The organism is Xanthomonas sp. BRIP62418 (genome assembly GCF_003993495.1).
Lineage (GTDB): Bacteria > Pseudomonadota > Gammaproteobacteria > Xanthomonadales > Xanthomonadaceae > Xanthomonas > Xanthomonas euroxanthea.
Genome location: NZ_QEZG01000039.1, coordinates 1 through 57,671, shown reverse-complemented (window position 1 = coordinate 57,671; position 57,671 = coordinate 1). Strand labels below are relative to the sequence as shown.

The 57,671-nt window shown below is 67.5% G+C and carries 44 protein-coding genes, 1 tRNA gene and 2 other RNA genes (1 of these 47 running past the window's edge); 21 read left to right on the top strand and 26 right to left on the bottom strand.

Going from position 1 to position 57,671, the window contains the following annotated elements; translation table 11 throughout:
• From EO174_RS12480 to EO174_RS12470, 3 genes are all read right to left on the bottom strand, one after another.
• Positions 1–1,662, bottom strand: partial view of an efflux RND transporter permease subunit gene (locus EO174_RS12480; RefSeq protein ID WP_126944694.1) — the 5' portion only. It extends 1,437 nt beyond the left edge of the window; the window shows 1,662 of its 3,099 coding nt (coding positions 1–1,662); the start codon lies at positions 1,660–1,662; its stop codon lies off the left edge, out of view.
• Positions 1,659–2,807 (bottom strand): efflux RND transporter periplasmic adaptor subunit, encoded by a 1,149-nt coding sequence (locus EO174_RS12475; RefSeq protein ID WP_126944691.1) that lies wholly within the window; start codon positions 2,805–2,807, stop codon positions 1,659–1,661. Before EO174_RS12475 ends, EO174_RS12480 begins: the two co-directional genes overlap by 4 nt.
• 75 nt (positions 2,808–2,882) lie before the next feature.
• Positions 2,883–3,500 carry a TetR/AcrR family transcriptional regulator gene (locus tag EO174_RS12470; RefSeq protein WP_126944688.1) on the bottom strand — a complete coding sequence of 206 codons (618 nt, stop codon included), beginning with the start codon at positions 3,498–3,500 and terminating at the stop codon, positions 2,883–2,885.
• A gap of 88 nt (positions 3,501–3,588) precedes the next feature.
• On the opposite strand from EO174_RS12470, the gene EO174_RS12465 reads away from it, so the two are divergent.
• Complete coding sequence (locus EO174_RS12465; RefSeq protein ID WP_126944685.1) at positions 3,589–5,061, top strand: TolC family protein; 1,473 nt, start codon at positions 3,589–3,591, stop codon at positions 5,059–5,061.
• A 115-nt stretch (positions 5,062–5,176) separates the two neighbouring features.
• Here the strand turns inward: EO174_RS12465 and EO174_RS12460 are convergent, their stop codons facing one another.
• The 3 genes from EO174_RS12460 to EO174_RS12450 form a co-directional block, all read right to left on the bottom strand.
• A complete protein-coding gene (locus EO174_RS12460; protein ID WP_104534466.1) occupies positions 5,177–5,608 on the bottom strand; it encodes a VirK family protein in 432 nt (143 codons plus the stop codon).
• A 525-nt stretch (positions 5,609–6,133) separates the two neighbouring features.
• Positions 6,134–7,543 carry an FAD/NAD(P)-binding protein gene (locus EO174_RS12455; RefSeq protein ID WP_164739273.1) on the bottom strand — a complete coding sequence of 470 codons (1,410 nt, stop codon included), beginning with the start codon at positions 7,541–7,543 and terminating at the stop codon, positions 6,134–6,136.
• A 242-nt stretch (positions 7,544–7,785) separates the two neighbouring features.
• A non-coding RNA gene (locus tag EO174_RS12450) (sX9 sRNA) lies at positions 7,786–7,862 on the bottom strand.
• A gap of 213 nt (positions 7,863–8,075) precedes the next feature.
• On the opposite strand from EO174_RS12450, the gene EO174_RS12445 reads away from it, so the two are divergent.
• On the top strand, positions 8,076–8,852 hold the full coding sequence (locus tag EO174_RS12445) for an SDR family NAD(P)-dependent oxidoreductase (RefSeq protein ID WP_126944682.1): 777 nt from the start codon (positions 8,076–8,078) through the stop codon (positions 8,850–8,852).
• 586 nt (positions 8,853–9,438) lie between these two features.
• Here the strand turns inward: EO174_RS12445 and EO174_RS12440 are convergent.
• The 8 genes from EO174_RS12440 to glgA all read right to left on the bottom strand — a co-directional run bounded on the left by EO174_RS12440 (position 9,439) and on the right by glgA (position 22,679).
• On the bottom strand, positions 9,439–10,071 hold the full coding sequence (locus EO174_RS12440) for an NAD(P)H-binding protein (protein WP_115675759.1): 633 nt from the start codon (positions 10,069–10,071) through the stop codon (positions 9,439–9,441).
• Between the two features lie 16 nt (positions 10,072–10,087).
• Positions 10,088–12,250: a glycogen debranching protein GlgX gene (glgX, locus tag EO174_RS12435; RefSeq protein ID WP_115675758.1), complete on the bottom strand. Its 2,163-nt coding sequence runs from the start codon at positions 12,248–12,250 to the stop codon at positions 10,088–10,090.
• Between the two features lie 124 nt (positions 12,251–12,374).
• Positions 12,375–12,548: a DUF2934 domain-containing protein gene (locus EO174_RS12430; protein ID WP_104649120.1), complete on the bottom strand. Its 174-nt coding sequence runs from the start codon at positions 12,546–12,548 to the stop codon at positions 12,375–12,377.
• 13 nt (positions 12,549–12,561) lie between these two features.
• Positions 12,562–15,165, bottom strand: coding sequence for a malto-oligosyltrehalose synthase (gene treY, locus EO174_RS12425; protein WP_126944679.1), 2,604 nt, complete (start codon positions 15,163–15,165; stop codon positions 12,562–12,564).
• Complete coding sequence (locus tag EO174_RS12420) at positions 15,162–17,111, bottom strand: 4-alpha-glucanotransferase (RefSeq protein ID WP_164740181.1); 1,950 nt, start codon at positions 17,109–17,111, stop codon at positions 15,162–15,164. Before EO174_RS12420 ends, treY begins: the two co-directional genes overlap by 4 nt.
• Positions 17,108–18,865 carry a malto-oligosyltrehalose trehalohydrolase gene (gene treZ / locus EO174_RS12415; RefSeq protein WP_126944676.1) on the bottom strand — a complete coding sequence of 586 codons (1,758 nt, stop codon included), beginning with the start codon at positions 18,863–18,865 and terminating at the stop codon, positions 17,108–17,110. The genes EO174_RS12420 and treZ overlap by 4 nt, the downstream gene beginning before the upstream one ends.
• A 2-nt stretch (positions 18,866–18,867) precedes the next feature.
• Positions 18,868–21,099, bottom strand: a complete 2,232-nt coding sequence (locus tag EO174_RS12410) for a 1,4-alpha-glucan branching enzyme (protein WP_126944673.1) — start codon at positions 21,097–21,099, stop codon at positions 18,868–18,870.
• Positions 21,096–22,679, bottom strand: coding sequence for a glycogen synthase GlgA (gene glgA / locus EO174_RS12405; protein WP_164739275.1), 1,584 nt, complete (start codon positions 22,677–22,679; stop codon positions 21,096–21,098). The genes EO174_RS12410 and glgA overlap by 4 nt, the downstream gene beginning before the upstream one ends.
• 484 nt (positions 22,680–23,163) lie before the next feature.
• On the opposite strand from glgA, the gene EO174_RS12400 reads away from it, so the two are divergent.
• Complete coding sequence (locus EO174_RS12400; protein WP_104585683.1) at positions 23,164–24,792, top strand: GGDEF domain-containing protein; 1,629 nt, start codon at positions 23,164–23,166, stop codon at positions 24,790–24,792.
• A gap of 247 nt (positions 24,793–25,039) precedes the next feature.
• Here EO174_RS12400 and EO174_RS12395 read toward each other — a convergent pair whose 3' ends face one another.
• The gene (locus tag EO174_RS12395) at positions 25,040–25,981 is read right to left on the bottom strand and encodes a DUF808 domain-containing protein (protein WP_126944670.1); all 942 of its coding nucleotides are present in this window, start codon (positions 25,979–25,981) and stop codon (positions 25,040–25,042) included.
• Positions 25,982–26,222: 241 nt separating this feature from the next.
• On the opposite strand from EO174_RS12395, the gene EO174_RS12390 reads away from it, so the two are divergent.
• Both EO174_RS12390 and EO174_RS12380 read left to right on the top strand, forming a co-directional pair.
• A complete protein-coding gene (locus EO174_RS12390) occupies positions 26,223–27,947 on the top strand; it encodes an AarF/UbiB family protein (protein ID WP_104585679.1) in 1,725 nt (574 codons plus the stop codon).
• A gap of 368 nt (positions 27,948–28,315) precedes the next feature.
• Positions 28,316–30,424 carry a phosphoglycerol transferase I gene (locus tag EO174_RS12380; protein ID WP_104649114.1) on the top strand — a complete coding sequence of 703 codons (2,109 nt, stop codon included), beginning with the start codon at positions 28,316–28,318 and terminating at the stop codon, positions 30,422–30,424.
• 508 nt (positions 30,425–30,932) lie between these two features.
• On the opposite strand, the gene EO174_RS12370 is transcribed toward EO174_RS12380, so the two are convergent.
• On the bottom strand, positions 30,933–33,356 hold the full coding sequence (locus tag EO174_RS12370) for a DUF3772 domain-containing protein (protein ID WP_164740192.1): 2,424 nt from the start codon (positions 33,354–33,356) through the stop codon (positions 30,933–30,935).
• Between the two features lie 352 nt (positions 33,357–33,708).
• Between EO174_RS12370 and EO174_RS12365 the strand changes: the two genes are divergently transcribed.
• The 5 genes from EO174_RS12365 (at position 33,709) to EO174_RS12340 (ending at position 37,237) form a co-directional block, all read left to right on the top strand.
• The gene (locus EO174_RS12365; protein ID WP_104585671.1) at positions 33,709–34,050 is read left to right on the top strand and encodes an HPF/RaiA family ribosome-associated protein; all 342 of its coding nucleotides are present in this window, start codon (positions 33,709–33,711) and stop codon (positions 34,048–34,050) included.
• Between the two features lie 372 nt (positions 34,051–34,422).
• Positions 34,423–35,169: a glucose 1-dehydrogenase gene (locus EO174_RS12360; RefSeq protein WP_115675749.1), complete on the top strand. Its 747-nt coding sequence runs from the start codon at positions 34,423–34,425 to the stop codon at positions 35,167–35,169.
• 368 nt (positions 35,170–35,537) lie between these two features.
• Positions 35,538–35,900 (top strand): hypothetical protein, encoded by a 363-nt coding sequence (locus EO174_RS12350; protein ID WP_126944661.1) that lies wholly within the window; start codon positions 35,538–35,540, stop codon positions 35,898–35,900.
• Positions 35,901–36,207: 307 nt separating this feature from the next.
• A complete protein-coding gene (locus EO174_RS12345; RefSeq protein WP_119130321.1) occupies positions 36,208–36,480 on the top strand; it encodes a hypothetical protein in 273 nt (90 codons plus the stop codon).
• Between the two features lie 274 nt (positions 36,481–36,754).
• Positions 36,755–37,237: a MarR family winged helix-turn-helix transcriptional regulator gene (locus EO174_RS12340; RefSeq protein WP_104585666.1), complete on the top strand. Its 483-nt coding sequence runs from the start codon at positions 36,755–36,757 to the stop codon at positions 37,235–37,237.
• A gap of 419 nt (positions 37,238–37,656) precedes the next feature.
• Here EO174_RS12340 and EO174_RS12335 read toward each other — a convergent pair.
• A tRNA-Arg gene (locus EO174_RS12335) sits at positions 37,657–37,733 on the bottom strand.
• A 229-nt stretch (positions 37,734–37,962) separates the two neighbouring features.
• On the opposite strand from EO174_RS12335, the gene ubiA reads away from it, so the two are divergent.
• Positions 37,963–38,868 carry a 4-hydroxybenzoate octaprenyltransferase gene (gene ubiA, locus EO174_RS12330; protein ID WP_104649108.1) on the top strand — a complete coding sequence of 302 codons (906 nt, stop codon included), beginning with the start codon at positions 37,963–37,965 and terminating at the stop codon, positions 38,866–38,868.
• A gap of 109 nt (positions 38,869–38,977) precedes the next feature.
• Here ubiA and EO174_RS12325 read toward each other — a convergent pair whose 3' ends face one another.
• The gene (locus EO174_RS12325; RefSeq protein WP_206515068.1) at positions 38,978–39,703 is read right to left on the bottom strand and encodes a ComF family protein; all 726 of its coding nucleotides are present in this window, start codon (positions 39,701–39,703) and stop codon (positions 38,978–38,980) included.
• A 49-nt stretch (positions 39,704–39,752) separates the two neighbouring features.
• Between EO174_RS12325 and bioB the strand changes: the two genes are divergently transcribed.
• From bioB to bioC, 5 genes are all read left to right on the top strand, one after another.
• Entirely contained in the window at positions 39,753–40,787 is a 1,035-nt protein-coding gene (bioB, locus tag EO174_RS12320; protein ID WP_104649106.1) for a biotin synthase BioB, read from the top strand.
• A 97-nt stretch (positions 40,788–40,884) separates the two neighbouring features.
• Complete coding sequence (gene bioF / locus EO174_RS12315) at positions 40,885–42,090, top strand: 8-amino-7-oxononanoate synthase (RefSeq protein ID WP_104649105.1); 1,206 nt, start codon at positions 40,885–40,887, stop codon at positions 42,088–42,090.
• Between the two features lie 275 nt (positions 42,091–42,365).
• Positions 42,366–43,127 carry a pimeloyl-ACP methyl ester esterase BioH gene (bioH, locus tag EO174_RS12310; RefSeq protein ID WP_104585657.1) on the top strand — a complete coding sequence of 254 codons (762 nt, stop codon included), beginning with the start codon at positions 42,366–42,368 and terminating at the stop codon, positions 43,125–43,127.
• A gap of 43 nt (positions 43,128–43,170) precedes the next feature.
• Positions 43,171–43,953 (top strand): SDR family oxidoreductase, encoded by a 783-nt coding sequence (locus EO174_RS12305; RefSeq protein ID WP_126944655.1) that lies wholly within the window; start codon positions 43,171–43,173, stop codon positions 43,951–43,953.
• A gap of 265 nt (positions 43,954–44,218) precedes the next feature.
• The gene (gene bioC / locus EO174_RS12300) at positions 44,219–45,103 is read left to right on the top strand and encodes a malonyl-ACP O-methyltransferase BioC (RefSeq protein WP_047124575.1); all 885 of its coding nucleotides are present in this window, start codon (positions 44,219–44,221) and stop codon (positions 45,101–45,103) included.
• A 170-nt stretch (positions 45,104–45,273) separates the two neighbouring features.
• Here the strand turns inward: bioC and EO174_RS12295 are convergent.
• Positions 45,274–45,349, bottom strand: a non-coding RNA gene (locus tag EO174_RS12295) — sX9 sRNA.
• A 95-nt stretch (positions 45,350–45,444) separates the two neighbouring features.
• Between EO174_RS12295 and lpxO the strand changes: the two genes are divergently transcribed.
• Positions 45,445–46,350 carry a lipid A hydroxylase LpxO gene (gene lpxO, locus EO174_RS12290; protein ID WP_016903250.1) on the top strand — a complete coding sequence of 302 codons (906 nt, stop codon included), beginning with the start codon at positions 45,445–45,447 and terminating at the stop codon, positions 46,348–46,350.
• 270 nt (positions 46,351–46,620) lie between these two features.
• Here the strand turns inward: lpxO and EO174_RS12285 are convergent, their stop codons facing one another.
• The 3 genes from EO174_RS12285 to EO174_RS12275 all read right to left on the bottom strand — a co-directional run bounded on the left by EO174_RS12285 (position 46,621) and on the right by EO174_RS12275 (position 48,682).
• Positions 46,621–47,040 (bottom strand): nuclear transport factor 2 family protein, encoded by a 420-nt coding sequence (locus EO174_RS12285; RefSeq protein WP_115675733.1) that lies wholly within the window; start codon positions 47,038–47,040, stop codon positions 46,621–46,623.
• An 80-nt stretch (positions 47,041–47,120) separates the two neighbouring features.
• Positions 47,121–47,738: a YdcF family protein gene (locus EO174_RS12280; protein WP_104649188.1), complete on the bottom strand. Its 618-nt coding sequence runs from the start codon at positions 47,736–47,738 to the stop codon at positions 47,121–47,123.
• Complete coding sequence (locus tag EO174_RS12275) at positions 47,723–48,682, bottom strand: pyridoxal-phosphate dependent enzyme (RefSeq protein ID WP_119130308.1); 960 nt, start codon at positions 48,680–48,682, stop codon at positions 47,723–47,725. Before EO174_RS12275 ends, EO174_RS12280 begins: the two co-directional genes overlap by 16 nt.
• 157 nt (positions 48,683–48,839) lie before the next feature.
• Here EO174_RS12275 and EO174_RS12270 point away from each other — a divergent pair, with 157 nt between their 5' ends.
• From EO174_RS12270 to EO174_RS12260, 3 genes are all read left to right on the top strand, one after another.
• A complete protein-coding gene (locus EO174_RS12270; protein ID WP_126944652.1) occupies positions 48,840–49,319 on the top strand; it encodes a hypothetical protein in 480 nt (159 codons plus the stop codon).
• 577 nt (positions 49,320–49,896) lie between these two features.
• A complete protein-coding gene (gene mnmG, locus EO174_RS12265) occupies positions 49,897–51,801 on the top strand; it encodes a tRNA uridine-5-carboxymethylaminomethyl(34) synthesis enzyme MnmG (RefSeq protein ID WP_126944649.1) in 1,905 nt (634 codons plus the stop codon).
• A 281-nt stretch (positions 51,802–52,082) separates the two neighbouring features.
• Entirely contained in the window at positions 52,083–52,730 is a 648-nt protein-coding gene (locus tag EO174_RS12260; RefSeq protein WP_164740191.1) for a DUF2490 domain-containing protein, read from the top strand.
• A gap of 131 nt (positions 52,731–52,861) precedes the next feature.
• Here the strand turns inward: EO174_RS12260 and EO174_RS12255 are convergent, their stop codons facing one another.
• Together EO174_RS12255 and EO174_RS12250 are read right to left on the bottom strand one after the other, a co-directional pair.
• Entirely contained in the window at positions 52,862–53,830 is a 969-nt protein-coding gene (locus EO174_RS12255) for an alpha/beta hydrolase (protein ID WP_126944643.1), read from the bottom strand.
• A gap of 322 nt (positions 53,831–54,152) precedes the next feature.
• Complete coding sequence (locus EO174_RS12250; RefSeq protein ID WP_115675730.1) at positions 54,153–55,013, bottom strand: PA4780 family RIO1-like protein kinase; 861 nt, start codon at positions 55,011–55,013, stop codon at positions 54,153–54,155.
• Between the two features lie 147 nt (positions 55,014–55,160).
• Here EO174_RS12250 and EO174_RS12245 point away from each other — a divergent pair, with 147 nt between their 5' ends.
• Complete coding sequence (locus EO174_RS12245; protein ID WP_126944640.1) at positions 55,161–56,018, top strand: IclR family transcriptional regulator C-terminal domain-containing protein; 858 nt, start codon at positions 55,161–55,163, stop codon at positions 56,016–56,018.
• Positions 56,019–56,034: 16 nt separating this feature from the next.
• On the opposite strand, the gene EO174_RS12240 is transcribed toward EO174_RS12245, so the two are convergent.
• Complete coding sequence (locus EO174_RS12240) at positions 56,035–56,961, bottom strand: alpha/beta fold hydrolase (RefSeq protein WP_104649096.1); 927 nt, start codon at positions 56,959–56,961, stop codon at positions 56,035–56,037.
• Positions 56,962–57,226: 265 nt separating this feature from the next.
• Positions 57,227–57,631, bottom strand: coding sequence for a 4-carboxymuconolactone decarboxylase (pcaC, locus tag EO174_RS12235; RefSeq protein WP_126944637.1), 405 nt, complete (start codon positions 57,629–57,631; stop codon positions 57,227–57,229).
• Positions 57,632–57,671: the final 40 nt, after the last annotated feature.

Genomic DNA, 57,671 nt, shown 5'->3' with positions numbered 1-57,671 from the left:
CGGGAAGAATTGCTTCTTGACGATGCCCATGCCAACGATCGCGAGCACGAACAGCCCCACCACCGAGCCGGCCACCAGCCATTTGCGCGCGATGACGCGCCCCAGCGCAGCGCGGAAGCGGTTGTAGCGCGGCGTGTCGTACATCGCGGCGTGGCCGCCTTCGATCTTCTTCAGGTCCGGCAGCAGCTTGACGCCCAGATAAGGCGTGAACACCACCGCCACCACCCACGACACGATCAACGCAATGCCCACGATCCAGAACATGTTGCTGGTGTATTCGCCGGCGGTGGAGGCGGCAAAGCCGTTCGGCATGAAGCCGACCGCGGTCACCAGCGTGCCGGACAGCATCGGCGCGGCGGTATGGCTCCACGCATACGCCGATGCGGCGACGCGGCTGTAGCCTTCCTCCATCTTCACCACCATCATCTCGATGGCGATGATGGCATCGTCCACCAACAGGCCCAGCGCCAGGATCAACGACCCCAGCGTGATGCGGTCGAAGTTCTTGCCGGTGGCCAGCATCACCACGAACACCGCCGCCAGCGTCAACGGCACCGCCGCCGCCACCACGATCCCCACGCGCCAGCCCATGCTGACGAAGCACACCAGCATCACCACCAGCAATGCGACGAAGAACTTGGTCATGAACTCGCCGACCGATGCGTCGATGTTGACCGCCTGGTCGGTGACCTTGCTCAGGGTCATGCCCAGCGGCAGCTCGGCATTGATCGCGCTGACTTCGCTGTCCAGCGACTTGCCCAGATCCAGCCCGTTCCAGCCATCGCGCATGATGATGCCCAGCAACAACGCCGGCTCGCCGCCGCTGCGGATCATGAAGGTGGACGGATCCTCGTAGCCGCGCTTGACCGTGGCGATATCCGACAGCTTCAGGGTGCGGCCCTGCACCACCAGCGGGGTGTCGCGAATCTTCTGCAGGCTGTCGAGCGCACCATCCAGGCGAATGAACACCTGCGGCCCGCGCGTTTCCACCGAACCTGCCGCATTCAAGGCGTTCTGCGCATTGAGCGCGGCAAACACGTCCTGCGGGCTGATGCCCAACGTGGCCAGGCGCTCGTGCGAGAACTCGACAAAGATGCGCTCGGGCTGTTCGCCGATGATGTTGACCTTCTTGACGCCCGGCACATGCAACATGCGTTGGCGCAGGGTCTCGGCATCGCGCGCGAGCAGGCGTTGCGGCTCGCCCTTGGCCTTGAGGGCGAACAGCGCGAAGGTGACGTCCGCATATTCGTCGTTGACCATCGGCCCGATCACGCCGGCCGGCAGGTTGCCGACTTCGTCGCCCACCTTCTTGCGTGCCTGGTAGAACTGCTCCTGCACCTGGCTGGGTGGCGTGCTGTCCAGCAAGGTCAAGGTGGTGAACGCGAGGCCGGGGCGCGTATAGGTTTCGCTGCGGTCGTACCAGCGCAGTTCCTGCAGGCGCTTTTCGAGTTTCTCGGCCACCTGGTCCTGCATTTCCTGCGGCGTGGCACCCGGCCAGGCAGTCACGATGGTCATCACCTTGACGGTGAAGGCCGGGTCTTCGGCGCGGCCCAGCTTGAGAAATGCGACCAGGCCGGCCAACGAAATCAGGAAGATCAAAAACAGCGTGATCGAGCGCTCGCGTACCGCCAGTGCCGAGAGATTGAATCGGCCCTCGCTCACGGCTGCGCTCCTGCCGCGGACGCGGTTTTGGCGCCGGTCGCGCTGCCATTGGCAGGCGCGATCGTGTTGGCGACCCGCACCCGCTCGCCGTCGCGCAACAGGTGCGCGCCCAGCGCCACGATGCGCTCGCCACGCCCCAGCTTGCCGGCGACATTGGCATGGTCATCGTCCAGGCCCAGCACGGTCACCGGCCGCCAGCTCACCCGGGTCGGGTTGCCGGCGATGACCCACACGCCGGGCCCCTTGCCGGCATCGAATAACGCGGCCAGCGGCACCTGCAGGCCGGCCTGGGTGCCGGTGGCGGTGCCGGCAGGCACGCGGACGCTGACGGTGGTGCCCAGCGGTGCCTGCGCCAGCGCGCCGTTGAGCACGTACCGCGCCTCGAAGGTGCGGGTGAGCCGGTCTGCGCTCTCGGAAAGCTGGCGCAAGGTGGCCGGCACGCTGACCGCGGCGTTGCCGAACAAGGTGGCCTGGGCCACCGAGCCAACCTGCGGGCGCAGGGTTTCCGGCAACTGGATCACCGCCTCGCGCGGCCCGGCATGCGCCAGGCGCACCACCGGCTGCCCGGCAGCAACCACCTGGCCCGGCTCGACCAGGGTCTCCATCACCACGCCGTCGGCATCGGCCATCAGGTCGGTATAGCGATTGGCATTGCGCGCCACATCGGCCTGGGCCTGGGCGGCGCTCAGCTGCGCCCTGGCCGCATCGGCGGCCGCCTTGATCTGGTCGTAGGCCGAGGCGGAGATGGCGCCGGTGCCGCGCAGGTCGCGATAACGGGCTTCATCTTCGGCGGTCTGCAGGGCACGGGCGCGGGCAGCGGCCACCGCATCCTGCTGCGCACGCGCGGCCAGTTGCAGGTCCACCGGGTCGATGCGCATCAGCGGCTGCCCACGCTTGACGCGCTGGCCGGCATCGACCAGCCGCTCGGATACCTTGCCGGCGACGCGGAAGCCCAGGTCGCTCTGCACCCGCGCGGCGACGGTGCCGGAGAAACTGCGCGCGCCTGCGTCGGCGTACGCGACAGTGGCCACCCGGACCAGCGGCGCGGCGGTCCGCGGGTCAGCAGGCGCATTGCCTCCGCAGGCGCTCAGCGCCAGCGGCAGAACACACAGTAGGGCGAAGGGAATCGGGAGGCGCGGCAGCATGGTCGTCTCAAAGCGAGCTGTTGATGGCTCGCATCTTGAGACTTGTGACCAAATCAGTCAATAGTCACAAACGAACTAGGGCGCCAGACTGCGCAGTACCAGACTCGACAACAGCGCCGGGACCTCTTCGGCGTACTCCAGGCTGTGCTGCAGCAGCAGCGGATTGATGTATGGCCGCATCACCAGGTAGATCGCCCGGCTCGCCTCGTCCAGCGGCGTCTTTCGCTCGAAGTCACCACTCAGGCGCCCCTCCACCAGAATCTCCTGCAGCAGCGCCTGCAGCTGCGCTTCGTAGACGAGGACCGTGGGCCACCGCTCGATCGAGGCAGAGGTAGCAATCTCGTACAGCTTCGGTCCGCGTGCGTGCAGGCGCAGGCTTTCGTTGACCACCACCTTGAAAAGACTGCGTAATTTCTCCTGCGGTGTCGCTGCCTGGGCAACGGCCGCGGCCGTCTCGAGCTTGATTTCCTGCAGGCACTGGCCACAGATGACTTCGCCGATGGCCTGCTTTGAGGCGAAGAACTTGTAGATGTAGGCCTTGGAGAACCCAATCTCCTTTGCCAGATCGGACACGGCGGTCTTTTCGTAGCCATAGCGACTGAAGTGGTCGGCTGCTGCGGCCACGATCTGGTCGCGCACGTCGTGATCGACCGGGCCCCGGCCCGCAACTGGGTAACTGGATGCTTTGTTCATTTGGACAGCTTAGCGCTGTCGTCCCCGACTTACAAAAGTGACCATTTCGTATTACAGTCACTCACCGTTTCGCCACTTTGGTCTCCTCATGCCACTCCGCACCCTTGCAGCGCTTATTGCCGCCAGCCTCGCCGCAGGTTGTGCGGTCGGCCCCGATTACGCCCGCCCGGACGCGCCCGTGCCGAATCGCTACCTTGGTCAGGCCGCCGTGGCTGAACGCCAGGCCACCGTGCAGGCCGACCTGGCCACCTGGTGGACCGGCTTCAACGACCCGGACCTGAGCCGCTACGTCACCCAGGCGCTGGCGCAGAACCTGGACCTGGCCCAGGCCACCGCACGCGTCACCCAGGCCCGCGCCGGGCTGACCGCCGCCACCGCCGCGCTGCTGCCTTCGGGCAACATCAGCGGCAACGCGGCCCGCGCCTACCAGTCGCTGGAAACGCCGCTTGGCCAGGTGCTCAGCAGCACGCCCAACTTCGACCGCTATGCCAGCACCTACGAAGCCAACCTGGGCGCGAGCTGGGAACTGGATCTGTTCGGCGGCCTGCGTCGCGGGCGCCAGGCCGCCCTGGCCGACTACCAGGCCAGCGAAGCCGGTGCCGCCGCCACCCGCCTGGCGGTGGCGGCGCAGACCGCCGATATCTACATCAGCATCCGCGGCCTGCAGGCCCGGCTGGAGGTGGCCCAGCGCCAGGTCGCCACCCAGCAGGGGCTGGTGTCGATGGTGACGCTGCTGCATGGCAAGGGACTGGCGCCCGAGCTGCAACTCCACCAGGCGCAAGGCGCGCTTGCGCAGGCGCAGGCGTCGGTGCCCGGCATCGAAAGTGGCCTGGTCGCGGCGATGAACGCCCTGGACGTGATGTTGGGTGTGCCGCCCGGCACGCACCGCGCGGAACTGGCCGCCACCAAGCCGATTCCGCTTGCACCGCAGATCGCCGAGACAGGCACGCCCGGCGACCTGCTGCGCCGCCGCCCCGATCTGATCGCCGCCGAACGCAGGCTGGCAGCGTCGAACGCGCGCATCGGCGTGGCGATGAGCGAGTACTACCCCAAGTTCTCGCTCAGCGGCCTGCTCGGCAGCGCCACGGCCATCTCCGGCGGCAACCTGTTCACCGGCGATGCCGCGCAGTCGTCCGGTGTGCTGGGGCTGCGCTGGCGGCTGTTCGACTTCGGCCGCATCAATGCGCAGATCGCCCAGGCCAAGGGTCAGGAAGCCGAGCAACTGGCGGCGTATCGCCTGGCGGTCCTGCGCGCCACCGAGGACGTCGAAAATGCATTCACCGCGCTGGTCAAGCGCGAGCAGCAGGCCGCGGTGCTGTCGCAGGGAGTGGAGGCGCTCGGCAAGGCGCGTGGCGCCTCGGCCCTGGCCTATGAGAAAGGCGCGGTCAGCCTGATCGAAGTGCTGAATGCCGACGACACGCTGCTGCGCGCGTCCGATGCGCAGGTGCAGGCGCGCACGGATGCAGCGCGCAGCGCAGTGGCCACCTTCAGGGCGCTGGGCGGAGGCTGGCAATCCAGCGCCGCCGAGGCGGTGGCAGTACAGCAGTCGTCACCGCGGTGACGTGACCCAGGCAAGACCCGAGCATTGCATGCTCGGGTCTTGCCCGACCGCTGCAGGCCGCAGGGCAACGCGATGGCGCTGCACTGCAGCCTGCAGCCGTCACGGTGCAGCGCGCTCAATCGGCGTGGAAGCGGATGCCTTGATTGATCGTGCATTGATACGCCAGCACCGGCCCACGTTGCTGCAGGCCCGGCAGGTCGTACATGTAGGTGGTGAAACGCACGCTGCCATCCGGGCGCAGTTGGTAGCGCATGAACTGCTGGATCGGCTTGCCGTCGTTGGCCACGGTGAAGTGCGAACCGGAGAACGCGGCGGTGCCGTCTTCGGTGATGCGGTACGCGTCGATATGGCGGCCGCCACGGGTCTGCGTGACGGGCGTGCCTTCTTCGGGTGTGCAGCGGCCAAGGTCGGTGGTCAGGCTGACGTCGTAGCCGGATTCCAGGGCTGCGAGCACTTCAGCACGGGTATTGAGCGATTCGCTGGCCCAGGCGGGCAGCGCACAGGCGCACAGCGTGGCGAGCAAGGTGGCGGGAGCAAGACGGGGCATGGCGAACTCCAGGCGGACGGGGGAATCAAATGCCCTGGACGGTCATCGGCCCAGGGCGATCAACATGACCTAGTCCTGTCTGCACCGCTGCGCTGCGCTACGCATCACGCGGCATGATTGCGCTGTTTGGCGAAGTCCGCACGCGATTGCCGGATGCGGGCTATGCCCGTGCGCGCAGAGGCTGCTTGCAGCGTGATCGGGCGTCTTCCGCGCCGGAAAAAAATGACAGGGGAAAGACGGCACACGGCAGACGGTATGCGCATCACGCAAGTGTCCGATGCACGCGTAACGCGCTGCGCGGGGTGCCGGTCACGCCCCAGTCGCGGCCAGGTCCGCTCCTACGGCTGGCGCGTCGACCGGAATGACCGTTTTCAGAGAATGCTCTAACCACACGAGGCTGCGCGCGTACCCTCATCCGGCGCGGGCGCGTCACCTTCTCCCGATGGGAGAAGGGCTGGAACCCGCGATCGTCGAAGCTTCAACGCCCGGCCGTCCGTAAAAACGTCGGAATGAACGCACATCTCGCTACAAACGCCCATTGACCTCGCGCGGCACCTGTTCCGGCTCTGGCTGTAACGCCGGCATCGCCCCCAGCAACAGACGTTCTGCCAGGGCGCGCGTGGCCACGCGCAACTCCGGCACGGCGGTGATTTCCCAGTAACGCCCGCGCAACAGCGGGCCCACGCAATACAGCCCCGGCACGATCTGCCCGGCACCGTCGCGCACGCGCAGTTGCGCATCGGTGTCCACGCCCAGGCCCAGCGGGTCGGCACGCAGCAGCCCGGCTTCGCGCATGCCGGCGATCAGCGGGTCACTGGTGCGGTCGATATCGGTATCCAACCCTGTGGCGCGGATCACCGCATCGTAATGAGCGGTCTGCGCGTCGGCCGATCCACGCGGGCGGATCACTGCCTCCACACCATCGGGCACCCAACGCGCACGCAGCAGCCGCGCTGCAACGATCTGCAGCTGCCCCGATTCCTGCAATTGCGCCAGCTGTTCCGCCGCGCCCGGCGCAACCCGATGCCGCGCCACTTCCCAATACGGGCGCAAATGGCGCAGGAAACGCGCACGCTGCGGCAGCTCCAGCCGCTGCCACAGCGGTTGCAGATGCGGGCGCAAGGCATCCACCACACGTCGCCAGTCGTCGACCACGGCGCTCAGTTGGCGCACGCCGCGCAGCAGGCCGCGCAGGTCGGCATCCTTGAGTGCGCGCTGCAGATGCGGCGGCAACTCCAGCGCCGCGCCCGGCTGGCGCAGATGCGCCTGCGGCGCCAGGCCGCGCCGCGAAATCGCCAGCAGGCGACCGCGATGCCCGCGCGTGTGCAGGGTCAATGCCACGTCCACCATGGTCAGCCCGGTGCCGACGATCAGCACGTCGTCGTCCGGCGCCAGGCGCGCCAGGGCATCGCCCTGCCACGGCCAGCCGATATAGCGCGGATGCACGCTCAGCCGAGGGCCGATGCCGGCCAGCGCCTGCGGCTGTAATGCGCCCACCGCCAGCACCACCCGGTCGCTGTGGAAGGCGTCACCATTGGCCAGGAATACGCGGAAGCCCTGGCGTGCACGCTCCACTGCTACCGCTTCCTGCGACAGCCGCACGATCGACGCCTGCGCGCCACTGACCGCGGTATCCAGCTCGCTGCGCAGATAATCGCCATATGCAAGCCGCGGCAGGAATTCCAGCCGCCCGCTATCGCCCAGGTGCAAGGTGTCGGCGAAGGCGCCTGGCGCCTGCGCATCAATTCCCAGGTCCTTGGCGCGCACGTTGAGCAGGTGCTCCGGCCGTGCGGCGCCATAGGCGATGCCGCTGCCGAAGGTATCGGCCACGCCGACCAGGGTGATGCGCACCTGCGCATCGGCCGTCTGCGCCAGTGCACGGACCAGCGCGGTGCCGCAAAAGCCGGCACCGATGACGGTGATATGGGTTTCCATGTGCAACTCCCACTGAATGACCCGCACGTTTTGCCCGCAGCGCGATGCAAGCGTGTAAACAAATGGTTAGCAGCGAGCAACCGAAAACGCATGAGCTGATCATGCTTGGTGATGAGGCTTGCGTCGCAAGCTGCGCGCACACCGTATTGCACGCAGATGACAGCGCACGCGACCGCAGACAGGTGCTGGTGCATGGCTTCCAAGCTGGCGCGTAGCGCAGTGCTGCGCACCGCCATTAGGGTGACTGACAAAACGTAGCGAGCAATCGCTCGGGGCGTGTGGACGACGCGCTCAAAACCTGAGTGTACGCGTGGCACATGGCAATTCCGGGCGCCGGCCGCGTGCGCCTGGGGATGAGCGCAGTAGATCGCCAGCCCGCTATGCGCGCTGGCCAGCGCCTCGTTGGCAGAAGCGGTGGAAGAGTGGAACGGACAGCAGACATTGCGATGATGCATTCAACACTGCAACGGCACCGGGCACCGCGTCATGACCGGGCTGCTCGATAATATCGGTTTCCGATCGAGTGTCCGCCATGTCCATTTCCGCAGCACCCACGCAAATCTCGCCGTGCAATCAACGCGTGCTGATCGCAGGCGGCAGCCGTGGCATCGGCCTGGCCATTGCCGACGCGTTCGTGCGCAACGGCGCGCAGGTCTCGCTGTGCGCACGCAATGCCGATGGCCTGGCACAGGCCGCACAGGTGTTGGCACCACATGGCACGCCGGTCCACACCTTCGCCTGCGACCTGTCAGACGCTGCGCAGATCGAGGCTTATGTGCAGGCCGCAGCACAGGCGCTGGATGGCCTGGATGTGGTGATCAACAACGCCTCCGGTTATGGGCATGGCAACGACGATGCCAGTTGGCAGGCCGGCCTGGAGATCGACCTGATGGCCGCAGTGCGCTGCAATCGCGCCGCGCTGCCGTACCTGCGCAACAGCGCTGCGGCGGTGATCCTCAACATCAGCTCGATCAATGCGCAGCGCCCCACGCCACGCGCAATCGCCTATTCCACCGCCAAGGCGGCACTCAATTACTACACCACCACGCTGGCCGCCGACCTCGCGCGCGAGCGCATCCGCGTCAACGCGATCGCGCCCGGTTCGATCGAGTTTCCCGACGGGCTATGGGCGCGGCGTCGCGACGCAGAGCCGGACCTGTATGCACGCATCCGCGACAGCATCCCATTCGGCGGGTTCGGGCAGGTGCAGCACATCGCCGATGCGGCGTTGTTTCTCGCCTCGCCGCAGGCACGCTGGATCACCGGGCAGGTGCTGGCGGTGGATGGCGGGCAGTCGTTGGGGGTGTGAGTGGGGATGTTTGCGCTGGCGAAGATGCCGATCCGCCGCGTGGACCCGTAGGAACGTGCCTGCGCGCAACGGAGCTTTATCGGTAACGCCGCGTCGCGCGCAGGCACGCTCCTACGACACAGCTGGCAGCCCGTCCGATTTCCGCGGCACCCTCGCAGCTATGGGCGAGCCCTGGCGGTGGACGGTTTGGCAGTCGCTGGGGTGTAGGCAAGGTATTTGTAATGGCGAAAACGCCGATCCGCTACGCGCGCATTTGTAGGAGCGCGGCGCGCGATGAGGCTTTACCGGTAACGCCTCATCGCACGCCAGCGCGCTCCTACTACACGGCGGACAGCCAGTCCTATGTCCTCGGCACCCTCGCGACTATAGGCAGGTGCTGGCGGTGGATGGCGGGCAGTCATTGAGGGTGTGAGTGGGGATGTTCGCTGGCGAAGATGCCGATCCGCTGCGTGGACCCGTAGGAGCGTGCCCGCGCGCGACGGAGCTTTATCGGTAACGCCCCGTCGCGCGCCAGCGCGCTCCTACGACACGGCGGCTTCTCACCTCTATCCGACCGACTGCCTCGCGACGAGGCGATGAGACAGCGTTAGTCAGCCAGCTCCGCCGCCTCGACACTGTGCTCGCCACGCGCCGGTGCCAGCGCGGCGCCCACCATGGCGGCGGCGATGCGTTCGGCCGGGTTGAGGCGGAAGCGGCGTGGCAGCAGCGGACCGAGCGCGCCCAGCACGAGGCTGCCGATGTGTTCGCCGGTGCGCCGCTGCTCACGTTCGCCGCCGATCAGCCCCGGGCGTACGAAGGTGAGCGAGGGGAAGCCGACCGCGCGCAGGTCACGTTCCAGCTCGCCCTTGACGCGGTTGTAGAAGATGCGCGAGTGCGCATCGGCACCGGCGGCCGAATTCAGCACGAATACCGAGGTGCCCTGCGCGCAGGCCGCGCGTGCCAGCGCCATCGGATAATCATGGTCGATGCGGTAGAAGGCCTCGCGCGAGCCGGCCTGTTTCATCGTGCTGCCCAGGGCGCAGATGGCCGCTTCCATGCGCGGTGCGGTCCAGTGGTCCAGGCGATCGAAATCGATCACCTGGTTGCGCAGCTTGGGGTGGATCTGGGACAACGGCCGGCGCGTGATCGCCACCACGCCGGTACAGCGCGCATCGGCCAGGAGTTGTTGCAGGACATGTCTACCGACCAGACCGGTGGCCCCTGCCAGCAACACATCCATCAGATCACCCCCGCCATCAGCGCGCGCCCTCGGAGACGATGCGCGCGCTGCTGGCGATGCGATCGCGCTCCACTGCGAGCAAGGTCAGCGAGTGCGCCGGGGCCTTCCATTCGCTGCCGCCGGCCACCACGCGGCCGCCGTGGCGCGCGGTGTCGACCAGCACGCGCCAGTGCTCGTCATGCATCGCCGGCAGCGTGAACGACACGCTGGTGGAGGCGGCATTGATCAGCATCAGCAAGGTCACGTTGGCGGCGATCTCGCGCAGGCCGGTGGTCGGCGAGCGGCCATCCAGCCGCAGCATCAGCGCGCGCGCTTCCGGGTCGTGCCAGCTGGCTTCGTCCATCTCGTGGCCGTCCGGTGCCAGCCAGGTGAGATCCTTCAAGCCCAGCGCTTCATCGAACTTGCCGTCGAAGAAGCGGGCGCGATGCAGCAGCGGATAACGCTGGCGGATACGGATCAACCGCCGCACGAATGCAGCCTGATCGGCAGCAGCGGCCTTGGTGGCAGCAGTCCAGTCGATCCAGGTCAGTTCGTTGTCCTGGCAATACGCGTTGTTGTTGCCGTTCTGGCTATGGCCGAACTCATCGCCGGCCAGCAGCATCGGCGTGCCTTGCGAAAGCAGCAACGTGGCCAGCAGGTTGCGCATCTGCTGACGGCGCAGCTGCTTGATGGCCGGGTCGTTGGTGTCGCCCTCGACACCGTAGTTGGCCGAGATATTGTGGTCGCTGCCGTCCCTGCCCTCTTCGCCGTTGGCGAAGTTGTGCTTGCCTTCGTAGCTGACCAGATCGCGCAGGGTGAAGCCATCGTGCGCGGTGACGAAATTGACCGATGCAGTGGGGCGACGCCCGCTGTGGTTGAACAGGTCCGCCGATCCGGTCAGGCGCGTGGCCAGTTCGGCCAGCTGGCCGCCGTCGCCACGCCAGAACGCGCGCACATTGTCGCGGAACTTGTCGTTCCACTCCACCCAGCCCGGCGGGAAATTGCCCACCTGGTAACCGCCTGGACCGATATCCCAGGGCTCGGCGATCAGCTTGGTCTGGCTCAGCACCGGATCCTGGCGCACCGCATCGAGAAAGCTGCCCGATGGATCGAAGCCGTAGCGCTCGCGCCCGAGGATGGTGGCAAGGTCGAAGCGGAAGCCATCGACATGCATTTCCTGCACCCAGTAACGCAGCGAGTCCATCACCATGCGCAGCGCGCCGACATTGGTCAGGTCGAAGGTGTTCCCGGTGCCGGTGTCGTTGATGTAGAAGCGGCGATCGTCGGCCAGGCGGTAGTAGCTGGCGTTGTCGATGCCCTTGAACGACAGCGTCGGCCCCAGCTCGTTGCCTTCGGCGGTGTGGTTGTAGACCACGTCCAGCAGCACTTCCAGCCCGGCGTGATGCAGCCGCGCCACCATCTGCTTGAACTCGGCCACGGTGCGCGTGGACATGTAGCGCGCCTGTGGGGCAAAGAACCCCAGGGTGTTGTAGCCCCAGTAGTTGCGCAGGCCTTTTTCCAGCAGGTATTGATCGTCGACGAAGGCGTGCACGGGCAGCAGTTCCACTGCGGTGACGCCGAGTGAGCTGATGTGGTCGATCAGCTCGTCGGTCTTCAGGGCCGAGAAGGTGCCGCGATTTTCCGGCGGCACCGACGGGTGCAGCATGCTCAGCCCACGCACGTGCGCCTCGTAGATCACCGTGCGGTTCCACGGCGTCTGCGGCGGGCGGTCCTGGCCCCAGGTGAAGGCCGGGTCGATCACCGCGGACTTGGGCATGAACGCGGCACTGTCGCGGCGATCGAAGCTCAGATCCTTGTCGCGGTGGCCAATGGTGTAGCCGAAAAGGTGCGGCGCCCATTTGAGCTCGCCGACGATCTGCTTGGCATACGGGTCCAGCAGCAGCTTGTTGTGGTTGAAGCGATGTCCGGCATCGGGCGCATAGGGTCCATGCACGCGATAGCCGTACAGCTGGCCGGGGCGTGCGTCGGGCAGATAGCCGTGCCAGACCTCGTCGGTATATTCGGGCAGCGCCAGGCGCTCCTGCTCGCGGCCACGCTCGTCAAACAGGCACAGCTCCACCCGGGTGGCGTTGCGCGAATACAGCGCGAAATTGACCCCCAGGCCATCCCAGGTGGCGCCGAGCGGGTTGGGACGGCCTTCGCGGATGCGCGAGCGCTGAGTGAACTTGCGGGTGGCCATCGGTAACTCCTGAGAACGGTGAACTCAAAACGCTGAGCGAATGCGGCTGCCTGCGTGCGTGTGCACGCTCACCCTGACATGGCGCAGCCTGCAGGGTGAACCATGCAGGGTGACAGAGTGACCGTTACTGGCGTGCACTCGCCGGCGGGCCGGCCTGCTCGGCGGCGCGCTCTTCGGCATCCACCAGGCGCTCGGCCATGGCCCAGTGCCGATCTGCGTGGCCGTCCGGGCGGCCTTCGGCCTCCCAGATCTCCTGTGCCAACTGGCGAAGCCGCGCCTGCCGTTCCGTGTCGTTCATTGCGTACGTTCTCTTAGGGGGTCAACAACACTGCCACTGGCGCACGTGCAAACAGCGTGGATATCGTCACGCGGCCGCCTTGCGGCTGCACCGTGCTGCCATCGAGCACATTACGGTAACTGGCCTGCGGCAATGCCAACGCCGCCTGACCCCAGCTGGCCAGCGGCACCAGCAGCGGCAGATCGCCATCGCCCACGTTGCCGGCACCCAGCCGCGTGACTGCCACCACCAGCGACTGCCCGCGGTACTGGCGGCGGAACGCCAGCACCTGCGCATCGCCGCTGCCGGTCACGGTCAGGGGCTGGTAGTCGCCCTTGGCGAACAGCGCCGGATGTTCGGCCCGCAACTGCAGCAGCAGTGCGGTCAGACGTGCCTTGACCGCACCATCGCGCCAGCTGCGCAGCAGCGTGTTCCAGTCGCGTGCCTGCGCCAGCCACTGCTGGCGCTGCGCGTAGTCGACCGGGCGGCGGTTGTCCGGGTCCACCAGCGACAGATCCCAGCTTTCGGTGCCCTGGTACAGGTCGGGCACGCCCGGCACGGTCAGGCGCAACGTGGTCTGCACCAGCGCGTTGCGCGCACCGGCCGCGGCGATGTGGTTGCTGGCGCGCAGCAGCGCCCGCCGCAGCGGCAACCCGGCGCGGCTGCACAGCACCTGCTCCACGGTGGCCTGCACGGCCTGTTCGTAGGCCGGCGAGCCGTCGGTCCAGCTGGTGTGCAGCTTGGCCTCGCGCACGGCCTTGAGCAGCCACTGCGCAATGCGCTCGGCGTACTCGGCCAGCGGCTCGGTCTGGTCGGCACCCAGGCCGATCGGCCAGGCGGCCACCAGGGTCTGCCAGAGCATCTGCTGGTCGCCGCCGGCCAGTGCCGGTGCCTCCAGCGTCTCGGCCAAGGCATCGAACCGGGTGCTCTGCTCGATCCACCAACGCGGTTGCTCGGACAGCACCGCCAGCCGCATGCGCAGGTCTTCGCCGCGCTTGTGGTCGTGCGTGGCGGTGGCCAGCAACGCGCGCGGGAAGTGCTTGGCGCGTTCGAGATTCTGCGCGTGGAACTCGGCCGCCTCGTTGGCGAAGTGGGTCGGATGGCTGCCGACCTCGTTGCGCGACAGCAGCACGCCATGCCGGTAGAACGCGGTGTCTTCCACCGACTTGGCATTGAGCGGTGCGGACAACTGCTCCACGCGACGACGCAGGATGCGCCGCAGGGCGACCTGCGCGCGGTCGGCGCCGGCATCGTCGAGCAGCCAGCGTTCGATCGCATCGACGGCCGCAACGATGGACTCCGGCATGCCCTCGCGCGCACGCGCGGCGGTGGCGCGCAGGCGCTCGGCTTCGCTGCCGGTCACGCCCTTGGCACCGGCATAGGTGCGGTACACCGGGAACCAGCGCAGCAACACGCACAGGCCGCGCGCCAGCATCTGCGGGCTGAACTCGCGCGTGGGCGGGTCCAGCCGCGCCAATGCCGACAACGCACCGACGGCGCGATTGAATTCGGTCTGCAGCGGGCCACGCAGGATCTCGTCGCGGGCGGCGCGTTCTTCCTGTGCGAAGTCGCCACTGCGCCCGCTCACCTTCTGCCAGGCACGCGCCAGCGGCTTGAAGCCGCCCGCGTCATGCAGCACGCCGCCGACCTGGTCCATGAAGTCGTAGCCGGTGGTGCCATCGCAGGGCCAGTCGGCCGGCAGGTGCTCGCCGGGCGCCAGGATCTTTTCCAGATACAGGCCCAGCGTGCCGGGCTTGAGGCCACGGGTGCGGCCAGCCGCATCCAGCCGGCTGCGCAGCTTGCGCACATAGCCGGTGGGATCGGTCAGCCCGTCCACATGGTCGATGCGCAGGCCGTCCAGATGGCCCTCGGCCACCAGCCGCAGCGGCAGCGCATGCACCGCGTCGAACACCGCCGGCAGCTCCACCCGCAATGCCACCAGCGAGGTGATGTCGAAGAAGCGACGGTAGTTGAGCATGTCGTTGCCCACGCGCCACCAGTTCAGGCGGTACGGCTGGCGTTCGATCAGCTTGTGCAGACGGCCATCGCCGCGCTTGGCGCCATCGTTGTAGTCGCGCAGCCATTGCGCACGCGCGGCCTTTTCCGGCACCTCCAGCGTCTGCGGACGGATCGGGTACCGCTGGTCGTAGTGCGCCAGTGCCGCGCTGCCGTCGTCCTCGACCACCAGGGTGATCAGGCCTTCGGCAAGTGCGGTGGCATACGGGCGATCCAGCACTGCCAGCCACAACTTGCCGTCGCGCCCCGGCGCGCGCCAGTCGATGTCGAACCAGTCGGCATGCTTGGCACTGCGGCCGTTGCGCAGCACATCCCACCACCACGCGTTGTCCGCATGCGTGGCCATGTGGTTGGGCACGATGTCGGCGATCAGGCCCATGCCGTGCTCGCGCGCGGCCTGCGACAGGGCGATGAGCGCGTCTTCGCCGCCGAGCTCGGGATTGACCACGGTCGGGTCTATATTGTCGTAGCCGTGCGTGGAGCCGGGCACTGCGGTGCCGATCGGCGACAGGTACAGATGGCTGATGCCCAGCCCGGCGTAGTACGGCACCTGGGCGAGCGCATCGTGCAGGGTGAAGCCGACATGCAGCTGCAGGCGGGCGGTGGCGCGAAGCTCGATCATGGATGCGGTTCCGAAACGGCCGCGACGCGACGCGCCTCGGCAAAGCCCTGCAGCGCCGTACTCAGGCGCGCATGCGGCAAGGGATCGGGGAGGCGTCGACGCCAGTTGGGATGGACCTCGACGGTACCCGGCAGATTGGGTTGTTCTTCCAGCGCCAGCGCATCTTCCACCGGCAGCAGGGCCAGTGGCGACACGCTGGTGGCGGTGAAGCGCAGCGCGCCCAGCAGCGGGTCGTCCGTAGCGCTGAGCCCCGTGTGTTCGACCGCCGCGTCCAGGCGTGCCACATCCTGGATGCGGGCCGCGGCATCGTCCTTGGCCTGCGCGGGCTGGATCAGGTCCAGCCTGCGCCGCCAGTCGATATCACGGCCTTCGCGCCAGCCGGTCAGCGTCGGCAGATCGTGCGTGGTGGTGGTGGCCAATGCGTCCGGCCGCCACAACGCCGGCGAGACGAAGGCGCCGTCGTCGTCGCGGGTGAACATCAACACATCGATGCCCATCACTCCGCGCCGCGACAGTTCCTCGCGGATGCCGGGCGGCACCACGCCGAGGTCTTCGCCGATCACGATCGCCCGGTGCCGCCACGATTCCAGCGCGAGCAGATTGAGCAGGTCGTGCAGCGGATAGGCCAGATACGCGCCTTCATTGGAGCTGGCCCCTTCGGGCACCACCCACAGCCGCATCAAGCCCAGAATATGGTCGATACGGATGCCGCCGCGGTCGCGCAGCACCGCGCGCAGCAGCGCGATGTATGGCGCATAGCCGCTGCGCCGCAACGCGGTGGGCGAATATGCGCCGATGCCCCAGTGCTGACCGTCGGCATTGAAGGCGTCCGGCGGCGCGCCCAGCACCAGGCCACGCAGCACGGTGTCGGCGGCCGCCGCGGCTTCGGCGCCATTGGGATCGAAGCCGACCGCCAGATCGGCGATCAACCCGATCTTCATGCCGCGCTCGTGTGCCTCGCGTTGCGCATCGGACCAGCTGCGCGCCGCCAGCCATTGCGTGAACACGTGCAGTTGCGGATCGCCATCGCCGAAATCCTGCGCGGCAAACCGCGCAAAGCCTTCCAGCGCCGCGCCGCCCTCGCTGCGGAAGGCGAGCAGATCGGGGTGATCGGCGGGCACGCGGGTGTACAGATGACGCAGCAACTGCCACTTGGCCTGCGCGGAGGCCGGCCAGTCGATCAGGGCGCTGTGGTGCAGCGTATCGAAGCGCTCGCGCAGTCCAGGCACCTCGTTGATCGCCTCCAGCGCGCGCTCGCCCAGCACGCGCACCGGCGCGGCATGCAGCGGATCCAGGAAGCGCCGGTCGCTGGGCGAATACGGGCTGTAGCCGCCGGTGACCGGGCGCGCGGCATGCACCGGGCTCAGCGCCAGCGCATCGGCACCGGCCAGTGCGGCATGCCGCACCCATTCCACCGTGCCCGCAGCATCGCCAATGCCGGCATCGTCGATGCTGCGCGCCGAATACACCTGCAACGCCATGCCCCAGGCACGCGGTGCCGGCAGGCCACAGGCATCGGCCACGCTGAAACAGCGTTGCGGGGCAACCGCGACCTGCTGGGTCAGGTTGCCGATCTGCAGCGTCCAGTAACCGAAACGCTGCGGCGCACGCACCTGGCCCTGCGCATCGGCACGCGCCGGCTCGCTGGCGCCGCTGTCGTCCACCCAACGGCCGCTGGCGTTGGCGGCAACCGACACCGGCAGCAACCCGGCCACCTGCACGGTCAGCAGCGGCGCCGGCTCGGTGGCTTGCGCCTTGCAGCGACGCAGGCTGTCTTCGCGTTGCGTGGCGGTGCCGGCAGGCAGTTCCAGCGCGGTGAGCACCGCATGCAGCGATGGCTCGGCCACCTGCCGCGGCTGGTCGCTGGCATCCACCCAGTCCACCATCACCCCGGCCGCACCGGCCAGCGCATGCAGATCGCTCCTGCTCAGATCGCGGGTACTCATGCGCGCGCCTCGTGCCAGGCGATGAAGCCATCGACCGGCAACTGCTGCGCGTCGGCGGCGACGTTTTCGGCATGCGCCACGCGTCCGCGCAGCGGCGGCATCGGCACCGCCGCGGCGCCCACGTTGAAGGCGACATGCCACAGCCCGTCGGGCAATTCCCAGCTGGCGATCACTGCACCGTCGGCCAGCACCTCGGCGCGCACCGCGCGCGCCTGTGCCAGCCCCGGGACCAGCCACTGGCGGCGTACGCCCAGCAGCGCGGTGAACCAGGCTGTCCACTGCACGCCGTCGCCGCGCGCGGCGTCTTCGATCGGCGCGCGCGAGGAGGCAAAGGTGTCGTGGCTGTTCGGATCGGGAATGGTGGCGCGCTGCGCTTCGTCGGCGAATGCGGCGAAATGCGCGAATTCGCGACGGCGCCCTTCGCGCACTGCATCGTCCAGCGGCGGGCCGAAGTCGGTGAAGAACAGGAACGGCTGCGTGGCGCCCCACGGCTCGCCCATGAAGAACAGCGGAATCATCGGCGTCAGCGTGGTCAGCGCTAGCGCAGCGCGCAGGCGTTGCGGCGAGACCAGCACGCTCAGCCGCTCGCCGCGCGCCCGGTTGCCGATCTGGTCGTGGTTCTGCGCGAAAACCACGAACTTGTGCGGCGGCAGCGCCCCGCTCGGCTCGCCGCGCACATGCCCGCGCGGGTCCGGCTCGCCCTGGTAGGCGAAGCCTTCGCCAAGCACGCGCGCCAGGTGCTCGGTGGGCTTGTCGGCGAAGGCGGCGTAATAGCCTTCGGCTTCGCCGGTCAGCAGCACATGCAGGGCGTTGTGGAAATCGTCGTCCCATTGCGCGGTGTAGCCGCGTTGCAGCTGCGAGGCCTGGTTGGCCTCGTTTTCCAGCACCAGGTGCACGTGGCGGCCGGCCGGCAGGCTGGCCTGCACGGTCTGCCGCAGGGTATCCAGGAACGCGTTCGGCGTGATCGCATGCACCGCGTCCAGGCGCAGGCCGTCAAAGCCGTATTCGTGCAGCCACATCAGCGCATTGTCGAGAAAGTAACGCTGCACCTGCGGCTTGCGGAAATCGATCGCCGCGCCCCACGGAGTGGGCTTGTCCTCGTTGAAGAACGGGGCGGCATAGCTGTGCAGATAATTGCCGTCCGGGCCGAAGTGGTTGTAGACCACATCCAGCAACACCATCAGGCCGTGTCCGTGCGCGGCGTCGATCAGCGCCTTCAATTGGTCCGGCGTGCCATAGGCTTCCACCGGCGCGTACGGCAGCACGCCGTCGTAGCCCCAGTTGTGCGCGCCCGGGAATGCGCTCAGCGGCATCAGCTCGATCGCGGTGATGCCCATCGCCGCCAGCTGCGGCAATTGCGCCTGCACGCCGGCATAGCCGCCGCAGGTGCCGACATGCAGTTCGTAGATCACCGCCTCGTCCCACGGCCGTCCCTGCCACTGGGTGTTCTGCCAGGCGTAGCCATCGGTTGGCTGCACGGCGCTGGGGCCATGCACGCCCTCGGGCTGCCAGCGCGAGGCCGGATCCGGCACCGGTTCGCCACCATCGACGCTGTAGCGATAGCGCGCATCCGCCGCGCAGTCCATCGCCGCACTGAAGAAGCCATCCTGCGCGGCCTGCAACGCGACGCGGGCGCCGTCGTCGAAGACCACCTCCACGCTCCTGGCATCCGGTGCCCAGAGCGCGAAGCGCACCTGTCCCTCACCCGCTGGCCATGCGCCCCATGCCGGCGTGGTGTCATTGCGCTCGTTCATTGCTATTTCTCCGCTTGCAGATAGATCGTGGCCAGCGGCGGTAGGGTCAGGCGCAGGCGTTGTGCGTGCCCGTGCATGCCCATCGGCTCGGTCGCCAGGCGACCGCTGTTGCCGAGGTTGCTGCCACCGTAATGGGCACTGTCGGTGTTGAGGATTTCGCGCCAGCCGCCGGCACGCGGCACGCCGACGCAATAGTCGTGGTGCGGTTGCGGAGTGAGGTTGCTCACCGCCAGCAAGGGTGCGCCGCCCTCGGGATCGTGGCGGATGAACGCCAGCACGCTGTTGCGCGCGTCGTCGGCCACGCTCCAGTCGAAGCCGTCGGCACGATGCGTGCCGCGATACAGTGCCGGCACCCGTCGCAATGCGGCATTGAGATCGCCGACCAGTTGCTGCACGCCGCGATGCGCGGCCCCGTCGAGCAGATGCCAGTCCAGCGACTGATCGTGATTCCAGTCGTTCCACTGGCCGAATTCGGCGCCCATGAACAGCAGTTTGTCGCCCGGATGCGCCCACATCAGCGCCAGATACGCGCGCAGGTTGGCAAAGCGCCGCCAGTCGTCGCCAGGCATCTGACCGAGCAGGCCACCGGTGCCGTGCACCACTTCGTCGTGCGAGATCGGCAGCACGAAACGCTCGGAGAACGCGTACACCAGACCGAAGGTGAGCTGGCTATGGTGCTGCGCGCGCTCGGCCGGATCGCGCTGCATATAGTGCAGCGTGTCGTGCATCCAGCCCATGTTCCATTTGTGGGTGAAGCCCAGGCCACCCTCGCTGATCGGCGCGGTCACGCCTGGCCAGGCGGTGGACTCTTCGGCGATGGTCAGTACACCGGGGAAGCGCGCGGCAATCTCGCTGTTGAGCTGGCGCAGGAAGGCAACGGCTTCCAGATTCTCGCGGCCGCCATGCGCGTTGGGCACCCACTCGCCTTCGGCACGGCCATAGTCGCGATACAGCATCGAGGCCACTGCGTCCACGCGCAGGCCGTCCAGATGGTAGTGGTCGATCCACTCCAGCGCGCTGCCCAGCAGGTAGGCGGTCACTTCGGGCCGGCCGTAGTTGTAGATCAGCGTATTCCAGTCGCGATGCATGCCCTCGCGCGGGTCGGCATGCTCGTACACCGCCGCGCCGTCGAACTGCGCCAGGCCGTGGGCGTCATCGGGAAAGTGCGCGCTGACCCAGTCCAGGATCACGCCGATGCCGGCGCGATGACAGGCGTCGACGAACTGGGCAAAGCCGTCCGGGCTGCCGTGGCGCGCCGTCGGCGCATACAGCCCCAGCGGTTGGTAGCCCCAGGAGCCGCCGAATGGATGTTCGGTGATCGGCAGCAACTCGATATGGGTGAAGCCGAGCTGCTGCACATAGGGAATCAGCTGTGCGGCCAGCCCCGGCCAGTCCAGCGGCTGGTTGTGCCCATCGCGTCGCCAGGACGCGGCGTGCACTTCATAGATGGACAGCGGCGCCGGCGCGGCACGGGCATCGCGCGCGGCCATCCAGGCCGCGTCGGTCCAGCCGAACGCTGCCGCGCCCGGCACCACCGAGGCGGTGGCCGGCGGCAATTCGCTCTGGCGCGCCACCGGGTCGGCCTTGAGCAAGACGCGGCCATCGGCAGCGGTGATGGCGTACTTGTAACGCGTGCCGGCTTCCACGCGCGGCAGGAACAGCTCCCAGAACCCACCGATGCGCTGGCGCATCGGATGCCGGCGTACGTCCCAGCCGTTGAAATCGCCCACCACCGCCACGCGCTGCGCATGCGGCGCCCACACCGCAAAGCGCACCCCCGGCACATCGTCGCAGCGCAGGTGCCGGGCACCCAGGGCGCAACGCAAGGCCTGGCCGTCGCCGGCAGCGATCTGCAGCAGGATGGATTCGTCCAGCGTGGCAGCAAAGGCGTAAGGGTCTTCGATCTCCTGCACCACGTCCGGCCACACGATGCGCAGCCGATACGGTCCTTCGACCGCCAGCACGCCCTCGAACACGCCATCGACCGGGCCGGCCTGCATGCGCGCCAGCAACTTGCCGCGCGGATCGATCAGGCCCATGGCCTCGGCACCGGGCGCCAACACGCGCACCAGACGGCGGCCGTCGGCCTGGACATGCGGGCCCAGGACCGCGAATGCATCGGCAGGCAGGCCAGCGGCCAGCGCCTGCACGCTCTGCGCTGAATCCGAGATCCCGTCCATGGTCACCGCCGTCGTTTCCGTCTCCTGCCCCTGCACGCCCAGCCGTTCGCTCATGACACCGTCGCAAGCGCGGGAGCGGTTGCGGCGGTGCGTTCGTACAGCGAGAGGTACTTCTTGCCCGCCACATCCCAGCCACTGGGACGCAACATCGCCGCGCGGCGCATCGCCGACAGCAGGCTGGGCAGGCGGAAGGTACGGAATGCGCGCTCCAGGCAACGGCGCAAGGCCTCGGCGCTGGCGTGCTGGAACAGGAAACCGGTGACGCCGTCATCCACCGTGTCGATCAGGCCGCCGGTGGCGTGCGCGATCGGCAGGCAGCCAAAGCGCTGCGCGTACATCTGGCTCAGGCCGCACGGCTCGAAGCGCGACGGCATCAGCAGGAAGTCGGCACCGGCAAACATGCGCCGCGCCAGGCCTTCCTCGAAACCGATGAAGGCACCCACCTGGCCGGGATAGCGCCGGGTCAGCTCGGCGACCTGCTGCTCGATCTCCGGCTCGCCGCCGCCGATCACCGCGATCTGGCCGCCGGCGGCCACGATCTGCGGGGCGACTTCGCAAATCAGGTCCAGGCCCTTCTGGTGCACCAGCCGCGACACCACCGCAAACAGCGGGCCGGTGCTCTCGCGCAGCCCGAAGGCCTTGCGCACCTGCGCGGCGTTGGCCTGCCGGCCCTGCCACTGATTCACGCTGAAGTGCGTGTCCAGATATTCGTCGGTGCGCGGGTCCCAGCTGGCGTCGATGCCGTTGACGATGCCGGTCAGCGCGCCCTTGGCGGCGCGACCGGCCAGCAGGCGGTCCAGGCCACAGCCCTGCGCCGGGCCGGTGATCTGCTGGGCATAGCTGACGCTGACCGTGTTGACGTGGTCGGCATGCACGATGCCGCCACGCAGGAACGACATCTGCCCGTAGAACTCCAGCTCGGCCACGCGCTCGGCGGGGATGCCCAGCGCAGCGGCCATCGAATACGGCACCAGGCCCTGGTAGGCCAGGTTATGGATGGTCAACAGGCACGGCGTGGTGCCGCCGGACCAGCGCACATAGGCGGCAGCCAGCGCGCACGGCCAGTCGTTGAGGTGCAGCAGGCGCGGCTTCCAGCCCAGCCCGGCGTGGCCGGCGGCGATCTGCGCGGCGGCATGCGACAAGGTGGCAAAGCGGATCGCGTTGTCTTCGAACTCCGACCCGCTGGTGCTCACATAAGGCGACCCGTCACGCTCGAACAATTCCTTGGACAGCAGGATGTAGATCGGCAGGCCGTCCGATTGCACGATGCGGCCGATGTCGCAGGCCGGCAGTGCCGCATGCGCCAATACCCGGCCGACGATCTCTACCTTGCCCGCGCGCGCCAGCACTGCGCGGTAGCCGGGGATCAGTACCCGCACGTCGTAGCGATGGCGCAGCGCGCGCGGCAGCGCCGCCGCCACATCGCCCAGGCCGCCAGCCTTGATGAAGTCCGCCATCTCCGACACCACGAACAAGGCGCCGCGGGTATCGGCCGGCGACACCGGCAGACGTTCGTGATGGCGAATGAAGCGCCCGCGTGCATCGCGCGGCCGCCCGCTCTTCTTCAAAGTGGGGAGCAACGTACTGCGTTCAAAGCGTGCGGTAGTGGCGTGAAGCGGCATCATGGCAACCATCTAAACGTCCGTCGTAAAGTGGGTGGAGACGGAAAACAGCGAAGCGACAACCATCATCTGCCGATTCAGCCAGACGACCTGCTACGAATGAGGAGCGGGGCCAACGCGCGTACTCCACGTCGTCCTTGAGATGAATCTACACCCCGGGCAAATAAAATATGCGTGAATACGTGCTGACTTTTCTGCGACACCGACATTCCCTTGCGCATGGTCGCGTGTGCGTCCCGGCATAAGCGGCGCGTCGCCGTGTGATGACATCCCCGCCGTGGTGCGTGGTTGTTGAAACGCACCGGAAGCAGGCGCTGGCAGCGGCGCCTGCCAGTCCAGCCTGACTTGTTCAGCCACAGGTCGTCATCGCCTTTCAACCATCGCCGGCCATCGTGCGCGCAGGCTGGAACTGCGCAGACCTGTCCGGACCGCTTAAGCAAGACGCTTGCACGCCGATAACCAGCGGTAGCATCACGACTTTCCGAGACCCCGGCGCATGGCAGACCAGCCTGAACTTCCAAGCCGCCCACGTGGCGGGCTGCGCCGCCTGCTGCCCTGGGGTGGCGCGGACAGCGCACGCCCGGCCGCCGCCCTGCCCAGCGTGATCGGCGGCGGGCACGGCGGGCACGGCCTGGCCGCGCATCAGCTGGTGCCGGCCAAGAACAAGTCCGGCGCGCACGACCCGGCTGCCGCCACCGCCCTGCTGATGCGCCTGTTCTCGCATGCCGCGCACCCGGAGGCCTTGCTGCTGGCCTTTGCCGAGGGCATCACCAGCCTTCATGGCGAACTCGGCGACATGGGCGTGCGCCTGAGCGCGGCCTATGCGGCCGGCGACTGGCCCGGCTACGGCCGCGCCTTGCGGCAATTGATCGACAAGTACATCCGCACCATCGATACCGGCGACTCGCTGGCCGAAGGGCGCACCGAAGCCGAGCAGCTGCGCGACCTGCTGCGTCACGCACTGGGCAATGCCTTGGCCACGCTGCTGCAACGCAGCCCGGAGCTGGCCGAAGAAGCACAGACCCTGGCATCGGCGCTGCGCCACTGGCGCCCCGGCCATGAACTGATCACCCTGGACCAACGCTTGCGCGAACTGAGTCATCAGATCGGCCTGCGTGCCGAAGATGCCAGCGAACAGCAGAACCTGTTGCTGGGCCTGTTCGACCTGTTGCTGGAGAACGTGGGCGAACTGCTGGACGATCGCAGCTGGCTGCAGGGACAGATCTCGGTGGTGCGGCAGCTGATCTCCGGGCCGCTGGATGTCGGCTCGATCGAGCAGGCACGCGGCACCCTGCGCGAGGTCATCTACAAGCAGGGCCTGCTCAAGCAAGGCATTGCCGACTCCAAGACCGCCATGCGCGAGATGATGGTGTCCTTCGTCGACCGGCTCGATGGCATGGCCACCAGCACCGGCGAGTACCACGATCGCGTTGCCGGCTATTCGCAGGCGATCGGCGACGCTCGCAGCATTCCCGACCTCAATCGCCTGCTGCAGGACGTGTTGCAGGACACCGCCGGCGTGCAGGCGCAGGCGCTGGCCGCGCGCGACGAGCTGCTCGCCGCACGTCGCCAGGTCGAGGACGCCGAGCAGCGCATCGCCCTGCTGGAACAGGAACTCAAGGACGTGGCTGGCCTGGTGCGCGAAGACCAGCTGACCGGGGCGCTGAATCGCCGCGGCTTCGAAGAGCTGTTCCAGCGCGAAGCCGCCCGTACCCAGCGCGGCGGCCAACCCTTGTGCGTGGCGATGCTGGATCTGGACGACTTTCGCCGCCTCAACGAGACCCACGGCCATGCCGGCGGCGACGCCGCGCTGCGCCATACGGTGGACGTGGCCAAGTCGGTGCTGCGCACCACCGATGCCATCGCCCGCTTCGGCGGCGAGGAGTTCGTGTTGCTGTTGCCGGATTCCACCATCTTCGAAGCCAGTGCGGCGGTGATCCGCCTGCAGCGCGCGCTGGCGCAACGGTCGCTGTTGCACGACGACGTGCGACTGTTCGTCAGCTTCAGCGGCGGCGTGGCGCTGCGCCATCTCGACGAAACCCAGGACGATGTCATCCGCCGTGCCGACCGCGCCATGTACGAGGCCAAGTCGGCCGGCAAGAATCGCGTGGTCAGCGCCGACTGAGCGCAACCGTCGGCGGAACGCAGGGGGCATCTGCCCTGCCTGGAGCGGTGAAGGCCGCCGCCCGGTGCGCTCCTCGGCACAGGGTGGCGTGGCCGTGCAGGGCGGCGCCGTTGGCGCGGCGGCCCGAGCATAGCCGTGTCGACAGCGATTTCCGCCGGCTATGGCGTGCCGGCTGATCCAGCACGCGGGGCGATCACGTCGCGCCGGTGCGGGTACCAGCCCCACGCCCGGCCCGTCGCAGCGCGGATCAATGCGCCGCCGGCTTGCCGCGCAGCTTCTGGAACAGTATCACCGCGCCCAGCACGACCGCACCGGCAACCACGCCCACCAGCATGTTGCCCAACGCATCGACCAGCCAGCCCATGCCACCGGCAGACTTGGTCAGGTCCTGCACGGTGTGGTGCAGCGCCGGGATGTTGTGCACCAGGATGCCGCCGCCGACCAGGAACATCGCCAGCGTGCCGGCCACCGACAGGAACTTCATCAGCCACGGAGCGGCCACCAGGATGCCGCGCCCCAGCGCAGCCAGGGCAGCGCCCTTGTTGGTCAGGTACAAGCCCAGGTCGTCCAGCTTGACGATGGCCGCGACCAGGCCGTACACGCCGATGGTCATCGCCAGCGCGATCGCCACCAGCACTGCAACCTGCTGGCCGAACGACACTCCCGCCACCACGCCCAGCGACAGCACGATGATCTCCGCCGACAGGATGAAGTCGGTGCGGATCGCGCCCTTGACCTTGTCCTTTTCCAGCGCCACCACGTCCACTCTCTCGTCGGCCAGCGCGCGGGTGCGTTCGGCATGCCGCTGCGCTTCGTCTTCCTCGTTGTGCAGGAACTTGTGGGCCAGCTTCTCCACGCCCTCGAAGCACAGGTAGGCACCGCCGATCATCATCAGCGGCATCACCAGCGGCACGTTGTAACCGCGCCCGCGCAACCAGGCCTCCAGGGCGCTGATCGCCAGCGCCGCCGGCACCAGGATCACCTTGTTCATCAGCGACCCCTTGGCCACTGCCCACACCACCGGCAGCTCGCGGTCGGCAGTGACGCCGGTGACCTGCTGCGCATTGAGCGCCAGGTCGTCGCCAAGCACGCCGGCGGTCTTCTTGGCCGCGACCTTGGTCAGGATGGAAACGTCGTCCAGCAATGTGGCGATGTCGTCGAGCAGGGTGAACAGGCTGGCACCGGCCATGCGGGGGGTCCTTCGTGAGTGGCGGTGGATTCTCGCCGATCCTGCGCCGGTATGGGGTGATGGCAGGCCGTTGCCGGCTGTTGGCGACCGTTGCCGCGCGATGCCGCCGCCCGCCAGCCGGACGATCCGGCCGTGCCCGCCGGCCCTGGGCCGCGCACGGCAGCGCCTTGGCCACGTGGCTGGATTCACCGCCTGACGACCCGCCGCTGGCCACACTCGCCCCCTTGCACGACCGCCGGAGATGGCCTTGAGTCCGAACGACCCGTACCGCACACCGGCCCAGGCCGCGATCCCCGCCGACACCGGCGTGGTGGGCGGCATGAGCCGTCGCACGCAGATCCTGCGCCTGTTGCTGCGGTATCGCGGGTCGGGCGTATTCGCCGGCATGAATCTGGATCCGGCCGCGATCAACGAGTACGAAGTGCCCGCCGAAGGCACGCCCGACCAGTTCGTCTCCGACCTGGAGGCGCTCGGCCCCACCTTCGTCAAGCTTGGCCAGATGCTGTCCACGCGGCCGGACATCGTGCCGCCGGAGTTCGCCACGGCGCTGGAGCGCATGCAGGAGAACACCAGCTCGGTGCCGGTGGAGCGCATCCGCCAGATCATCGAGGAAGAACTCGGCGTGTCGGTCAACAAGGCGTTCTCGTTCTTCGACCCGGTGCCGCTGGGCTGCGCCTCGCTGGCGCAGGTGCACCGCGCCGCCCTGCGCGACGGCACCCCGGTGGCGATCAAGGTGCAAAAGCCCGAAGTCGCCGCCCAGGTCCGTTCGGACCTGGACGTGCTCAAGAGCTTTGCCACCGCCGCCGACCGCCTGACCGGCATCGGCCGGCGCGTGCGCTTTGCCGACTGGCTGGGCGAGTTCGGCAAGACCCTGCGCGCCGAGCTCAATTACGAAGACGAGGCCGAGACGCTGGCGCGCTTCGGCAAGCATCTGAAGCCATTTCCGCTGTTGTGGATTCCGCAACCGGTATGGGACCTGAGCAGCCGCAAGGTGCTGACCATGCAGCTGGCCGAAGGCGTGCGGGTGGACAAGATCTCCGGCCTGCGCCGCACCGAACAGCCGATGGACAACCTGGCCGCGGAGCTGGTCAAGGGCTACCTGGACCAGATGTTCGTGCATGGCGAGATCCATGCCGACCCGCATCCGGGCAACCTGCGCGTGCTGCAGGACGGGCGCCTGGCCATCTTCGACCTGGGAATGGTCGCGCATGTTCCCCCGCGCCTGCGCGAGCGCTTGCTCAAGCTGCTGTTCGCCGCCGTCGACGGCCGTGGCGAAGAAGTCGCCGAAGAGACCATTGCGCTCAGCACGCGCCTGGAGGATTACGACGAGGACCGCTACCAGCGCGAAACCGGGCAGATGATCGCCCGTTATGCCGCCCACGACACCACCTCCGAAGGCCGCGTGGTGCTGGATCTGGTGCGCATTGCCACCTCCAACGGCTTGCGCACGCCACCGGAGCTGAGCCTGCTCGGCAAGACCTTGTTGAACCTGGAAGGCGTGTGCCGCGCGCTGTCGCCGCACCTGGACACGCGCCGCATCGTCGAACGTCATCTGCAGCATGTGATGCGCGCGCGGCTGAAAAAGTCCCTGTCCGCCGCCAACCTGGCCAGCGAGGCGATGGAACTGCAGCACCTGGTGCGCGAAGGACCGCGCCGCATGTCCGAGATCCTGTCGCTGGCGGCGGAAAACCGCCTGCAGATGCGCGTCACCGGGCTGGAAGAATCGCATCTGATGGAAAGCCTGCAGAAGATCGCCAACCGCGTGGCGGCCGGCATCGTGACCGCGGCATTGATCATGGCCTCGGCACAGATGATGCGCATCGAAACCGGCTTGAAGCTGTGGGGCTACCCGGCCATCGCAATGGTGCTGTTCCTGCTCGGCGTGGTGCTGGGCCTGGGCATCGTGCTCAGCGCGCTGCTGTTCGACCGCCGTGTGCGTGCGCGCGAAGAACGCGGGCATCGATAGCACTCCAACAGACCCCACCTCCGCGTAGGAGCGCACCCGGGCGCGACATCGCTTGCCAAGACAGCCGCGCCAAGCTGTCAAAGCAGATCAGGCGGCGCGAGGTGATAGCGACGTCGCCTATCTGCGAGAGGCGCGCCAAATGCGCAATGCAGATAGCGCCGATTTCTGGCGAACGCCACCGCGACCAGGGGAGCGTCAACGCGTGCGATCCGCCACGCTGCGGCGATGGCTTAACGCGAACAAACATTTCAGTCAGCTTCGGCGCGGCATAGTCCGTCATCCGGGTGTCACATTGGGTGTGACGCACAGGACATGGCGAGCAAGGCGTCCGGTACGCGCTCGCATCATTCCCCCACGGACGCTGCCGCATGCATTGGATGTTGTTGTTTTCGCTGTTGCTCCTGCTTTGGCTCTTGGTCGCCTCGCCGCGTCTGGCGTGGTTGAAGGCTGGTCTGTTGTCGTTGCTGCTGCTGTTGCTCAGTGCCTGGGGCCTGGTGGATCGGCTCAGCGGCGATGGCATCAACGCCGCCACGCTGTATCACCTGCGCGCGGACATGGACGGTGCCGGCGTCAGCGATTTTTCCGCCTATATCGCCGTGTTTATCGGCATGGTGCTGCTGTCGCTCAGCCCGCTGGTGTTGCTGAAGGTGCGGCGTTTCCGTCGCCCGCGCGGAGGCAACGCGGTGTTTGGCGCCTTCGTGATGATGTTGCTGGTCAGCATCGCGGTCAGCCCCTTGTACCGCGACGGCAAGCGCCTGTACTACCAGTTGCGCCCCGTGGATTACGCCACCGTGGTGCCGGAATACCTGGTGCCGCAGCAGCCCTTGCAGAAGCGCAAGAACATCGTGTGGATCTACGGCGAGAGCCTGGAACGCACCTACTTCGATGAAAAGGTGTTTCCCGGCCTGATGCCGAACCTGCGCGCCCTGGCCAGCGAGGCAGTGGACGTACGCAACCTCACCTCCACCGAAGGCAGCGGCTGGACCATCGCCGGCATGGTCGCTTCGATGTGCGGCGTGCCGCTGACCACCGCGCCCGGCGATGAAAACAGCATGGGCCGCATGGGCCTGTTCCTGCCCGAAGCACGCTGCCTGGGCGACTATCTCAAGGATCAGGGCTACCGCAATCACTATGTCGGCGGTGCCGATGCCAGCTTTGCCGGCAAGGGCAGCTTTCTGTCCAGCCATGGTTTCGATGTGGTGCACGACGTCAGCTACTTCCGCGACAAGGGCGTGGCGCCCAAGCACTTTTCCGCCTGGGGGGTGCACGACGATGTGCTGCTGGACGATGCCTGGGACAGCTTCCAGACGCTGTCGCGCGCCGGCCAGCCGTTCATGCTCACCACGCTGACCATGGACACCCACCACCCCGCCGGCCATCTGCCGCTGGCCTGCAAGGGCCAGCACTACGACAGCGCACTGGGCGACATCGGGCTGCTGCATGCGATCAAGTGCAGCGACCGGCTGATCGGCGAGCTGGTCACGCGCATTCGCAACAGCCGCTACGGCAAGAACACCATCATCGTGATCGCCTCCGATCACCTGGCAATGCCCAACGATCTCAGCGACGTGCTCGCCAAGCAGAAGCGCGAGAACCTGCTGCTGTTCCTCGGCAAGGACATCGCTCCGCAACAAGTGGTCACGCGCGCGGGCAGCACGCTGGATTCGGGTGCAACGCTATTGCAGCTGCTGGAACCGGGCATGCGCACGCTGGGCTTTGGCCGCTCGCTGCTGGCCAGCGATGCGCCTCCCAGCGCCAGCGTGGCGGCCAGCCGCGACAGCGGCAAGGACTACCCGCGCTATCTCGCCTACGCGCGCACGCTGTGGACCGGGCGCAGCACACGCATGCTGCGCATCAATGGCAATGGCGATGTGGTGGTGGGCGTGCAACAGGTGCGCCCGCCGGTGCTGCTGGAATACGACGACGACACCAATCTCAAAACCGTCTATCTGGAAAACACCTCGCGCCAGTTCGATCGCACCCACACCGAGGGCACGCTGGCGTATGTGGATCGCTGCACGGCGTTCGAGGACGGTTCGGCCGATGGCGATTGGTGCGCATTGGTGGTCGACCGCCACCAGAGCATGAAGCTGTATCGCGATCCGGACCTGACCCGCGGCATCGCCGTGGACGCGCCGTTGGAGGCCAGCCAGCAAGGCCCGCGCCCCCGCGTGCGCCAGCCGATCATGCTTACGCAGACTGCCCGCAAGACCGAGGCCGGTCGTTACATGCTGGAGCTGTACGCCAAGCGCCGGCCGACGCGGGCCTTCTGGGTGGAAGCCGTCTCGTCAGAGCGCAAGGTGGTGCTGGCCCAGCAGTGGGTGGTGCCCGATGCGGCCGGTCGCATCCGCATGCCGGTGGGCCTGGAGCATGCGGTGGACGATCTGGAGATCCGTGCCTGGCTGGACTACACCGAAGATGTCAGCGTGGACGATCTGGCCCTGGTGAAACAGAGCCAGGTCGCGGATCGCTCCTGAGCCGGGCCATCGTCTCGGTCTCGGTCTCGGTCGAGGTATGTGGATGAGGTAAAGGCAAAGGCAAGGCCGAAGCATGCGATGTGCGGCCTGGCTGCAGGGCCCTTGCCCGCCCACCATCGCGGGACACGCCGCAAGTACGTCCCTGTAGGCTCTGGCGCGGCATCCATGCCGCTCAAGGTCCCGCGACGGTGAGCGGGCAAGGACCAGTCGAGACGGTCGGTGTGCACGGTAAGAGCGGCGCTGGATGCGTCGTACGCTCATGACGTATCGGCTCCATGTCTGATGCACACCGCACGACAGGCAGCTTTTCAAATGAGCGACGACCGACTGTCTGGTGCGGTGTCCTTGCCGGTTGCGGGACCGTGTGGCGGCATGGATGCCGCCACCGATCCCCCAGCGATGGGTTCACGGCATGTCCCGCAAGCGGTGAGGGCACCGCGCCCTCGACCCTGCGAGTTTTAGCTGCACCACCAATGCAGGACACGCCGCGCATCGTGCACGGGCCGGCTCAGTCTTCCGATGCCGGGGTGCCATCGCCCGGATCGCGCGCCACCGCAGCACCTGCACGGCTGAAGCGGATTTCCTGCGGCGATTGCAGCGCAATCCCTGCCGTTTCCATCCGCTGCAGCAACGCGAAGAACAGCTCGCTGCGCACCCCATACGAATCGCGCGGGCTGCGTACGTAGGCGAACGAATTGAAGTTGACGTGCCCGCCGGCCAGCGAATCGATGAACACCGAGGGTGCCGGGTCGGCCAGCACCTTGGTGTGCTCGGCGAACAGGTCCAGCAGCATGTTGCGCACCTTTGCCACGTCGGTTTCCAGCGGCACCGAGAACTGCAGTTGCACCCGGCCCATCGGGTTGGACAGCGTCATGTTGCGCACGCTCTTGGTGATCAATTCCGAGTTGGGCACGATCAGGGTGGAGCGGTCGCCGACCTGGATCTCGGTCGCACGCACGCTGATCTTGCGTACATCGCCCTCCTGATCGCCGATGCGTACCCAATCGCCGATCTTCACCGGCCGCTCGGCCAGCAGGATCAGACCCGACACGAAGTTCTGCGTGATCGCCTGCAGACCGAAACCGATACCCACCGACAACGCACTCAACACCAGCGCAAGCCGCTTCAGATCCAGGCCCAATGCGGTCAGGCCCCACACCACCACGATCAGCCAGCCCAGATAACGCGCCACGGTGCTGATGGAGTTACGCGCACCGTCATCGAGCTCGGTCTTGGGCAGATAGGTGTTGAGCAACCACTGCTGCACCACGTGCACCAGCCCCATGCCGAGCAGGAACACGCACAGCGCCCTGAACACGTCGCCCGGGGTGATCACCAGCTCCTTGCCGATGGTGATGCCGTGGGCGATGTTCTCCGCCCAGTCGGTGACCACGCTGATATTGGCGCCATACGGCGTCAGCAGCACCGCGATGCCCAGCAGCACCAGCAACACCCGTGTCGCGGCAGAGATCAGCAGCCCGAGCTGCACCAGGCGTCCGCTGCCGATGCTGAGCGCATGCGACAACGCTCGACTGAAACGGCCGTCCGGCTTGAACAGCCAGGTCATCAGATCGTCGGTAAAGACCACCAGCAGGCCGAGCAGACTGCACACCAGGGTGATCCAGATGATCTGCCGCTCCACGAACAAGGCCAGATTGAGATAACCGAACAGGGCTGCGATCAACGCGAAGATCACCGCCAGGTGACCCAGCAGGCGGATCAGCACGATGAAGCCGCCACCGCGCGTGACCACCGGCGGCGGCGCATCGCTGTCCGGATCGGCCACGCCGGCATTTGCCGCGTGCGCGCGCAAGGACAGGGTCAGCCCGGCCAGCGCCGACAGGATCAACCCCGCATACAGCAGCGCCGCCACCGCATCGGTGGCGGCGGTCAACGCCGGACTGCTGCCGGCCACCTCGTTGATCTTGATCGCCATGCCGCTGAACCAGATCACTGCCGCGGTGGCCAGGCAATGCACGCGCAGGCGGTCGACGGTGGCATCGTCCAGCGGGAACAGGCGCCAGCTGGGCTGGTGTTTCATCAACAGGCTGGCACTGAGCGAACCGACGAAGGCAGCCACCACGCTGATGGCGACAAACCCGGTCAGCAGCTGGTCCAGCTCATCGGGCAGCTCGCCGAGCGCGCGGATCCCTTCGACCAGCACGAATGCCGCAATCCCCAGGCTCAACGTGCCGACCAGCAGGAACCACAGGGCCAGCCCCGAGCGCCGCAGGCGTCCGCCGGGCGCACGCGAGGCCGCATAGCGACGCCCCAGGTGGCGCAGGAAGATGCGCAGCGGCAGTGCCAGCAGCAACGCGACCACGGCAGCGGTGATCAGCCCGCCCACGCCATTGGCCGCCACACCTGCCTGCACCAGCTGCACCGTCTTGTCGGACAATGCCTGCAGGCGGGCACGATCGTCCGGCCACTGCTGCCCGATCTGATGCCATAACGTCGGCGACAACGGCGAGGCCACCCGTGTGGAGAGCTGCACGCTGAAGCGTTGCACGCGCTCGCGTTCGAGCCGGTCGGCCAGGTCCTTGGCGTTGGAGGCCAGCAGCGTGGCCCGGATGAACTCGGCATTGAGCTGATCGCGCTCCTTGGTCAGCGCCTTGCGCTGTTTGACCAGGTCGGCCGGTTCGTTTTGCGCCGCGACACCAAGCCCCTCCAAGCGCCCGTTGAGCTCCTTGAGCGGTTGCTCCAGCGTGCGCACCAGATCCTGCGCCTGCCGCTGCGCGCCGGCGACGTCCTCGGTCAGCTTGCCCAGCTGCTCGGTATCGGCCTTCTCCATGCCCGCGTCGGCCTGGGTCAGCACCTTCTGCATGCTGTCGAGCTGCGTCTGCGCGGTCTCCAGCAGGGTGTCGTCGTCCTGCGCGATGGCGGCACCCACGCACACCATCCACAACGCGACCAGCAACAGCACACGCTGCAACACGCCGCGACGGGCACCCAGGGCAACTCGGAATTCGGACACAGGCAGACATCGGACAGGCGCACACCAGCGCGGTGCCGGCATCTTAATCCACTGCCCGCAGCCGGGCAGTTCGCCGCTGCCGTGAGGGTTCAGCCTGGCAGAGCTCGCCAGGCGTGACGGGTGCTGCGCGATTGGAGGCGCGTTGGCGATCGCGGTTACGGCGCCGGCCGCCGCAGCGGGTGCACCGCCGGGCCATCCCAACCTGTGCATGAACGCGGTGCAGCTTGTCACCTTGCGGCAACGGTGCGCTGTCGCAGAATCGAGTCACCGCTACGGCAGACGCAGCGGATGACCGCGAAGGAGACACTCTATGCAGATTCAGATCCAGACCGACAAGCACGTGCCGCATGACCCCTCTGTCGTGCAGCATGTCGAGAAGACCTGCTCCGCCCAGCTGGCGCATTTCGCCAGCGACATCACCCGCGTCGACGTGCATTTGCGCGATGAAAACGGCCAACGCGGCGGCGCAGCGGATCGAACCTGCAGCATCGAGGCGCACGTCGCCGGCCTGCCGCCGATCGCGGCCACCAATAGTGCCGAAACCACGGCCTCGGCCGTCACCGGCGCCGCGCGTAAGCTGCGCACCGCCATCGAACACGCACGTGGCAAGCAGCACGCCAAGGCCACCACACCGCCGCCGGACGTGCTCTGATCCGAGCCTGCGCAGGGCGGCGCTCCTCGCCCCCTGCCAAGCGGCGCATCGCTGGCATCACAGTGCAACGCCGCGTCGATACTCAGGCCGGCCTGCAACCCTGATCAGAAACGCCATCGGCCCGCTGCAGTGTCACTGCAGCGGGCCGATGGCGTTTTGCTTTTGCGTTGGAGCTGCTCGCCGCGCTGAGCCTGGACATGGTCGTGTTGCGACGTGGCTGTCGAAAGTGCCGCGGCCCATGCAGCGCGAAACGCTCGAGGGCCACCTGATCGTCCTCTTCGCCTCGACAGTAATTAATTGACCCGTCATCTATATTTCCACACACTATTTCGACTAGCGGCCGCGAGGCCACTCAATCGCAGGAGAAGAATGATGGGCAGACTGCAAGGCAAAGTCGCAATCGTCACCGGTGCCGCACAGGGCATGGGCGCGTCGCATGTGCGCAATTTCGTTGAAGAGGGTGCGCACGTTGTTTTCACTGACATCAATGCCGAGGGAGGGCATGCACTGGCCTCCGAGCTGGACAAGCGTGTTCGCTTCGTCCAGCAGGACGTCACGAGCTGGGACGCATGGCAGAACGTGGTGGCCGAAGCGGAAGCGGCATTCGGCAACGTCACGATTCTGGTCAACAATGCAGGGATCCTGGGCCCCATTGCCAAGACTGCGGACATCTCCGAAGAAGATTTCCTCAAGGTCTGTGCGATCAACCAGAATGCCGTTTACCTTGGCATGAAGGCGGTCATCCCCTCCATGCTGAAGGCGAAGGTGGGATCGATCGTCAATATTTCCTCGATCGCCGGAATGGCAGCCAATTACGGATTCCCGAGCCTGGCCTATGTCGGCAGCAAGTTCGCCGTGCGCGGAATGAGCAAGGCGACGGCAATCGAATATGGCGCAGACAACATCCGTGTGAACTCGGTCCACCCGGGCTTCATCCAGACCCCGATGATGGTGGAAGGGACGGACGAAAACGGCGGTGATGCCGTTGCCCAGATCCCACTAGGGCGCATCGCCAAGGCCAGCGAGGTCAGCAACCTGGTTCTGTTCCTGGCGTCCGACGAATCGTCCTACATCACCGGGCATGAGCATGTCGTCGATGGTGGATTGCTCGCCCAGTAAGCTTGCCCGTGTCAGACGCGTGGGGACTTCGCTGCCACGCCTGGTTCAACCGGCATCGTTCCCGGGCCCTGGCCTGCGGGATGACGTTGCCAAGGAGCGTGTGAGCAGCGAAGTGCACCGGCACATCAGGGGCGGCGACGTGGTGGCAGTGATGGAACGCTTGCGCCACCACCGTGACTGCCGCGCCGCCTCCGGTACGGCGTGGTAGCTGCACGGGTTTTGTTGGGCGGCGTCCAGCAATCGCGCGTCGAGATGCAAAATTTCAGAGCAATCCACCGTCAATTTGGCGTTGGACTATACTCATGCGGCACGGTCCAGGCCGGTTCGACAGGCCGTTGGTTCGCATTCGATGACAGGTGAAAAATCGCATGAAGAAAACGCTGATGTTCATGACATTTGCCACCTGCATCGGTGTCTTCGCAGGAATGAGTTCCGTCAACGTCGCACGTGCACAGCAGCGGGCCAGCCACGCCCCTGATCCGCTGCACGCCAAGGTGTTGGCACGTTACGAGGCGATTAACGTTAGCCTGGCCGAGGCGCGCAAGGCAGGCAAGCTGTCCAATGCCCAGGCTGCGGAGATCGAGAAGAAGCTCAGCTGGGTCCGCACCGATTCCGCAACGAGAGCGAAGCAGCAGGGATTCGTCAGCGCGGGTGAGAGCGCCAGCTACAACAGGACCCTGGACGAGGCCGAGCAGACAATTCGCCGTGGCACGAGTGGCAGCAAGCATTAGGTCCGCGGCGTCCTCCAGCATCGGGCGCCAGAGCAGTCAGTCGCCAGCAAGCGACGAAAGTACAGACGCTTGGACTGATCAGGTGGGTATGGGCCGGTACGCGGAATCAGCACGCGTCAGTCGTGCACGCCGGTTTCCGTGTACCGTCCGCATCCACCCTGACGAGCGCTTGTTACCTCTTGTCAGTCGCTCCTGGCGATAGTTCTCGCACGCACATTTCATACTGACCTGCTTACAGTCTGCTTCCGTAACGGGGCCGCACTGGCCTTCCATCTATCCCGACGTCAGCGTCCGAATTGGAGTGGTCATGAAGCTAGGTCTCTTGTCAGCGCTTGCGCTTTCACTTAGTGCGTGCACGGGCGCCCCCGTCGCCAAGGAACACAAGATCGACGATGGCGCCCTGCCCAGCGCAGAGGTCAAGGCATTCGAGCGTGCCCAGGCGCGTTATCACTACAAAGACGCGCGTTTTGAATGGGATGCCAGCAACTGCGCGGTGTATGAAGGGACTGCCCCGGACGGCAAGCGTCGACAGCAGCCGTTGACCAAAGAAGACGGCTCCCGTTTTTGTAGCGCCCCCTGACAGCCGAGTGCTTCCCGCCTTTCCGAGCGCCGCCGGTGATGCATCCAGCTCCACGGTCCTGCGCCTGCGCTTGTCCATCCTGCTCTTCACGACGGTCGCAGCACGGACGCACGACGAATCGATTGAACGGCGAGAAGCGGATGGGATTTAATTGATGCATCGACAACGGACCAGCGCTTCAATGCCTCGGCGCAGATCAAGCTAAGGTATCGGGCAAAACAGGCGAAACCCGGACGCGTCGTCCCGGACGCATCAGCAATGGGACTCACGGGATATGTCATTTCACGAAGGCGAAGATTGGCGAACGACGCTGACCTGGACCGTGCTGCCTGCCGGGCGCGCCTGGCAACGCGCAGCAGGAATCGCCCTGGCGCAACTGGGCGTTTCCCTGTCCATCGCGGCGGTTCTTCTTGTGATCGCCCGGCTGGGCGATGGTATCCGGCAGAAAGACGTGGCCGAGGAATCGGCGCTGGATCCGGCCGCCATTGCGCGATCGGTCACCCAACTCGAACGGGACGGTTTGCTGAAGCGGCGCAGGGACCTGTCCGATGGCCGCGCCAAAACCCTGCACCTGACCGAACGGGGTCGTGCGGTGTCGCTCAAACTGGGCGAGGCGCTCGACGGCCTGCGAAACGAACTGATCGCCGGCATGGACGACACCGAAGGGCGCATTGCGGTGCGCGTACTCCGTAACCTGGAGAGCCAATGCCTGGCATTCTCCGCTGGAGACCTTCATGCCGGAACGTCCGAGGCCTGACCGACCCCATGACATGTGGGTAAGGAGCGGGCTTTTGCGGGAGGCGGCCAGGTGCTTGCCAAGGAAGCGTCCCGAGGCAGCAGCTGATCAAGCGCTGCAGCGGTGCCTTACCGATGCGCCCGATGCACCGCTGCCCGAAGGTGTCGACCAGCGGTGATACGGCTGGGGAAAGCGCCCCCGGCTCTCGTGAGCCCGCCAACCCGCGTTTGCTCGGTCGAATCCACCAGCTGCACCCGGACCGCCCGCGTACGCACGTAGCGCGAATGCACGACTATCTGATCCTTCGCCATGAAGATGGACATTGTTCTTGCATTGAAATCATTTCAATGGGCCTTCCCGGATTTCGGCGGACCAGCAACAATAAACCCCCGATTTCTCGAGGGTTTATTGGCATCCCGGGACAAGCCTGGAACGTGAATTGGTGCGCCCGGAGGGATTCGAACCCCCGACCAATGGCTTCGGAAGCCACTACTCTATCCGGCTGAGCTACGAGCGCCTGGTCGGGCATTATGCCAGAACCGCCGCCGCGCGCGTGACCCCGCAGCGCAGGCCTGCCGAACGACCAGGCACCATTGCGTTGCCGACCTGGGTTCGCCCGGATGCCGCGCCCACTCCTGCCCGGCCTAGCGCGGCGTCGGGCAGCCGCCTGGGAGCCCGGACGATGCACTGCGCGATCACCGGCCAGCGCATGACCGCGGCCAGGCCGCACTGCTACCCTTTGCAGCATGAGCAAGCATGGTGTTGAACAGCTGCCGACAGCGCCCGCGCTGACCTGGCCGCAGCGACTGGGGCAGTATTGGAAGCTGGTCCGCGGCGATCGCCCGATCGGCAGCCTGTTGTTGCTGTGGCCCACCTGGTGGGCATTGTGGCTGGCTGCCGATGGCCTGCCGCCGCTGTGGACGCTGTTCGTGTTCACTGCCGGGGTCTGGCTGACCCGCTCGGCCGGCTGCGTGATCAACGACTACGCCGACCGCTGGCTGGACCCGCATGTGGAGCGCACCAAGTCGCGTCCGCTGGCCACCGGTGCGGTGTCCGGGCGCGAGGCGCTGTGGGTGTTCGTGGTGCTGATGCTGGTGGCGTTCGCGCTGGTGCTCACGCTCAACTGGCTGACCGTGGCGCTGAGCGTGCCGGGCGTGTTCCTGGCCGCCAGCTACCCCTATCTCAAACGCCATACCCACCTGCCCCAGGTCTATCTGGGCATGGCCTTCGGCTGGGGCATCCCGATGGCGTTCGCCGCGGTGCAGGGCAGCGTGCCATGGCTGGCCTGGCTGCTGTACGCGGCCAACATCCTGTGGGCGACGGCCTATGACACCTGGTACGCCATGGTCGACCGCGAGGACGACATCCGCATGGGCAGCAAGTCCACCGCCATCCTGTTCGGCAGGTTCGACCTGCTCGCGCAGGGCCTGCTGTATGCGTCGATGTTTGCGGCACTGGCACTGGTCGGCCTGCGTGCCGGTCTCGGCATCGCGTACCTGGCAGGGCTGGGCGTGGCCGCGCTGCTGGTGGCCTACGAATTCCGGCTCGCCCGCCACCGCGAACGCGGCCCCTGCTTCCGCGCCTTCCTGCACAACAACTGGGTGGGCCTGGCGATCTTCGTCGGCATCGCCGCCGCCCTGGCAATGCGCTGACCCGCAGACGGGCAAACCACCTCGGCTTAAGCCCCTCTCCCAGCGGAGAGGGTCGGGGTGAGGGTACGGGCGAAGCTCCATGGTGCAGCTCACAACCCGCAGCCCAGCCTCACGGCACCCGCGCGCACACCCACGCATCCACCCGCTGCACGCCGGCCCGACGCAAGGCCTGCGCCGCCGCATGCAGCGTCGCACCGGTGGTCATCACGTCATCCACCAGGGCAACATGCGCCGGCAACGTGCCACGCGCGACGAAGGCGCCGCGCAGGTTGCGCTGGCGCTCGGCCGCATCCAGCTCCGACTGCGGCGCGGTCGCGCGGACCCGGCGCAGCAAGGGCAGGCAGGGCAACCGCAGCGCGCGCCCGAGCGGTCTGGCCAGCTCCAGCGCCTGGTCGTAACCGCGCTGACGCAGGCGCTGCCGATGCAGACTCACCGGCACCAGTGCCTGCGGACGCGGCAGGCCCGCACACGCCTTGACCATCAACTCGCTGAGCAGACGCCCGGCGGCCAGATCCTGGCGAAACTTGAAACGCCGCAGCAGGCCATCCACCGGCCAGCGATAGGTGAAGCACGCATGCACGTGCTGCAGCGGCGGCCGATGCTGCAGGCATTGCCCGCACAGCAGCGCTTCATCGGAGGCGGACAACGGCGTTGCGCAGCACAGGCAGGCGCGCCCGTGATCGGGCAAGGCCGCGCGGCACCACGGGCAGAGATCGCCATCCGCAGTGCCGGCCTCGGCGCATACCAGGCACACGTTCGGCAGCAGCAGCCGCAACACCCGTCGCGACCAGCTGTAAACCGAATGCACCTCATCGAAGTTGACAGCCTCTCGCATGCTCACCAGACTGCCTGGCTTCCAAGCCGCTGACTGTCAGGAAACCCCGATGTCTGTTGTCGTACGCCATGACTGGGATCGCAACGAGCTGCAGGCGCTGTTCGATCTGCCGTTTCCGGAGCTGCTGCACCGCGCCGCCAGCGTGCATCGCGAACACTTCGATCCGGCGGAAGTGCAGGTCTCCACGCTGCTGTCAGTCAAGACCGGCGGCTGCCCGGAAGACTGCGCGTACTGCCCGCAGGCGCAGCGCTACGACACCGGCGTGACCGCGCAGAAGCTGATGGAGACCGAAGAGGTCGTCGCCAAGGCGCGGCAAGCCAAGGCCGCCGGCGCCTCGCGCTTCTGCATGGGCGCGGCCTGGCGCTCGCCCAAGGAGCGCGACATCCCCAAGGTCGCGGCGATGATCCGCGAGGTCAAGGCGATGGGGCTGGAGACCTGCGCCACGCTCGGCATGCTCGACGCCGGCCAGGCGCGCGCGCTCAAGGATGCGGGGCTGGACTACTACAACCACAATCTGGATACCGCGCCGGATTACTACGATTCGATCATCCACACCCGCCAGTATCAGGACCGCCTGAACACGCTGGAGCATGTGCGCGACGTCGGCCTGAAGACCTGCTGCGGCGGCATCGTCGGCATGGGCGAAACCCGCGAGCACCGTATCGGCCTGCTGCTGGCGCTGGCCACGCTGCCGGCGCATCCGGACTCGGTGCCGATCAACCAGCTGGTGCAGGTTGCCGGCACGCCGTTGCACGGCACCCAGCAGCTGGATCCGTTCGAATTCGTGCGCATGATCGCCGTGGCCCGCATCACGATGCCGCATTCGATGGTGCGCCTGTCCGCCGGCCGCGAAGCAATGAGCGACGAGCTGCAGGCGCTGTGCTTCCTGGCCGGTGCCAACTCGATCTTCTACGGCGAAAAACTGCTGACCACCGGCAACCCGGACACCGAACGCGACCAGGCCCTGTTCCAGCGCCTGGGCCTGCGCCCGATGCAGATCACCGTCGACGCCGCCGACCATGACCACCCGGGCACCGTGCATGCGGAGATCACCCGCAGCACGGCCTGCGAGCACGCTGCCTGACCGCGAAGCGAGCACCCGGCACCGATCGTCGGTGCCGGCTGGGCGCGCCGAGCGCGGCAGGCTACGCTAGCGCACCTTTCTGCCGCTGAACGCCCCCATGGCTCGCCCCGATCTGCACGAACGGATTTCGTCGCTGCGCACCTTGCGTGTGGCCCAGGAACGGGTGCGGGTACGGCGGCTGGTGGGCCGGCGCGATGGCGTGCGGCTGGAGATCGATGGCCGCTGGCTGACCGGCTTCTGCTCCAACGACTATCTGGGCCTGTCGCAGCAGTTCGAAGTGGTCGCTGCGTTGCAGGACGCCGCCGCGCGCGATGGCGCCGGCGCCACCGCCTCGCACCTGATCTGCGGCCACCACACCGCGCACGAAACGCTGGAGCGCGAGATCGCGCAGTGGCTGGGTTATCCGTCGGCCCTGCTGTTCGGCAGCGGCTTTGTCGCCAATCTGGCGGTGCAGCAGGCCCTGCTCAGCGAGGACGACGATGTCTGCGTGCAGGACCGGCTCAACCACGCCAGCCTGCTCGATGCCACGCGCCTGGCCGGCTGCCGGCTGCGCCGCTATCCGCACCTGGATGTGGAAGGCGCGATGCGTCAGCTCAAGGGCGCGCCCGAGGGCGCGGCGATGCTGGCCAGCGATGGCGTCTTCAGCATGGATGGCGATGTGGCCCCGCTGCGCGCGTTGAGCCTGGTGGCGCGCATGCAGCAGGCGCTGTTCTATGTCGACGACGCACACGGCGTGGGCGTGCTCGGCCCGCAGGGGCGCGGCTGCGTGGCCGATGCCGGACTGGGCGTGGCCGAGGTGCCGCTGCAGCTGGTGACCCTGGGCAAGGCGCTCGGTGGCTATGGCGCGGTCGTTGTCGGCGATGAAGCGCTGGTACGCCATCTGGCCGAAACCGCGCGCCCCTACATTTACACCACCGCGTTGCCGCCGGCGCAGGTCGCTGCAACCCTGGCGGCGGTGCGCCTGGCGCGTCGCGACGATTGGCGACGCGCCAAGCTGGTCGAGTCGATCGGCAGTTTCCGCGATGGCGCACGCCGGCACGGCTTCGAACTGATGGCCTCCGATACACCGATCCAGCCCTTGCTGTGCGGCGAAGAAGCCACGGTGATGGCAATGTCCGCCGCGCTGGAACAGGCCGGCTTCCTGGTTGGCGCGATTCGCCCGCCCACCGTGCCCGAAGGCAAGGCGCGTCTGCGTGTGACCCTGTCCGCGCTGCATACGCCGCAGCAGGTGCAGGCCTTGATCGAGGCCATCGTGCAGGCGCGCGATGTGGTCAGTCGGCAGCCACTGCGCGCGTCGGCCTGAAGGCGACGATCAAAACGCTTGCCCAGCAGCCGGGCAGCGCCGCCGGTGCTCGGGGTGGCACGGATCGCTCGACTGAAACCGCAGCGCTGCGCGCGCAATCCACACCCAGCTGACACCTGATGGAGCACTGGCGTTGCCACTGCCGCGATCAGGGTCATGTGCGCACGCAACGGAGCTGCGTCGGATCCCGGGGTCAACGCGCCACGTACAAGCGCCATGCGCCGACTCGGCACGGATCTGCGCGCACCGATTGTCCAATCGGCGACAATCCCCGCATGCATATCGATGTCATCGGCCACGGGCCTGCGCTGGTTCTTCTGCATGGTTGGGCGTTGCACGGCGGCGTGTTCGCGCCGCTGGTGGAACGCCTGGCCGCGCACCATCAACTGCATCTGGTGGACCTGCCCGGGCACGGTTTCAGCCGCGAGGACAGCACGCCGCTGGCGCTGCCGGACGTGGTCGCCGGCATCGCCGCGGCCACCCCGCCGGCGGTGTGGGTCGGCTGGTCGCTGGGCGGGCTGTTCGCACTGCATGCCGCAGCCACCCAGCCCAAGGTGCGCGGGCTGGCGATGATCGCGGCCACGCCGCGTTTTGTGCGTGGCCCCGAGTGGCCCGACGCGGTCGAGCGCGAGGTATTCGTGCAATTCGGCCAGGACCTGGCGCGCGATTATCGCGGCACGCTGGAGCGCTTTCTGGCGCTGGACACGCTGGGCTCGGCGCATGCCCGCGCCGAGTTGCGCAGCCTGCGCGAGACGCTGGTGGCGCGCGGCGAACCAGCCGCCGCAGCGTTGCAGCAAGGTCTTGGCCTGCTGGAGCGCACCGACCTGCGCCGCGCGCTGCCGCAGCTGACACGCCCCAGCCTGTGGATTGCCGGCCAGCGCGACCGGCTGGTGCCGGCGGCCGGCATGCAGGCCGCCGCGGCGCTGGCTCCGCACGCGCAGGCATTGACCATTGCCGGTGGCGGCCACGCACCGTTTCTTGGCCACGCCGACCAGGTCGCCGAGGCGCTGCAACGCTTCGTTGCGTCCGTGCCGTGAACCGATCGTCGATCATGCGCCATCGCTGATCGAGGACACACGCATGGATCTGGGAATCGCCGGGCGCTGGGCATTGGTGTGCGCCGCCAGCAAGGGCCTGGGATTGGGCTGCGCACGCGCGCTGGCCAGCGAAGGCGTCAACGTGGTGATCGTCGCGCGCGGCCGCGATGCCCTGGAGCAGTCCGCCGATGCGCTGCGCGCACTGCCGGGCGCCGGCGAAGTGCGCAGCGTGGCGGCCGATATCGCCACCCCGCAGGGACGCAGCGATGCCCTCGCCGCCTGCCCGCAGGTGGATATCCTCATCAACAACGCCGGTGGCCCGCCGCCCGGCGATTTTCGCCAGTGGGAGCGCGACGACTGGCTGCGCGCACTGGATGCCAACATGCTGGCGCCGATCGAGCTGATCCGCGCCAGCGTCGATGCGATGCGCGCACGGCGCTTCGGCCGCATCGTCAACATCACCTCCAGTGCGGTGAAGGCGCCGATCGACATCCTAGGCCTGTCCAATGGCGCGCGCGCTGGCCTTACCGGCTTCGTCGCCGGGCTGGCGCGCAGCACGGTTGCCGACAACGTCACCATCAACAATCTATTGCCCGGCCAGTTCGCCACCGATCGCCTGCGCGGCAACTTCGCGGCAATCGCCCGACAGCAAGGCCTCGGCGCCGAAGAGGTCGCCGAGCGCAAGCGTGCAGGCATTCCGGCCGCACGCTTCGGCGAGCCGGACGAATTCGGCGCGGCCTGCGCGTTCCTGTGCAGCGCACAGGCCGGCTACATCACCGGGCAGAACCTGCTGATCGACGGCGGCAGCTATCCCGGCACGTTCTAGGACGCGCCGGCCATGCCGATGGGTGTGGCCAATGCGGTGGCCGACGCGCTCTAGGCGGACGTTGCGGGCCGATGGTTGCGGCAACTGCGGCGGACGTTCCGGTTGCCTCCGGCCACGACGCGCGCGTCGAGACACCTTGCCGGTCCCTTGCGGTCGCCATGCTGTCGCTGGCGGACCGACCGCTTGCACTGCTCCGGGCCGATTGCCGGTCCGCGCCACACATCGATTCCCTCCGCCCCGGCCACAGGCGACAATAGCGCCGCTCATGAACAGTACTTTCGACCCCCGCCACGTCCGGCGCGCCTTTGCGCGTGCCGCCAGCAGCTATGCCGCCGCCGCCGCGCTACAGCGCGAAGCCGAAGCGCGCCTGCTCGAATCGCTCGACTACCTGGGCGACCAGGTGCCCAAGGTGGTGCTGGATGTCGGCGCCGGCCCCGGCCATGCCAGCGCCGCGATCAAGAAGCGCTGGCCCAAGGCGCAGGTGATCGCGCTGGACCAGGCCATGCCGATGCTGCGCCAGGCGCGCAAGGCGGCGGGCTGGTGGAAGCCGTTCGCGCAGGTCTGCGCCGATGCGCGCGCCTTGCCGGTGGCCGACGGCAGCGTGGATGTGATCTTCAGCAACCTGTGCCTGCAGTGGGTGGAAGACCTGCCGGCAGTGTTCGCCGGTTTCCGCCGCGCGCTGCGGCCGGGCGGCTTGTTGCTGTGCTCCACCTTCGGCCCGGAGACGCTGATCGAATTGCGCGAGGCCTTCGCCCAGGCCGACCCGGCCCCGCATGTCAGCCGATTCCCGCCGATCGCCCAGTTCGGCGATGCCTTGCTGATGTCCGGCTTCCGCGACCCGGTGCTGGACCGCGACCTGTTCACGCTGACCTACAGCGACCTGCCCGCGCTGATGCGCGAGCTGCGCGCGATGGGCGCCACCAACGCGCTCAGCAATCGCCGCGCCACCCTGACCGGGCGCGGCCGCTTTGCCGCCGCCAGCGCCGCCTACGAGCCGCTGCGGCGGCCGGACGGCACCTTGCCCAGCTCCTGGGAAGTGATCTATGCCCATGCCTGGGCACCGGCACCGGGCGCGCCCATCCGCGAGCAGGGGCATGACGTCGCCAGCGTGCCGGTGGCCTCGATTCCGATCCGCCGCCGCATCGACTAGCGGCGGTGCAGATCGCCGGCAGCACCGCAGCTGCTGCCGGCGAGACACACAGTTTTGCGGCCACACCAATGCCGACCTGTCAGGCTCGGTCCCGACACCCGGTAGAATTCAGCAGTCAACGGCCGCAGGTTCCTGTTGCGGCTCACCTTGTTCAATGCCTCAACCAGCGTGGCTAGCACTACGTCGCAAGCGATCGCCAGGTGGCTGCAGACGGCGCGCAGGGACCGCCGTGTACGCGTGATACATGCAGGTTCCGAGCACCGCCAGCGCCCGCCCGGCCGTTTGTCGTTTTGATCGCCGCGCTGATGTTTGCGGCCCCCGCCCCCCAATTGGTCTTCCCAATGTTGAAGTGGCTCATCATCGCGCTGTTCATCGCATCGGCGCTGTACATCCATTACCGCGGTCGCGTGCGGCACCGGCTCAGCCGGCAGCTGCTGGACCATTCCACCTTCATGGCGCCGATCAACACGCTGATGTATCTGTGTTCGCGGGTGCCGACCACACCGTTCATCGATCCCGGCAAGGAATTCCCGGAACTGGCGCCGCTGCGCGCCAACTGGCCGCTGATCCGCGATGAAGCGGTGGCGCTGCAGCAGATGCAGAAGATCCGCGCCGCCGACGGCTACACCGACATCGGCTTCAACTCGTTCTTCCGCCGCGGCTGGAAGCGCTTCTATCTGAAGTGGTACGGCACCGCGCACCCGTCGGCGTCCGAGCTGTGCCCGCAGACCACCGCGCTGCTGAAGTCCATCCCCACCGTCAAGGCCGCGATGTTCGCCGAGTTGCCGCCGGGCAGCGAACTGCGCCCGCACCGCGACCCGTTCGCCGGGTCCATGCGCCTGCACCTGGGCCTGGCCACGCCCAACGACGACCGCTGCTTCATCGACGTCGACGGGCAGCGCCACAGCTGGCGCGATGGCGAATGGACGATGTTCGACGAGACCTACATCCACTATGCGCGCAACGACACCGACCAGGACCGCATCATCCTGTTCTGCGACATCGAGCGCCCGATGCGCTGGCGCTGGGCCGCGGCGGTGAACCGCTTCGTCGGCCGCAGCCTGCTCTCGGCCGGTGCCTCGCCCAACCAGGAAGGCGACAAGACCGGCGGCATCAACCGCGTGTTCCGCTACTTCTATGCCGCGCGGCTGAAGGCCAAGGCGCTGAAGGAGCGCAACAACCCGCTGTACCAGACGCTCAAGTGGGGCATCTTCATCCTGGTGGTGGTCGGGATCGTGCTGCTGTAACCCGGACCACCGCGCAGGAGCGCGCTTGCGCGCGATGGGGCGTTACCGGTAACGCCCATCGCGCCCGGGTGCGCTCCTGCGCAGGTCTGGCTGCCCATGCCGATCGGTCCAGGCAGGGTATGCACCGCGTCATGCCGCAACGCCGGAGTCATGCCACAACACCGGACCCACCACGTAGGAGCGCACCTGGGCGCGACCAGGCATTGCGGTAACGCCTCATCGCGCCCGGGTGCGCTCCTACGCAGGGCTGGCCCGCGCCGATTGATGCACTCAGCGCGCCACCTGCGCAATCCATTCCTGCAGGTTGTAGTAGTTGGTGACGCGGGTGATCCTGCCGTCGTGCACAGTGAAGAATGCACCGCCCGGCAGCACGTAGGTCTGCCCGTTGGCCTCCGGCAGGCCTTCGTCGGTGGTGTGGTAGACCCCGTGCACCACGTACTCGGCACCGACCCGCGTGCCGTCCTCGTTGGCGGTGACCACGACATCGCGCAGCTGCTCGCGGTAGCTGTCGTTCATGCGTTGCAGGAAGGCGGCAAATGCCGCCCGGCCGATCTCGCGCGGGCCCTGATTGAGGTCGTGCGCGACGTCGTCGGCCAGGAACGCCAGCATGGCATCCCAATCGCCGCGGTTGAAGGCGTCGTAATAGGCCTGGACCAGGCCGATGGCGTGTTGCCGATTGCGCTCGCTCATGCTCGCACCTGCCGATGGGAAAGCCGCATCATAGAGCGCGTGCTGCGCTTGGACACGCCTGCCATGCAGCACACCCGGCCTCAAGCGCCCTGCACCACCAGATCACGGTGGAAGTAATAGACCTCCTGCAGCAGGAAGCGCCAGCTGGTGTGGAAGCTGCGAAAGCGCGTGCTGGGCGTGGAGGAAGCCAGCGCGTCCACCCCCAGCTCCTGGCTCAGCCGCAGCGCGCGCGCCATGTGCAAGGGGTCGCTGACGATGATCGCCCGGTGCATGCCGTGCCGGTCCATCAGCGCGCGCGCCTGTTGCAGATTCTGCCGGGTGGTGCGCGAGACCGTCTCGATCACGATCGCTTCCGGCGGGACGCCGTGGCGTAGCGCATAGCGCCGCGCCACCTGCGATTCGGCAAAGCGTGCGCCGTTGCCGAAGCCGCCGGTGAACAGCAGCCGCGGCGCGTAGCCCTGCGTGTACAGGTCCAGCGCATGCCGGATGCGCTCCTCGAACACCGGCGAGGGGCGCGCGTCGTAGGCGGCCGCACCCAGCACGATGATCACGTCGGCCGGCGCGGCCTGGTCGCGATCGCCGACCCAGACGATCCAGCCGGCCACGCCCACCAGCCAGATCAGCGCCAGCATGCACAGGCGCCAGCACCAGCCCCACAGACCGATCCCGCGCGAGCGCCTGCTCACGCCGCGGCCCAGGGCAGCGCGTCCAGGTCGACATTGCCGCCGGACAGGATCAGCCCGACCCGCCGCCCGGCGAAGCGTGCCGGGTCGGCCAGCACCGCCGCCAGCGCAATCGCCGAGGACGGCTCCACGACCTGTTTGAGGACCTGCCAAATCAACCGCATCGCCTGCACCACCGCCGCATCGTCCACGGTGATCACCTGAGCGCCGGCGGCCTGCAACAGCGCGAAATTCGGCGCGCCCAGGGTGCCGCGCAGGCCGTCGCAGAGCGTGTCGGGCACGAAGTCGACCAGGCGCTCGCCAGCCGCCAGGGAGCGCGCGGTATCGGCCGCCCCGCTCGGCTCGGCCAGCACCAGCTTGCAGCCCGGCGCCGCTTGCAGCGCCAGCGCCGTGCCTGCCGCCAGCCCGCCGCCTCCGACCGGTGCCACCAGCACGTCCAGCCCGCCGCTCTGCCGCAGCAGCTCCAGCGCGGCGGTGCCCTGCCCGGCGATCACGGCCGGGTCGGTATACGGATGCACCAGCGTCGCGCCGCTGCCGGCCTGGACCTCGGCACACATCTGCTCACGCGCCGCGATGGTGGGCGCGCAACGCCACAGCGTGGCGCCGTGACGGGAAATATTGGCCAGCTTGGCGGCCACCGCGCCTTCGGGCACCACCACATGGCAGCCGATCCCGCGCGTGCGCGCGGCAAGCGCCAGTGCGGCGCCGTGATTGCCGGACGAATGGGTGACCACACCGCGTGCGGCAAGCCCGGCCGGCAATGACCACACCGCGTTGCAGGCACCACGGAACTTGAATGCGCCGCTGCGCTGCAGGTGTTCGGCCTTGAAGAACAGCTGCGCGCCGCAGAGGGCATCCAGGCTGTGCGCGGTCAGCAGCGGTGTCGGCGCGCACTGCGGCGCGATGCGCGCAGCGGCTTGCAGGACGTCGGAATGGGCAAGAGGGACCGTCTCGATCATGCCTGCAAGATTAACGTATCGTCCCCGCCTTCACGGCTGCAGGCGCACTGCCCGCGCATGCTGGATCGATGAAGAAGCGCCACATTGCGGCACAGTTAAGGACCGATTCAATGCATCGGTTCGAAAGTGACACCATGGTTGCAGGAGGGCACCATCGATGAAATTCCGTCTGATCTTCGCCGCCGGGCTGTTGGCCCTGGGCGGCTGCGCAACGTACGACTACACCGGCGCTGGGTCGGGCGGCTATTACCGCGGCGCGCCTGCGGTGCAGTATCGCTACCCACCGGGGTACTCACCGTATTCCTACGGCAGCCCGTACGGCTACCCCTATGGTGCCGGGTCGATCGGGCTGTACGACTACCCGGTGTATCCGGTCTACCGCGGCAGTGGCGGCTATTACTACCGCCAGAACGATCGACGCCCGCAGTACCGGCCGCCGCGTCCGAATGGCTCGTTCTACGGCCCGCGTCCGAACGGCCCCCGCCCCAACGGACCGCGCCCGCAGCAACCCAATCGCCCCCCGGCGACCGGTGCGCCGCCGTCGCGGCCGCCGCCACGCATCGGTGCACCGCCGCGGGTGATCCGTGAGATTCAACGGCAGACCGCGCCCCGCAACACACGCCAGCAGATTCCCTGAGTGACTGACTGCGACGTGGCCCACAAATGATGATGTTGGGGGCTTGCGTTCAGCCGGCACTTGGTCGCAAGCTAGGTGCTCTGTGTGACCCGCCACGTCATTTTTTGACCTGACTCGCTTCACTGACCGACTTATGTCGATGTCCGACAGGGAAATCTGGATCCCCCCTGTTCCGGCCCTGTCGGATATCGGCGCCTCCAATGCATAAAGCCCCGGCATGCCGGGGCTTTATGTTTTTGTCGTCCGCTCTGCCGCACCTGTGGGTATCCCAACCCGGAAGGCGGGCCTGCGGCCGGCATGGATTCCGGAAAAAAATAAGGGCCGGCAGTCCCCCGACTACCGACCCTTACGCGACCCCGTCGCACGCGTGGCTGGCCCCTGTTCCAATTCCAGCCTTGCGCCCATGTCGCAATGCCACGACGGGTGCAGTAGGGATATCCGCACGGAACATGCCAACTTGAGCACCACTGTTCGATAATGTGATTGGAGTCACACTTTTGGTGATTTCGTGACCTCGCCCGCCCTTCAGCCGATACTTTCGCGGCCGCCAACCTCCTTCTGCTCCTGGTCCACGCCCATGTCCGACTCCTTCTATCGCTACGACGTCATCGTGATCGGCGGCGGCCATGCCGGCACCGAGGCGGCGCTGGCGTCCGCGCGCGCCGGTGCCCGCACCTTGCTGCTGACCCACAACATCGAGACGGTGGGCGCGATGAGCTGCAACCCGGCCATCGGCGGGATCGGCAAGGGCCATCTGGTCAAGGAGATCGACGCGCTGGGCGGGGCGATGGCGCGCGCGGCGGATCAGGCCGGCATCCAGTGGCGCACCCTCAATGCCTCCAAGGGGCCGGCGGTGCGCGCAACCCGCTGCCAGGCCGACCGCAACCTCTACCGCAATGCGATCCGCCGCATCGTCGAGACGCAGCCCAACCTGACCGTCTTCCAGGCAGCGGTGGACGATCTGATCATCCACCACGGCGCTGCCGAAGCCGACAGCATGCGCGGCGTGGTCACCCAGACCGGGCTGCGTTTCGAAGCGCCGGCGGTGGTGCTGACCGCCGGCACCTTCCTGGCCGGCAAGATCCATGTCGGCGAAACCCAGTACGCGGCCGGGCGCATGGGCGACCCGCCGGCCACCACGCTGGCCGCGCGTCTGCGCGAGCGGCCGTTTGCGATCGACCGGCTCAAGACCGGCACCCCGCCGCGCATCGACGGGCGCACGCTCGACTACGGCGTGATGGCCGAACAACCCGGCGACGATCCGCTACCGGTGATGTCGTTCATGGGCCAGCTCGGCGATCACCCGCGCCAGGTCAGCTGCTGGATCACCCAGACCACCGAGCAGACCCACGACATCATCCGCAGCGCGCTGCATCGCTCGCCGCTGTATTCGGGGCAGATCGAAGGCATCGGCCCGCGTTACTGCCCGTCGATCGAAGACAAGGTGGTGCGCTTTGCCGAGAAGACCAGCCACCAGATCTTCGTCGAGCCCGAAGGCCTGGACGTGGCCGAGATCTATCCCAACGGCATCTCCACCTCGCTGCCGTTCGACGTGCAGCTGGCGCTGGTGCGCTCGATCCACGGGTTTGCGCAGGCGCACATCACCCGCCCCGGCTATGCGATCGAATACGACTTCTTCGACCCGCGCGGGCTCAAGGCCTCGCTGGAAACCAAGGCGGTGGGCGGGCTGTTCTTCGCCGGCCAGATCAACGGCACCACCGGCTACGAGGAGGCCGCCGCCCAGGGCCTGCTCGCCGGCCTCAATGCCGCGCGCCATGTGCAGGGATTACCGGCGTGGTCGCCGCGCCGCGACGAGGCCTATCTGGGTGTGCTGGTGGACGATCTGATCACCCATGGCACCACCGAGCCGTATCGCATGTTCACCAGCCGCGCCGAATACCGGCTGCAGCTGCGCGAGGACAATGCCGATGCGCGCCTGACCGGCGTCGGCCGTGCCATGGGCCTGGTCGACGATGCGCGCTGGGCGCGGTTTGCGGCCAAGCAGGAGGCGGTGCAGCGCGAAAGCGCGCGCCTGTCGCTGCTGTGGGCGACCCCGGGCAATGCGCTGGGCCGCGAAGTGGCCCAGACCCTGGGCGTGGCAGTGAGCCGCGAAACCAACGTGCTGGACCTGATCAAGCGCCCCGAACTCAACTACGCCACGCTGATGCGCGTGCCGACCCTGGGGCCGGGCGTGGACGATGCGCAGGTGGCCGAGCAGGTGGAGATCAGCGTCAAGTACGCCGGTTACCTGGATCGCCAACGCGACGACATCGCGCGCCAGCAGCGCCACGAAACCACGCCGATTCCGGAAGGATTCGATTACGCCGGCGTGCGTGGGTTGTCGATCGAAGTGCAGCAGAAACTCGAACGCGTGCGCCCGCAGAACATCGGCCAGGCGCAACGCATTCCCGGCATGACGCCGGCGGCGATCTCGCTGCTGCTGGTGCATCTGGAACGGGCGCGCCGCAGCCAGGTGGCGTGAGTGCCCGCCGAGGCGCTGACACGTTGATGTCGGCGTCCTGATCGCCCCATCGCTTTACACGCCGAAAATGCGTGGATGCTTGTCAACCGATGTCATGGCGCGACTCCATGTCGCCGCACGCGAAGCAATGCGCCGGTATCGCACGGGCGATGCCGGGAAGCTTGATGGAGGTCGCGACCGAGTTGGTATGCTCCGGCACCACTGACGACGTCCTGACCATGAACCCACTGCGCGCGCTGCTGTCGGCAACCTACCGAATCGCCTGCCCCGCCCTGCTGCTGATGCTGGGCGGCACCTCGCAAGCGGCCGCGCAGACCGAGGAAGACGGGCGTTACTGGCTGAGCGTGTATGCCCAGGGCAAGCTGCCGGTCGAGAACCTGTACTGGAGCATGGATGTGCATCCGCGCTGGCGCGAAGAGGGCGAGCAGTTCGACCAGTTGATCCTGCGTCCCGCGGTGTTTTACCGGTTCACTCCCAAGGCCAGTGTCTGGATGGGTTACGACACCATCATCAGCCACCCGGCCGGGCAATCCTCCAACCGCGAAAACCGCTGGTGGGGCCAGTTTCAATATCAGTTCGATCCGATTGCCAACATCACCATCACCAGCCGCACCCGCCTGGAGCAGCGTCACCGCGAAGGATTCAGTGACGAAGGGTATCGGGTGCGCCAGATGATCAGAGCGGTCCGGCCCAGTGCGTTGTCTGCGCAACTGTCGTGGGTGGCGTTCAACGAACTGTTCGTCAATCTCGATCAGACCGAATGGGGTGCGCGACGCGGCCTGGACCAGAACCGCGTCTTCGTCGGCATCAACTGGAAGTTCAACGACGTTGCCAATGTCGATGTCGGCTATCTGAACCAGTTCGTCAATACCAGCACGGTGGACCGCGAAAACCATGTGCTGATGACCACCTTCCGCTTCAATTTCTGAAGCGTGATGGGCGGCCGCAAGGATTGCGCAACCACCGGCTCGGCCGGGGCTTCCCGACGCCGGCGACCTGCATGCGCGAGTGGCTGCAGTGCCGCGGCAGCGCGCGCACGCACGCCTGCCGCACGCATGCCTTACGCCGCCCTGCGCTCGACGGCAGGCAGCAAGCGCTGGCGCAGTAGCAGCGCCGCCATCTCCAGCGTTTCGTCGGCGGCGCGCAGGACCCCGCCCATGTTGATGAAGCCGTGGATCATGCCGGGAAAGCTGTGCAGGGTGACTTCCACGCCGGCTGCGCGCAGACGTTCGGCATAGCCGCGTCCTTCGTCGTAGAGCATGTCGCGGTCGCCCACGATGACCAGTGCGGGCGCAACGCCGGCCACCTCCGGCACCAGCATCGGCGAGACGCGCCAGTCCTGTGCAATGGCAGGATCGGGCAACAGATGCCGGTTGAAGAAGCGCACCGCCTCGGTGGTCAGTGGCGGCAGGCCGGCGTTGTGCGATCGCGACGGATACTGCCCGTTGTCCTCGCGCGCATCGGTCAGCGGATATACCAGCACCTGGCAGCGCAACGCGATCCCGGCGTCGCGCGCGGCCAGCGCCGCGACCGCGGCCAGCGCCCCGCCGATACTGTCGCCAGCCACTGCCAGGCGCTGTGCATCGGCACCGACCGCATCGGGCTGGGCAACCAGCCAGTGCAGGGTCGCCAGCACGTCCTCCACGCCCGCCGGCGCGGGATGTTCCGGCGCCAGGCGATAGTCGACCGCCAGCAGCTGGCAGCCGGCACGCACCGCCAGTTGCCGGCAGACATCGTCATGGGAGTCCAGGTCGCCCACCACACCGCCGCCGCCGTGCACGAACAGGCAGGTCGGTGCAGGGCCGCCGGCTAGCCCTGGTGGGCGATACAGGCGCAGGCGCACCGGGCCGGCCGCGGTATCGGCCTGCAGATCGCGCACCTCGGCCATCTCCACGCGTGGAAAACCCATCTGCGCGCCGAGTGCACGCATCATTGCGCGGGCACCCTCGATCGGCAGGGTTTCCATCGGTGGTTGAGCGGCGTGTTGAAGCTGGGCAAACAGGCGCACGACATCGGGATCAAACGACATGACGGACTCTCCACGAGACGATGGCTGAGCCTGCCAGATACTTATGATCAATCACCATCGACCGTCATCAATCATTTCAATGGCGTTGCCGGCTGTGCGCCACAGCGCCGCAAAATCCGGTGCTGCCGGCGCATGCAGCCGCAGTGGCGGGGTCCAGCAATGGTCGCTGCGATCGGGCATCGCCGGTCTTTTGCTGCGCTGCAACGCATCTACGCGCCTGTACCGGCGCGCACCTGTGCGATCTCCCTGCGTGCTGCATGCCGGCAGCGCTGTCGCTGTGCCGCTGCTGTCGCGCCGACGCGCGCGCCAGGGCAGCGGCAGTCTAGTCGTCGTCCTCGGCAGCGGCCTCGCGGCCCTGCTGACGGATGAGGTTTTCCTGGCGCGCGTCTTCGATCGAGGCGCGGATGGCACGCACGTCGGCCCGGCGGGTGTCGAACTTGAAGCGTCCGGTCAGCACGCTGTCCGGGCGCAACTCACCCTTTTCGAACAGCGCCCACATCTCTTCGCCGTAATGGGTTTCCAGCAGCTCCGGGGCGAAGCGGCCGAGGCAATCGCGCAGGTTGTGCACATCGCGCAGCAGCATGTCGCGGGCGGCGTTGTTGCCGGCGGCGCTGACCACCTGCGGGAAGTCGATCAACACCGGGCCCTCGGGCGAGACCAGCACGTTGTATTCGGACAGATCGCCGTGCACCAGGCCCAGCGACAGCATCTTGACCACGTCGCCGATCAGGCTGGCATGGAAGCTGCGCGCCTGTTCCGGTTCCAGGTCCACCTCGCCCAGCCGCGGTGCGCTGTGGCCGGCCTCGTCGGTGACCAGATCCATCAGCAGCACGCCATGAAAATAGCCGCGCGGCCTGGGCACGTGCACGCTGGCATCCATCAGCTGATAGAGCACCTCGGCTTCGGTGTTCTTCCACGCGGTCTCGGCTTCGCGCCGGCCGAACTTGGTGGCCTTGCCCATCGCGCGCGCCTGGCGGCTGCCACGCACCTTGCGGCCTTCCTGGTACTGCACGCGCGCCTGGAAGCTGCGTTGTGCCATGTCCTTGTAGACCTTGGCGCACAAGATGTCGGCGCCTGTGCTGACCACGTAGACGGATGCTTCCTTGCCGCTCTTCAGTGGTCGCAACACTTCGTCGATGATGCCGTCGTCGATCAGCGGTTGCAGGCCCTTGGGGGTTTTCATGGACTAAGGGGACCGATCCGAAACAAACCAGCAATGATTATGCGGCAACCAGGGTGAAGCGCTTACATGTCCGGGCACAAGCTGCGACCGGGCGCATGCATCGGCGTGAGCGCTTACCATGCATGGACCCCTCCAGCCCGCGATCCGATGCCCGAGCCCGCCTCCAGCCGACGCAAACGCCCCACCGCCGTAGCCACCGCCGGTAGCGAACGCGGCCTGCCGCATGAGTTGATGCAGCAGATCGCCGCGGCCCAGGGCGACCCGGACTTCATGACCTCGCTGGGCCGCGGGCTGGTGGTGCTGAGCGTGTTCGCCCAGCACGCGCGCGAGGTGACGATGTCGCAGATCAGCCTGGAGACCGGCATCTCGCGCGCGGCGGTGCGGCGGGTGCTGCACACCCTGGCCAAGCTGGGCTATGTCGGCGAGCAGGGCCGCGGCTACGTGCTGCTGCCACGCGTGCTGGGGATCGGCGGCGCCTATGCGGCGTCTTCGTCGATGACGGCGGCGGCGCAGCCGGTGCTGGACGGGCTGCGCGACCAGTTGCACGAATCCTGCTCGCTGGGCGTGCTGGACGGCGACGACCTGCTGTACGTGGCACGCGCAGAAACGGTGCGCATCATGTCGATTGGGCTGCGCCCGGGCACGCGCCTGCCGGCCTATTGCACCTCGATGGGCCGCGTCCTGTTGGCCGCCCTGCCCGGCGACACCTTGCAGGCGTACCTGGAGCGCACCACGCTGCGCCCGCGCACCGACCGCACCGTGACCCAGGCATCGGCATTGCTGGAGGTGCTGGCACGTACGCGCCGCGAAGGCATGTGCCTGACCGACCAGGAACTGGAAATCGGCCTGCGCTCGATCGCGGTACCGGTGCGCAACCTGCGTGGCGAGGTGATCGCCGCGCTCAACATCGGCGCCCAGGCCGGGCGCGTGAGCCTGCAGACGATGCAGACGCTGCTGGAGCCGTTGAAGCAGGCGGCGCAGCGGCTGGGCGCGTTGTTGAGCTAGCGGGCTGCCGGCGCGCTCAGCGTGGCCGGCGCAGGAAGCTCACCACCGCATCCACCCAGGCGGCATGGGTGTCCTCGACATGTGCCACGTGATCGGCGTGCGGCAGCGTGACCCAGCTGCGGTCTTGGCTGCGCAGACGTGCGTATAGATGCGCGTTGTCCGCCTGGGTCGCGATGGGATCGTCGACGCCACGCAGCAGCAAGACCGGCAGCGTGGTCACCTGCTCCGGCTGGAAGGCGAACTGCTCCATCGCGCGCCAGTCGGTGCGCACCGGGTCGGCCGACACCGCCTGCGCCACATAGGCCGCACGCACGCCGGGCGGGGCGGCGTTGGCGGTGATGAAATCCTCGCCGGCCGCCGCGGCCGTGGTGCGCGCACGCACTGGCTGCGCGGGCGCCGGGGTGGCGTCGGGGGCTGCGTCGACGTCGTCCGGGAAGCCGTACAGCACCAACGCCGACACTGCCTGCGGGTGTTGCTGGCCGATCAGCAGCGCCACCCGCGCGCCATTGGAATAACCGAGCAACGCCGGCGCCGGCAGCTGCGGGTGCTGACGGGCCACCCAGGCCAGCACCGCACTGACATCGGCCACCGCGCGCGCGGGCGTGTTCCAGCCGCTGGGATCGCGCGCACTGCCGCCATAACCGCGCAGGTCCACCGCGTAGGCGGCATAGCCGGCCTGCGCCAATGCCGCCAGCACCGAGCGCGCATCGCGCGGTTCGTCGGGAACCTGCAGGTCGAAATTGGGCAACGCACTCCAGGTGCGCCCATGCACCAGCAGGATCGTGCCGCGCGGCTGCGCCGGCACGCGCGACCACACCGCCAGCGTCTGGCCATCGTCGGTGCGCACCTGCGCCAGGCGGGTCCCGGGCCCGGGATGCGGTTGTGCCTGCAGCCCGGAGGCGGCGAGCAGCAGCAAGAGCAAGCAAACGGTACGCAGCAGCATCGGCAACCTCGTGGGGAATGTCCTGTGCGACCGGAAGCGGTTGTCCGTCGCCGCATGTCCATCATCCCGTCGTCGATGGGCGATGTCATCACCGGCCGGTGTGCTCACGGCGCCGCCAGCACGCAACCAGATGCATTGCGTCTGCATTCTTGCCGCACCTGCGCTGCTGGCCTAGCAGCGGCACGCTATCCGAACCGATCGCGGTGCATCGCCGCCTGGCGCGTCAGCCACGCGCGCCTGCTGCACCCGCGCGTCGCCGTGGCTGTCAGCCTTCGCTCGCCGGCCCTGCGTCGCCCGCCTGCTCTTCGAGAATGGGGCTGGCCAGCGCAAAGGCATGGTTGGCGGCAGGCACGCCGCAATAGACCGCGGCCTGCAGCAACACTTCCTTGATCTGCTCGGGGGTGACGCCGTTGTTGCGCGCGGCGCGCACGTGCAGCTTGAATTCCTCGTCGTGGCCCAGCGCGACCATCATCGCCAGGGTCAGCAGCGAACGGGTGTGTGCGGGCAGGCCATCGCGGGTCCAGATGGTGCCCCAGGCATAGCGGGTGATCAGCGCCTGGAACTCGTCGGTGAACGCGGTGCGTGCGGCCAGCGAGCGCTCGACATGCGCATCGCCCAGGACGCGTCGGCGCTCGCGCAGACCTGCCTGGTAACGCTCGTCTTCGTGCATCGGAGTTCTCCTGCGTGGGAATGGGGAATGGGGAATGGGG

What these genes read in the sequence shown, in the direction of transcription:
- EO174_RS12475 (WP_126944691.1), bottom strand. Translation starts at nt 2,807, where the DNA reads ATGCTGCCGCGCCTCCCGATTCCCTTCGCCCTACTGTGTGTTCTGCCG.
- EO174_RS12470 (WP_126944688.1), bottom strand. Translation starts at nt 3,500, where the DNA reads ATGAACAAAGCATCCAGTTACCCAGTTGCGGGCCGGGGCCCGGTCGAT.
- EO174_RS12465 (WP_126944685.1), top strand. Translation starts at nt 3,589, where the DNA reads ATGCCACTCCGCACCCTTGCAGCGCTTATTGCCGCCAGCCTCGCCGCA.
- EO174_RS12460 (WP_104534466.1), bottom strand. Translation starts at nt 5,608, where the DNA reads ATGCCCCGTCTTGCTCCCGCCACCTTGCTCGCCACGCTGTGCGCCTGT.
- EO174_RS12455 (WP_164739273.1), bottom strand. Translation starts at nt 7,543, where the DNA reads ATGGAAACCCATATCACCGTCATCGGTGCCGGCTTTTGCGGCACCGCG.
- EO174_RS12445 (WP_126944682.1), top strand. Translation starts at nt 8,076, where the DNA reads ATGTCCATTTCCGCAGCACCCACGCAAATCTCGCCGTGCAATCAACGC.
- EO174_RS12440 (WP_115675759.1), bottom strand. Translation starts at nt 10,071, where the DNA reads ATGGATGTGTTGCTGGCAGGGGCCACCGGTCTGGTCGGTAGACATGTC.
- glgX (WP_115675758.1), bottom strand. Translation starts at nt 12,250, where the DNA reads ATGGCCACCCGCAAGTTCACTCAGCGCTCGCGCATCCGCGAAGGCCGT.
- EO174_RS12430 (WP_104649120.1), bottom strand. Translation starts at nt 12,548, where the DNA reads ATGAACGACACGGAACGGCAGGCGCGGCTTCGCCAGTTGGCACAGGAG.
- treY (WP_126944679.1), bottom strand. Translation starts at nt 15,165, where the DNA reads ATGATCGAGCTTCGCGCCACCGCCCGCCTGCAGCTGCATGTCGGCTTC.
- EO174_RS12420 (WP_164740181.1), bottom strand. Translation starts at nt 17,111, where the DNA reads ATGAGTACCCGCGATCTGAGCAGGAGCGATCTGCATGCGCTGGCCGGT.
- treZ (WP_126944676.1), bottom strand. Translation starts at nt 18,865, where the DNA reads ATGAACGAGCGCAATGACACCACGCCGGCATGGGGCGCATGGCCAGCG.
- EO174_RS12410 (WP_126944673.1), bottom strand. Translation starts at nt 21,099, where the DNA reads ATGAGCGAACGGCTGGGCGTGCAGGGGCAGGAGACGGAAACGACGGCG.
- glgA (WP_164739275.1), bottom strand. Translation starts at nt 22,679, where the DNA reads ATGGTTGCCATGATGCCGCTTCACGCCACTACCGCACGCTTTGAACGC.
- EO174_RS12400 (WP_104585683.1), top strand. Translation starts at nt 23,164, where the DNA reads ATGGCAGACCAGCCTGAACTTCCAAGCCGCCCACGTGGCGGGCTGCGC.
- EO174_RS12395 (WP_126944670.1), bottom strand. Translation starts at nt 25,981, where the DNA reads ATGGCCGGTGCCAGCCTGTTCACCCTGCTCGACGACATCGCCACATTG.
- EO174_RS12390 (WP_104585679.1), top strand. Translation starts at nt 26,223, where the DNA reads ATGGCCTTGAGTCCGAACGACCCGTACCGCACACCGGCCCAGGCCGCG.
- EO174_RS12380 (WP_104649114.1), top strand. Translation starts at nt 28,316, where the DNA reads ATGCATTGGATGTTGTTGTTTTCGCTGTTGCTCCTGCTTTGGCTCTTG.
- EO174_RS12365 (WP_104585671.1), top strand. Translation starts at nt 33,709, where the DNA reads ATGCAGATTCAGATCCAGACCGACAAGCACGTGCCGCATGACCCCTCT.
- EO174_RS12360 (WP_115675749.1), top strand. Translation starts at nt 34,423, where the DNA reads ATGGGCAGACTGCAAGGCAAAGTCGCAATCGTCACCGGTGCCGCACAG.
- EO174_RS12350 (WP_126944661.1), top strand. Translation starts at nt 35,538, where the DNA reads ATGAAGAAAACGCTGATGTTCATGACATTTGCCACCTGCATCGGTGTC.
- EO174_RS12345 (WP_119130321.1), top strand. Translation starts at nt 36,208, where the DNA reads ATGAAGCTAGGTCTCTTGTCAGCGCTTGCGCTTTCACTTAGTGCGTGC.
- EO174_RS12340 (WP_104585666.1), top strand. Translation starts at nt 36,755, where the DNA reads ATGTCATTTCACGAAGGCGAAGATTGGCGAACGACGCTGACCTGGACC.
- ubiA (WP_104649108.1), top strand. Translation starts at nt 37,963, where the DNA reads ATGAGCAAGCATGGTGTTGAACAGCTGCCGACAGCGCCCGCGCTGACC.
- EO174_RS12325 (WP_206515068.1), bottom strand. Translation starts at nt 39,703, where the DNA reads ATGCGAGAGGCTGTCAACTTCGATGAGGTGCATTCGGTTTACAGCTGG.
- bioB (WP_104649106.1), top strand. Translation starts at nt 39,753, where the DNA reads ATGTCTGTTGTCGTACGCCATGACTGGGATCGCAACGAGCTGCAGGCG.
- bioF (WP_104649105.1), top strand. Translation starts at nt 40,885, where the DNA reads ATGGCTCGCCCCGATCTGCACGAACGGATTTCGTCGCTGCGCACCTTG.
- bioH (WP_104585657.1), top strand. Translation starts at nt 42,366, where the DNA reads ATGCATATCGATGTCATCGGCCACGGGCCTGCGCTGGTTCTTCTGCAT.
- EO174_RS12305 (WP_126944655.1), top strand. Translation starts at nt 43,171, where the DNA reads ATGGATCTGGGAATCGCCGGGCGCTGGGCATTGGTGTGCGCCGCCAGC.
- bioC (WP_047124575.1), top strand. Translation starts at nt 44,219, where the DNA reads ATGAACAGTACTTTCGACCCCCGCCACGTCCGGCGCGCCTTTGCGCGT.
- lpxO (WP_016903250.1), top strand. Translation starts at nt 45,445, where the DNA reads ATGTTGAAGTGGCTCATCATCGCGCTGTTCATCGCATCGGCGCTGTAC.
- EO174_RS12285 (WP_115675733.1), bottom strand. Translation starts at nt 47,040, where the DNA reads ATGAGCGAGCGCAATCGGCAACACGCCATCGGCCTGGTCCAGGCCTAT.
- EO174_RS12275 (WP_119130308.1), bottom strand. Translation starts at nt 48,682, where the DNA reads ATGATCGAGACGGTCCCTCTTGCCCATTCCGACGTCCTGCAAGCCGCT.
- EO174_RS12270 (WP_126944652.1), top strand. Translation starts at nt 48,840, where the DNA reads ATGAAATTCCGTCTGATCTTCGCCGCCGGGCTGTTGGCCCTGGGCGGC.
- mnmG (WP_126944649.1), top strand. Translation starts at nt 49,897, where the DNA reads ATGTCCGACTCCTTCTATCGCTACGACGTCATCGTGATCGGCGGCGGC.
- EO174_RS12260 (WP_164740191.1), top strand. Translation starts at nt 52,083, where the DNA reads ATGCTGGGCGGCACCTCGCAAGCGGCCGCGCAGACCGAGGAAGACGGG.
- EO174_RS12255 (WP_126944643.1), bottom strand. Translation starts at nt 53,830, where the DNA reads ATGTCGTTTGATCCCGATGTCGTGCGCCTGTTTGCCCAGCTTCAACAC.
- EO174_RS12250 (WP_115675730.1), bottom strand. Translation starts at nt 55,013, where the DNA reads ATGAAAACCCCCAAGGGCCTGCAACCGCTGATCGACGACGGCATCATC.
- EO174_RS12245 (WP_126944640.1), top strand. Translation starts at nt 55,161, where the DNA reads ATGCCCGAGCCCGCCTCCAGCCGACGCAAACGCCCCACCGCCGTAGCC.
- EO174_RS12240 (WP_104649096.1), bottom strand. Translation starts at nt 56,961, where the DNA reads ATGCTGCTGCGTACCGTTTGCTTGCTCTTGCTGCTGCTCGCCGCCTCC.
- pcaC (WP_126944637.1), bottom strand. Translation starts at nt 57,631, where the DNA reads ATGCACGAAGACGAGCGTTACCAGGCAGGTCTGCGCGAGCGCCGACGC.